At 32.9% G+C, this 57,671-nt stretch carries 52 protein-coding genes, 1 tRNA gene and 2 pseudogenes (1 of these 55 running past the window's edge); 13 read left to right on the top strand and 42 right to left on the bottom strand.

Features of this window, described 5'->3' with window-relative positions:
- The 8 genes from secG to HMPREF2737_RS06650 form a co-directional block, all read right to left on the bottom strand.
- Positions 1-205 carry the 5' portion of a preprotein translocase subunit SecG gene (secG, locus tag HMPREF2737_RS06685; protein WP_011276371.1) on the bottom strand. The gene continues 29 nt to the left of window position 1, outside the view, so the window shows 205 of its 234 coding nt (coding positions 1-205); its start codon is at positions 203-205; its stop codon lies off the left edge, out of view.
- Positions 206-272: 67 nt separating this feature from the next.
- Positions 273-743: a hypothetical protein gene (locus HMPREF2737_RS06680; RefSeq protein ID WP_016930998.1), complete on the bottom strand. Its 471-nt coding sequence runs from the start codon at positions 741-743 to the stop codon at positions 273-275.
- A gap of 266 nt (positions 744-1,009) precedes the next feature.
- Complete coding sequence (gene eno / locus HMPREF2737_RS06675) at positions 1,010-2,314, bottom strand: surface-displayed alpha-enolase (protein ID WP_011276373.1); 1,305 nt, start codon at positions 2,312-2,314, stop codon at positions 1,010-1,012.
- Positions 2,315-2,468: 154 nt separating this feature from the next.
- On the bottom strand, positions 2,469-3,986 hold the full coding sequence (gene gpmI, locus HMPREF2737_RS06670) for a 2,3-bisphosphoglycerate-independent phosphoglycerate mutase (RefSeq protein ID WP_016930997.1): 1,518 nt from the start codon (positions 3,984-3,986) through the stop codon (positions 2,469-2,471).
- Between the two features lie 2 nt (positions 3,987-3,988).
- Complete coding sequence (tpiA, locus tag HMPREF2737_RS06665) at positions 3,989-4,750, bottom strand: triose-phosphate isomerase (RefSeq protein WP_011276375.1); 762 nt, start codon at positions 4,748-4,750, stop codon at positions 3,989-3,991.
- 127 nt (positions 4,751-4,877) lie between these two features.
- A complete protein-coding gene (gene pgk / locus HMPREF2737_RS06660) occupies positions 4,878-6,068 on the bottom strand; it encodes a phosphoglycerate kinase (RefSeq protein WP_016930996.1) in 1,191 nt (396 codons plus the stop codon).
- A 163-nt stretch (positions 6,069-6,231) separates the two neighbouring features.
- On the bottom strand, positions 6,232-7,239 hold the full coding sequence (gene gap, locus HMPREF2737_RS06655; protein ID WP_011276377.1) for a type I glyceraldehyde-3-phosphate dehydrogenase: 1,008 nt from the start codon (positions 7,237-7,239) through the stop codon (positions 6,232-6,234).
- A gap of 51 nt (positions 7,240-7,290) precedes the next feature.
- Complete coding sequence (locus HMPREF2737_RS06650) at positions 7,291-8,304, bottom strand: sugar-binding transcriptional regulator (protein WP_016930995.1); 1,014 nt, start codon at positions 8,302-8,304, stop codon at positions 7,291-7,293.
- A 337-nt stretch (positions 8,305-8,641) separates the two neighbouring features.
- Here HMPREF2737_RS06650 and HMPREF2737_RS06645 point away from each other — a divergent pair, with 337 nt between their 5' ends.
- Complete coding sequence (locus HMPREF2737_RS06645) at positions 8,642-8,851, top strand: hypothetical protein (RefSeq protein ID WP_016930994.1); 210 nt, start codon at positions 8,642-8,644, stop codon at positions 8,849-8,851.
- Between the two features lie 66 nt (positions 8,852-8,917).
- Here HMPREF2737_RS06645 and HMPREF2737_RS06640 read toward each other — a convergent pair whose 3' ends face one another.
- Positions 8,918-9,667 (bottom strand): DUF4887 domain-containing protein, encoded by a 750-nt coding sequence (locus tag HMPREF2737_RS06640; RefSeq protein WP_016930993.1) that lies wholly within the window; start codon positions 9,665-9,667, stop codon positions 8,918-8,920.
- A 207-nt stretch (positions 9,668-9,874) separates the two neighbouring features.
- On the opposite strand from HMPREF2737_RS06640, the gene HMPREF2737_RS06635 reads away from it, so the two are divergent.
- The 3 genes from HMPREF2737_RS06635 (at position 9,875) to HMPREF2737_RS11275 (ending at position 11,467) form a co-directional block, all read left to right on the top strand.
- Positions 9,875-10,054 (top strand): hypothetical protein, encoded by a 180-nt coding sequence (locus HMPREF2737_RS06635; protein WP_037548872.1) that lies wholly within the window; start codon positions 9,875-9,877, stop codon positions 10,052-10,054.
- 305 nt (positions 10,055-10,359) lie between these two features.
- On the top strand, positions 10,360-11,259 hold the full coding sequence (locus HMPREF2737_RS06630) for a TIGR01777 family oxidoreductase (RefSeq protein WP_037548869.1): 900 nt from the start codon (positions 10,360-10,362) through the stop codon (positions 11,257-11,259).
- A 22-nt stretch (positions 11,260-11,281) separates the two neighbouring features.
- Positions 11,282-11,467: a hypothetical protein gene (locus HMPREF2737_RS11275; RefSeq protein ID WP_174165707.1), complete on the top strand. Its 186-nt coding sequence runs from the start codon at positions 11,282-11,284 to the stop codon at positions 11,465-11,467.
- A 68-nt stretch (positions 11,468-11,535) separates the two neighbouring features.
- Here the strand turns inward: HMPREF2737_RS11275 and clpP are convergent, their stop codons facing one another.
- Entirely contained in the window at positions 11,536-12,123 is a 588-nt protein-coding gene (clpP, locus tag HMPREF2737_RS06625; RefSeq protein ID WP_011276385.1) for an ATP-dependent Clp endopeptidase proteolytic subunit ClpP, read from the bottom strand.
- A 193-nt stretch (positions 12,124-12,316) separates the two neighbouring features.
- On the opposite strand from clpP, the gene HMPREF2737_RS06620 reads away from it, so the two are divergent.
- Positions 12,317-12,388, top strand: a tRNA-Arg gene (locus tag HMPREF2737_RS06620).
- A 170-nt stretch (positions 12,389-12,558) separates the two neighbouring features.
- On the opposite strand, the gene whiA is transcribed toward HMPREF2737_RS06620, so the two are convergent.
- The 20 genes and pseudogenes from whiA to fakB1 all read right to left on the bottom strand — a co-directional run bounded on the left by whiA (position 12,559) and on the right by fakB1 (position 37,248).
- The gene (gene whiA / locus HMPREF2737_RS06615) at positions 12,559-13,503 is read right to left on the bottom strand and encodes a DNA-binding protein WhiA (RefSeq protein WP_037548865.1); all 945 of its coding nucleotides are present in this window, start codon (positions 13,501-13,503) and stop codon (positions 12,559-12,561) included.
- A 131-nt stretch (positions 13,504-13,634) separates the two neighbouring features.
- Positions 13,635-14,621 carry a gluconeogenesis factor YvcK family protein gene (yvcK, locus tag HMPREF2737_RS06610; RefSeq protein WP_037548862.1) on the bottom strand — a complete coding sequence of 329 codons (987 nt, stop codon included), beginning with the start codon at positions 14,619-14,621 and terminating at the stop codon, positions 13,635-13,637.
- Positions 14,618-15,532: an RNase adapter RapZ gene (gene rapZ / locus HMPREF2737_RS06605; protein WP_037548859.1), complete on the bottom strand. Its 915-nt coding sequence runs from the start codon at positions 15,530-15,532 to the stop codon at positions 14,618-14,620. Before rapZ ends, yvcK begins: the two co-directional genes overlap by 4 nt.
- A gap of 198 nt (positions 15,533-15,730) precedes the next feature.
- Positions 15,731-16,672, bottom strand: coding sequence for a thioredoxin-disulfide reductase (gene trxB / locus HMPREF2737_RS06600; protein ID WP_011276389.1), 942 nt, complete (start codon positions 16,670-16,672; stop codon positions 15,731-15,733).
- Positions 16,673-16,735: 63 nt separating this feature from the next.
- A complete protein-coding gene (locus HMPREF2737_RS06595; RefSeq protein WP_037548855.1) occupies positions 16,736-18,175 on the bottom strand; it encodes a tetratricopeptide repeat protein in 1,440 nt (479 codons plus the stop codon).
- A 16-nt stretch (positions 18,176-18,191) separates the two neighbouring features.
- Positions 18,192-18,671 carry an acyltransferase gene (locus tag HMPREF2737_RS06590; protein ID WP_011276391.1) on the bottom strand — a complete coding sequence of 160 codons (480 nt, stop codon included), beginning with the start codon at positions 18,669-18,671 and terminating at the stop codon, positions 18,192-18,194.
- Complete coding sequence (gene lgt, locus HMPREF2737_RS06585) at positions 18,668-19,516, bottom strand: prolipoprotein diacylglyceryl transferase (RefSeq protein ID WP_037548849.1); 849 nt, start codon at positions 19,514-19,516, stop codon at positions 18,668-18,670. The genes HMPREF2737_RS06590 and lgt overlap by 4 nt, the downstream gene beginning before the upstream one ends.
- Before the next feature lie 3 nt (positions 19,517-19,519).
- Entirely contained in the window at positions 19,520-20,455 is a 936-nt protein-coding gene (gene hprK / locus HMPREF2737_RS06580; protein ID WP_011276393.1) for an HPr(Ser) kinase/phosphatase, read from the bottom strand.
- 336 nt (positions 20,456-20,791) lie between these two features.
- A complete protein-coding gene (gene uvrA / locus HMPREF2737_RS06575) occupies positions 20,792-23,626 on the bottom strand; it encodes an excinuclease ABC subunit UvrA (RefSeq protein ID WP_037548838.1) in 2,835 nt (944 codons plus the stop codon).
- A 7-nt stretch (positions 23,627-23,633) separates the two neighbouring features.
- Complete coding sequence (gene uvrB / locus HMPREF2737_RS06570) at positions 23,634-25,619, bottom strand: excinuclease ABC subunit UvrB (RefSeq protein WP_037548825.1); 1,986 nt, start codon at positions 25,617-25,619, stop codon at positions 23,634-23,636.
- A 451-nt stretch (positions 25,620-26,070) separates the two neighbouring features.
- Positions 26,071-26,298 carry a CsbA family protein gene (locus HMPREF2737_RS06565; protein WP_011276396.1) on the bottom strand — a complete coding sequence of 76 codons (228 nt, stop codon included), beginning with the start codon at positions 26,296-26,298 and terminating at the stop codon, positions 26,071-26,073.
- Positions 26,299-26,303: 5 nt separating this feature from the next.
- Positions 26,304-26,945 (bottom strand): YfbR-like 5'-deoxynucleotidase, encoded by a 642-nt coding sequence (locus HMPREF2737_RS06560; protein ID WP_037548811.1) that lies wholly within the window; start codon positions 26,943-26,945, stop codon positions 26,304-26,306.
- Between the two features lie 207 nt (positions 26,946-27,152).
- Positions 27,153-27,968: pseudogene (locus HMPREF2737_RS06555) on the bottom strand (oxidoreductase).
- A 398-nt stretch (positions 27,969-28,366) separates the two neighbouring features.
- Positions 28,367-29,224: a COG3942 and LysM peptidoglycan-binding domain-containing protein gene (locus tag HMPREF2737_RS06550; RefSeq protein WP_176743853.1), complete on the bottom strand. Its 858-nt coding sequence runs from the start codon at positions 29,222-29,224 to the stop codon at positions 28,367-28,369.
- Positions 29,225-29,483: 259 nt separating this feature from the next.
- Positions 29,484-30,600, bottom strand: a protein-coding gene (gene prfB, locus HMPREF2737_RS06545) for a peptide chain release factor 2 (protein WP_110709505.1) whose coding sequence is annotated in 2 segments (ribosomal slippage) — positions 29,484-30,527 and positions 30,529-30,600 — 1,116 coding nt in all. Because the reading frame shifts where the segments join, the coding sequence is not laid out codon by codon here.
- Between the two features lie 103 nt (positions 30,601-30,703).
- Positions 30,704-33,241 carry a preprotein translocase subunit SecA gene (gene secA / locus HMPREF2737_RS06540; RefSeq protein WP_070650050.1) on the bottom strand — a complete coding sequence of 846 codons (2,538 nt, stop codon included), beginning with the start codon at positions 33,239-33,241 and terminating at the stop codon, positions 30,704-30,706.
- A gap of 430 nt (positions 33,242-33,671) precedes the next feature.
- Positions 33,672-34,250 carry a ribosome hibernation-promoting factor, HPF/YfiA family gene (gene hpf, locus HMPREF2737_RS06535; RefSeq protein WP_037548740.1) on the bottom strand — a complete coding sequence of 193 codons (579 nt, stop codon included), beginning with the start codon at positions 34,248-34,250 and terminating at the stop codon, positions 33,672-33,674.
- 61 nt (positions 34,251-34,311) lie between these two features.
- Positions 34,312-34,986 carry a ComF family protein gene (locus tag HMPREF2737_RS06530; RefSeq protein WP_037548715.1) on the bottom strand — a complete coding sequence of 225 codons (675 nt, stop codon included), beginning with the start codon at positions 34,984-34,986 and terminating at the stop codon, positions 34,312-34,314.
- Entirely contained in the window at positions 34,979-36,235 is a 1,257-nt protein-coding gene (locus HMPREF2737_RS06525) for a DEAD/DEAH box helicase family protein (RefSeq protein WP_176743852.1), read from the bottom strand. Before HMPREF2737_RS06525 ends, HMPREF2737_RS06530 begins: the two co-directional genes overlap by 8 nt.
- Before the next feature lie 146 nt (positions 36,236-36,381).
- Entirely contained in the window at positions 36,382-37,248 is an 867-nt protein-coding gene (fakB1, locus tag HMPREF2737_RS06520; protein ID WP_037548680.1) for a fatty acid kinase binding subunit FakB1, read from the bottom strand.
- A gap of 143 nt (positions 37,249-37,391) precedes the next feature.
- Between fakB1 and HMPREF2737_RS06515 the strand changes: the two genes are divergently transcribed.
- Positions 37,392-38,033: a YigZ family protein gene (locus HMPREF2737_RS06515; protein WP_037548661.1), complete on the top strand. Its 642-nt coding sequence runs from the start codon at positions 37,392-37,394 to the stop codon at positions 38,031-38,033.
- Positions 38,034-38,093: 60 nt separating this feature from the next.
- Here the strand turns inward: HMPREF2737_RS06515 and HMPREF2737_RS06510 are convergent, their stop codons facing one another.
- Positions 38,094-39,179 (bottom strand): glycosyltransferase family 4 protein, encoded by a 1,086-nt coding sequence (locus HMPREF2737_RS06510; RefSeq protein ID WP_037548644.1) that lies wholly within the window; start codon positions 39,177-39,179, stop codon positions 38,094-38,096.
- Positions 39,180-39,542: 363 nt separating this feature from the next.
- On the opposite strand from HMPREF2737_RS06510, the gene HMPREF2737_RS06505 reads away from it, so the two are divergent.
- From HMPREF2737_RS06505 to pepT, 4 genes are all read left to right on the top strand, one after another.
- Positions 39,543-40,607 carry a GGDEF domain-containing protein GdpS gene (locus tag HMPREF2737_RS06505; protein ID WP_037548627.1) on the top strand — a complete coding sequence of 355 codons (1,065 nt, stop codon included), beginning with the start codon at positions 39,543-39,545 and terminating at the stop codon, positions 40,605-40,607.
- Between the two features lie 229 nt (positions 40,608-40,836).
- Positions 40,837-41,598: a threonine/serine exporter family protein gene (locus HMPREF2737_RS06500; protein ID WP_037548609.1), complete on the top strand. Its 762-nt coding sequence runs from the start codon at positions 40,837-40,839 to the stop codon at positions 41,596-41,598.
- A 16-nt stretch (positions 41,599-41,614) separates the two neighbouring features.
- Positions 41,615-42,109, top strand: a complete 495-nt coding sequence (locus HMPREF2737_RS06495) for a threonine/serine exporter family protein (protein WP_037548592.1) — start codon at positions 41,615-41,617, stop codon at positions 42,107-42,109.
- Between the two features lie 14 nt (positions 42,110-42,123).
- Positions 42,124-43,353: a peptidase T gene (pepT, locus tag HMPREF2737_RS06490; RefSeq protein ID WP_037548577.1), complete on the top strand. Its 1,230-nt coding sequence runs from the start codon at positions 42,124-42,126 to the stop codon at positions 43,351-43,353.
- A 75-nt stretch (positions 43,354-43,428) separates the two neighbouring features.
- Here pepT and HMPREF2737_RS06485 read toward each other — a convergent pair whose 3' ends face one another.
- The 3 genes from HMPREF2737_RS06485 to HMPREF2737_RS06475 all read right to left on the bottom strand — a co-directional run bounded on the left by HMPREF2737_RS06485 (position 43,429) and on the right by HMPREF2737_RS06475 (position 46,189).
- Positions 43,429-44,550 (bottom strand): glycerate kinase, encoded by a 1,122-nt coding sequence (locus tag HMPREF2737_RS06485; protein ID WP_037548565.1) that lies wholly within the window; start codon positions 44,548-44,550, stop codon positions 43,429-43,431.
- Positions 44,551-44,860: 310 nt separating this feature from the next.
- On the bottom strand, positions 44,861-45,181 hold the full coding sequence (gene ytxJ / locus HMPREF2737_RS06480) for a bacillithiol system redox-active protein YtxJ (protein WP_011276412.1): 321 nt from the start codon (positions 45,179-45,181) through the stop codon (positions 44,861-44,863).
- A 132-nt stretch (positions 45,182-45,313) separates the two neighbouring features.
- On the bottom strand, positions 45,314-46,189 hold the full coding sequence (locus HMPREF2737_RS06475) for an EMYY motif lipoprotein (RefSeq protein ID WP_037548548.1): 876 nt from the start codon (positions 46,187-46,189) through the stop codon (positions 45,314-45,316).
- Positions 46,190-46,298: 109 nt separating this feature from the next.
- Here HMPREF2737_RS06475 and HMPREF2737_RS06470 point away from each other — a divergent pair, with 109 nt between their 5' ends.
- The 3 genes from HMPREF2737_RS06470 (at position 46,299) to HMPREF2737_RS06460 (ending at position 48,174) form a co-directional block, all read left to right on the top strand.
- Entirely contained in the window at positions 46,299-46,814 is a 516-nt protein-coding gene (locus tag HMPREF2737_RS06470) for a GrpB family protein (RefSeq protein WP_037549157.1), read from the top strand.
- A gap of 89 nt (positions 46,815-46,903) precedes the next feature.
- Positions 46,904-47,827, top strand: coding sequence for a UDP-N-acetylmuramate dehydrogenase (gene murB, locus HMPREF2737_RS06465; RefSeq protein WP_037548545.1), 924 nt, complete (start codon positions 46,904-46,906; stop codon positions 47,825-47,827).
- Positions 47,828-47,859: 32 nt separating this feature from the next.
- Positions 47,860-48,174 (top strand): CHY zinc finger protein, encoded by a 315-nt coding sequence (locus HMPREF2737_RS06460; RefSeq protein ID WP_037549153.1) that lies wholly within the window; start codon positions 47,860-47,862, stop codon positions 48,172-48,174.
- Between the two features lie 62 nt (positions 48,175-48,236).
- On the opposite strand, the pseudogene HMPREF2737_RS06455 reads toward HMPREF2737_RS06460, so the two are convergent.
- The 8 genes and pseudogenes from HMPREF2737_RS06455 to nrdI form a co-directional block, all read right to left on the bottom strand.
- Positions 48,237-49,241: pseudogene (locus HMPREF2737_RS06455) on the bottom strand (siderophore ABC transporter substrate-binding protein); the annotation flags it as partial.
- 42 nt (positions 49,242-49,283) lie between these two features.
- Entirely contained in the window at positions 49,284-50,321 is a 1,038-nt protein-coding gene (locus tag HMPREF2737_RS06450; protein ID WP_037548541.1) for a ferrated catecholamine ABC transporter substrate-binding lipoprotein SstD, read from the bottom strand.
- A 115-nt stretch (positions 50,322-50,436) separates the two neighbouring features.
- On the bottom strand, positions 50,437-51,219 hold the full coding sequence (locus tag HMPREF2737_RS06445) for an iron ABC transporter ATP-binding protein (RefSeq protein ID WP_037548537.1): 783 nt from the start codon (positions 51,217-51,219) through the stop codon (positions 50,437-50,439).
- Positions 51,216-52,175, bottom strand: a complete 960-nt coding sequence (locus HMPREF2737_RS06440) for an iron chelate uptake ABC transporter family permease subunit (protein WP_037548534.1) — start codon at positions 52,173-52,175, stop codon at positions 51,216-51,218. The genes HMPREF2737_RS06445 and HMPREF2737_RS06440 overlap by 4 nt, the downstream gene beginning before the upstream one ends.
- Positions 52,165-53,133 carry an ABC transporter permease gene (locus HMPREF2737_RS06435; RefSeq protein ID WP_037548531.1) on the bottom strand — a complete coding sequence of 323 codons (969 nt, stop codon included), beginning with the start codon at positions 53,131-53,133 and terminating at the stop codon, positions 52,165-52,167. The genes HMPREF2737_RS06440 and HMPREF2737_RS06435 overlap by 11 nt, the downstream gene beginning before the upstream one ends.
- Positions 53,134-53,382: 249 nt before the next feature.
- Positions 53,383-54,351 carry a class 1b ribonucleoside-diphosphate reductase subunit beta gene (gene nrdF / locus HMPREF2737_RS06430; protein ID WP_037548528.1) on the bottom strand — a complete coding sequence of 323 codons (969 nt, stop codon included), beginning with the start codon at positions 54,349-54,351 and terminating at the stop codon, positions 53,383-53,385.
- A gap of 127 nt (positions 54,352-54,478) precedes the next feature.
- The gene (gene nrdE, locus HMPREF2737_RS06425; protein WP_037548525.1) at positions 54,479-56,584 is read right to left on the bottom strand and encodes a class 1b ribonucleoside-diphosphate reductase subunit alpha; all 2,106 of its coding nucleotides are present in this window, start codon (positions 56,582-56,584) and stop codon (positions 54,479-54,481) included.
- Positions 56,547-56,945 carry a class Ib ribonucleoside-diphosphate reductase assembly flavoprotein NrdI gene (gene nrdI / locus HMPREF2737_RS06420; RefSeq protein ID WP_037548524.1) on the bottom strand — a complete coding sequence of 133 codons (399 nt, stop codon included), beginning with the start codon at positions 56,943-56,945 and terminating at the stop codon, positions 56,547-56,549. Before nrdI ends, nrdE begins: the two co-directional genes overlap by 38 nt.
- Positions 56,946-57,671 lie beyond the last annotated feature (726 nt).

Below are 57,671 nucleotides of genomic sequence, written 5' to 3'. Positions count from 1 at the left end.
TTATTAAAAAGAAAATGACTGCTAAAATAATTGTTAATCTATGCAAGAATAAATCGACGCCACGTTGTTTTTGTTTACCAAATAACTGTTCTGCGCCACCACTAATAGCACCTGAAAGTCCATTACTTTTACCTTCTTGGAGTAATACAACAGTGATTAATGCAATACAATCAATAATTAAGAGTACTATAAAAAGTGTATGCATGAAAATTGTCCTCCATTCATTATATACGTTCCGAATTATATCATATACTAGTCTTTATAATCAATGACTATCGATTAAAAGTACTCTTACGAATGATTGAAATAACTAGCATGTATAATGCTAATACTGTAGAGCCCACAATTACGATTATAATAGGAATAATAAACAACACTGATTTAGCTGTTATTATCGCATTTATAACCATAGTTACGTTTACTAATGTAAATAATACATTTGAAACATAGACTGCAAACATAAACCACCACAGATATTTATGTCGATTCCATAATGCAATGACACCTGCTAAATATGCCAAAATATACATAATGCCAGTATATCTAAAGCTATTTAATATATTAGCTACTGCACTATCACTTGCTTTCTGTCCTGCCTGTGATAATAGTGTCTTAGCAGTTAACGTATCTAGTGCAATAAAGTTATGGATGATCAATAAAATACATAAAATTAAAGAACTGTAGCCTATTAATTTACCTGCATTGCGTTCTCTTTGACTAGGTTGATTAAGTTGATTCTCCATCTTTATTTCTCCTTCTTTTATATACATAACTATTATATCAGTTTGTATACCTAAATTAAATCTGTTCCATGTTCGTTAAAAATCATTAGTAGGTTAGATATATGTGATAAAAGTTGCATTAATGATTTTGTCATTATGATTTTACAATTTAGTTAATCACTTACATTGTTTAATAATTTAAAAAACCTGCCACAGTCTCAACTCTGTGACAGGTAATACATAAGCGTGAACTCTATTATTGTTTTAAATAGGTTAAATTATTAGACTTATTTGTCTAAATTGTAGAATGATTTGATACCATCGAATTTAGCAGTTTCAAATAATTCATCTTCAATACGTAATAATTGATTGTATTTAGCAATACGGTCAGTTCTTGATAATGAACCAGTTTTAATTTGACCAGCATTAGTAGCTACTGCTATATCAGAGATTGTAGTATCTTCTGTTTCACCTGAACGGTGAGAAACTACTGCAGTATAGCCAGCTTTTTGAGCCATTTCGATTGCTTCGAAAGTTTCTGTTAAAGTACCAATTTGGTTAACTTTGATTAAGATTGAGTTACCAATACCTTGTTCAATACCTCTAGAAAGGATTTCAGTGTTAGTTACGAATAAATCGTCACCTACTAATTGAACTTTATCTCCAATACGATCAGTTAATTGTTTCCAACCGTCCCAATCATTTTCATCCATACCATCTTCGATAGTGATGATTGGGTATTTACCAATTAATTCTTCTAAGTAGTCAACTTGTTCAGCTGCGCTACGTTTCGCACCATGTTCACCTTCGAATTTAGTGTAATCATATACACCATTTTCGTAGAATTCAGATGAGGCACAGTCGAATCCTAAGAATACATCTTCGCCAGGTTTGTAACCTGCTTTTTCGATAGCTTTAATGATTGTTTCTACAGCATCTTCAGTACCTTCAAATTTAGGAGCGAAACCACCTTCGTCACCTACTGCTGTTTCTAAACCACGTTCACTTAAGATTGATTTTAAGTTATGGAAGATTTCAGCACCCCAACGTAATGCTTCTTTGAATGATTCTGCACCTGTTGGTAAAATCATGAATTCTTGGAATGCGATTGGTGCGTCTGAGTGAGAACCACCATTAACGATGTTCATCATAGGAACTGGTAATTGTTTACCGTTGAATCCACCTAAATATTTGTATAAAGGTTGACCTAATAAGTCTGCTGCTGCACGTGCAACTGCGATAGATACACCTAAAATAGCGTTTGCACCTAATTTACCTTTGTTAGGTGTACCGTCTAATTGAATCATCATTTTATCAATAGATACTTGATCTAATACTGAAAATTCACCTTCAACGATTTCTGGTGCAATAATTTCGTTAACATTTTCAACAGCTTTAGTAACACCTTTACCGCTATAACGTGATTTATCTCCATCACGTAATTCAACTGCTTCGTGTTCACCTGTAGAAGCACCTGATGGTACTAATGCACGACCGAAAGCACCGCTTTCAGTTAATACTTCAACTTCAACTGTTGGGTTACCACGTGAGTCTAAGACTTCGCGAGCATAAACATCTGTAATAATTGGCATGTGAAAAATCTCCTTTAATTTAGATTCTAAAGCTATTATAGCTTGATTTAATCTTTAAATAAAATATTTATATCAGATAAGGACTGAATCCCTAAAGTTTCAAATATCGTATTAGGGATTTCAATATTCTTACCATTTATAACTGGACTAATTTTTAGTGTTTAATAAGTGATTCACCAGTCATGTCTGATGGTTGATCTACATTTAATAAATCTAATAGTGTTGGTGCTAAATCTCCTAGACGACCAGTTTCACGTAATGTAACGCCTTCTTTAGTTACAATAACAGGAACCGGATTAGTCGTATGAGTAGTCATTGGTTGATCATCATCTGTTAATACTTCGTCAGAGTTACCATGGTCAGCTGTAATAATTGCATAACCATTCATGTCTAAGATTTTATCAACAACTTCACCTAAGCATTCATCCACTGCTTCAATTGCTTTGATAGTTGGTTCTAACATACCACTATGTCCAACCATATCAGGATTAGCAAAGTTTAAGATAATTAAATCTAAATCACCTTTATCTAACTCTTCTAATAACGCATCTTTAACTTCATACGCACTCATTTCTGGTTTTAAATCGTAAGTCGCTACTTTTGGTGAATCGATTAAACGACGACGCTCACCTTCAAATTCTTCATTACGTCCACCACTCATGAAGTACGTTACATGTGGATATTTTTCAGTTTCAGCAATACGTAATTGTTTTAAGTTATTATTTTGAGCAACTTCACCAATTGTATTTGTTAAATCCACTTTCTCGAAGACAACTTCAGCATCTACATTGTCATTATATTTAGTAAATGTTGCGTAGAATAAATCTTTAACTTGTTCTACTTTAAAGCCATCAAATGCTTTATTAGTAAATACTTCTGACAACTGAGCTGCTCTATCAGGGCGGAAATTGAAGAAGATAACTGCATCTCCATCATTGATGCCATTATTTTGACCTTCAACAATAAATGGCTCAACAAATTCATCTGTTAAATCATTAGCGTAGTTAGCTTCAACGCCTTCTTTTGCTGAAGCATAAGCAGGCCCTTCAAAGTTACGGATAGCATTATATGCTTTTTGTTCACGGTCCCAACGTTTATCACGGTCCATAGCGTAATAACGGCCAGAAATAGATGCGAACTCACCTACACCTAATGATTTAAATTTAGCTTCTGTGTCCTCAATGTATTTTAGTGCTGATTTTTGGTCTACGTCACGACCGTCTAAGAATGCATGTACATAAACTTTATCTAAACCTTTTTGTTTAGCAAGTTCTAACAATGCAAATAAATGTTGGTAATGACTGTGTACACCACCATCAGATAGTAATCCAAAGACATGTAATACAGAATCATGCTCATTAACATGTTGCACGGCGTTATTTAACACATCATTTTCAAAGAAATCGCCATCTGCGATTGATTTATTGATACGTGTCAAACTTTGGTAAACAATACGTCCTGCACCAATGTTCATATGACCAACTTCTGAGTTACCCATTTGGCCTTCTGGAAGACCTACGTCTAAACCACTTGCTTCAATTTGTGTAGTTGGGTATTTACTGTAATAGCGGTCAAAATTTGGTTTATGCGCTTGTTTTACAGCATTACCATGTTCACTTTCACGATTAGCGAAACCATCTAAAATGATTAAAGCTGTCGGTTGTTTAGCCATAATTATTTTGCACCTTCTAACAATTGTACGAAATCTTCAACTTTTAATGACGCGCCACCTACTAATGCACCATCAATGTCAGATTGAGCCATGTATTCTTTAACGTTGTTAGGTTTAACACTACCACCGTATTGAATACGTGTTGCATCAGCAACATCTTGACTAGCCACTTTCGCTACTGTTTTACGCACGTGAGCACACATTTCATTAGCATCATCAGAAGTAGCTGATTTACCAGTACCGATTGCCCAAATTGGTTCGTATGCAATAACAACTTCTTTAAGTTGCTCTTCTGATAAACCTTCTAATGCTTTTTCAACTTGATTGCTAACGATTTCATTAGCTTTGCCATTTTCGCGTTCTTCATCTGTTTCACCAACACAAATAATTGGTGTCATGCCATGATTAAATACCGCATGTGCTTTTTTATTCACATCTTCATCTGTTTCATGGAATAATTCACGACGTTCTGAGTGTCCAATAACTACGTATTTAACACCTAAGTCAGCTAATGCCACTGGAGAGGTTTCTCCTGTGAATGCACCATTATCTTCAAAATAAGTGTTTTGAGCACCAATTTTCAATCCTTTTGCTTTGCCATCATTCACTAATGAAATTAATGCATCTAATTGAATTGTTGGTGCACAAATTACTGATTCAACTTCTTTTTCATCAGGTAATGTTGGTAAATTATTAACGAAGTCTTTAGCTTCTTTAACTGTTTTGTTCATTTTCCAGTTACCAGCTATGATTGGTTTTCTCATTGATTACACTCCTATATATTTAAAATTGTAATTTTAGCGTTAAATAACTTTTTAAGACGTAAAGTCTTATTCTTTGTACATTTTCCCTTGAAAATACTTAGAAAAACGTACACCTTTTATAAAATGATTATTTATCATTAATTGCTTTAATTCCTGGTAATTCAATACCTTCTAGGTATTCTAATGATGCACCGCCACCAGTAGAAATATGTGTGAAGTCATCTTCAAAACCTAAAGAAATTGCAGCAGCTGCTGAGTCACCACCACCGATAATTGTAGTAGCGTCTTTTAAATTAGCAATGGCTTTACATACACCGATTGTACCTTGAGCAAAGTTACTAAATTCAAATACGCCCATAGGTCCATTCCATACTACTGTATGTGCACCTTCTAATTCTTTAGAGAATAATTCTACAGTTTTAGGGCCAACGTCCATTGCTTCTTGATCAGAAGGGATGTTATCAATTGATACTTCAGTAATTTCAGCGTCATTTGAAAATTCTTTCGCAACTTTCGCATCTACTGGTAACACAATTTGATCGCCGTTACTTTCAAGTAATTCTTTAGCAAAGTCGATTTTGTCTTCTTCTAGTAAAGATAAGCCAATTTCTTTGCCTTGTGCTTTTAAGAAGGTATACGCCATTCCACCACCAATAAGAATTTTATCAGCGATATTTACTAAGTTTTTAATAACACCAATTTTGTCAGATACTTTTGCTCCACCTAAAATTGCAACTACTGGTTTATGTGGGTCGTTAACAACACCACCGATAAATTTAATTTCTTTTTCCATTAAATAACCAGCCGCTGTTTCTAAATGCGTTGAAATACCAACATTAGAAGCATGTTCGCGGTGAGCTGTACCGAAAGCATCATTTACAAATACATCGCCTAGTGATGCCCAATATTTACCTAGTTCAGGGTCATTTTTAGATTCTTTTTTACCATCTAAATCTTCGAAACGTGTATTTTCAACTAATAGTACATCGCCTTCACTTAAGTTTTTGATAGCTGATTCTAATTTTTCACCACGTGTTTCAGGTACGAAAGTAACTTCTTTACCTAATTTTTCAGATAAAGCATCAGCAACAGGTTTTAATGTAAGACCTTCTTTATCACTTTCTTGTTTAACTTTTCCTAAGTGAGAAAATAGTACTAATTTACCACCTTGTTCGATGACATATTTAATTGTTGGTAAAGCCTGAACAATACGGTTATCATTTGTGATCTTACCGTCTTTTAAAGGTACATTGAAATCAGCACGTTCTAAAACAACTTTCCCTTTTAAATCTAAATCAGAAACAATTTTCTTTGCCATTATAATTTCCTCCTCTAAATAGGAATTACTAATATAAAAATAAGCGGAGAAGCGTTAGTGCTCCCCGCTTACTCATAAGCTAACTTATTTCAATAATTTGTACAAGTGTACTGTGAATAGTACATCCATACTGAGCACAAGTTTATTTAACTATGCTTCTAAATTATTTAGATAATTCTGCTAAATATTCTAAAGTACGAACTAATTGAGCCGTGTAAGACATTTCGTTGTCATACCAAGCTGCAACCTTAACTAATTGACGGTCACCAACAGACATTACACGAGTTTGAGTAGCATCGAATAATGAACCGTAAGTCATGCCAACTACGTCAGAAGAAACGATTTCGTCTTCAGTGTAACCAAATGATTCGTTTGAAGCGTTTTTCATTGCTTTGTTAACGTCTTCAACAGTAACATCTTTTTCTAATACAACTGTTACTTCAGTTAATGAACCTGTAGCAACTGGTACACGTTGAGCACCACCGTCTAATTTACCATCGATTTCAGGAATAACTTTACCGATTGCTTTTGCAGCACCTGTTGAGTTAGGTACGATGTTTTGAGCTGCTGCACGCGCACGACGTTTGTCACCTTTTTTATGTGGACCGTCTTGAGTCATTTGGTCACCAGTGTATGCGTGAATAGTTGTCATTAAACCTTCAACTAAACCAAATTCATCACTTAATACTTTAGCAACTGGTGCTAATGAGTTAGTAGTACATGATGCACCTGAAACAACTGTTTCTGAACCATCTAAGTCATTGTGGTTAGTGTTGAATACGATTGTTTTTACATCACCTTTAGCTGGTGCAGAGATTAATACTTTTTTAGCACCTGCATTGATGTGTGCTTCTGCTTTTTCTTTATCTGTATAGAAACCAGTACATTCTAATACTACGTCGATATCTAAATCGCCCCAAGGTAATTTGCTTGCATCTGGTTCTTCGTATGATTTAACTTCTTTACCATTTACGCGGAAACCACCATCAATAACTTCAACTTCTCCTGTGAAACGACCTTGCATAGTGTCATATTTTAATAAATGAGCTAACATTTCGTCGTCTGTTAAGTCGTTTACTGCAACTACTTCAATACCTTCTACGTCTTGAATTCTTCTAAATGCTAAACGACCAATTCTACCAAAACCATTAATTGCTACTTTTACTGCCATTATAATGGCCTCCTTTAAAATGATATTTAAAAAGCTTTAAACTTTTTATTACTAATTTAATATTACCTTTGCTGCTGCTTCATCAGTAATTAAAACTGTATTTTTAGGTGCAATACTTAAGTAAGCTTTAATTGCTTCACCTTTAGATTGTCCACCTGCAACAGCGAATATAAAATCTTTGGTTTCTAAATCTTCAAGTTGTAGTCCTATTGTCTTTACTTTGTAGACTACATTTCCTTGAGCGTCAAAATAGTAACCGAAAGCTTCTGCGACGGCTTGATGATGTTGAAGGTTTTCAATCACCTGTTCTGACGATTGTCTACGATACGCCATCTTCAGCGCATCACCAATACCGTGAATTGTTATATTTGCTTGTCTAATTTTATCTAATGTATGAACCACAGAGGGTTCCATCAGAAGTGTATTATACGTTGATTCACTTACATTATCTGGTACATAAAGTGTTGTATAATAACCACCTGTTTGTTGCGCCATGCTCGCTGAAATCGTGTTAGCTTGATAAATAACATTCTCACCAAGACCACCACGAGCTGGTACGAAAAATACATTAAATGGTAGAAGATGCATGGCTCGGCTTACATTTGCCATTGTTGAACCACCTGTTACTGAAACAATAGCGTCTTCATATAAGATGCTTTCTAATAATTGGCCAGCTTGTCTTCCCATTTCGGATTTAACATTCTCTTGAGCATCTGCATCACCAGGTATAACGTGAACTTCTTTAATACCAAAAGTTGACTTAATTTGATTAGCTAATTGATTATCATCAGTATAAATATTGAAATATTCGTTAAGCTGATTCAAAACTGACTTGCCTTCTTCAGTGATTTCCATTCCAGTCGATTTGACTTGAATTAAATCTTGCTTTTTCAACATATCAGTTTCAGATCTTAAGACACGTTCGGTAATATCCATGTGCTCACTTAAACTTCTTCTACCTACTGGTTGATTATTTGAGATAGTAGTTAAGATAGAAAAGCGTCGATACATTTTATCAATTAAATCAGGTATCAGCTTCTGTTGAATTTTAATCAAGTCCTTCACTACTACCTTCCTCCTTTATGTATAAAAGGTAACCAATAGCATAAACCCAGTTTGACTTATTGTGTCCCGCGCGGGACAAAATCTAACCTCTTTACACTTGCAATAGTACTATTGTGTTGTTGAAAATGCAAGAGAAAAACTCTAATATTTAAAATTATCTGTAAAATCCCCTAATTTAAGTAGTATTTCCCTTTTTGTAAAGTGCCACAAAATTTAATTAAACCCTTATTTTATAGTATTACCCTTTAAGTTTAGAAATTATTCTTTTGCAAAATACTTTCTTGTTTAAACTATTTTAATTTACAATATAAGAAATTCATTTAAGGAGGATGAAGAAATGGCTCGAGAAAATGATAATAATGTAGAAGTCATTGACCCTAAAGATCGTAGATATAAAGATGATAACTATTTTAATGGTAATGAACGTAACAACTATTCAATAAGATATCATTATGGTTGTGGTTGTCCATTTGGTTGCCTTTCTTCAATAATCATTTCTATTTTGCTTTCAATTATTTTTACCTTTTTACTCAATTGGATGTTTTAAAAAAGTAAAAAGTGAGACTTGAAACATGACTGTTTCAAAATCTCACTTTGATAACTACTAACTATATTATTCATTACTATTTGATGATTCTTGGCTTGACTGACTTTGACTAGACGTAGCACTTCGTTGTGAAGTTTGTCTTGTGGTTGATTGCTGCGTAGACGACTGAGTTGTTGATCGTTGTTGGGTCTGTTGTGATTGTTGTGTTTGCGGTGATTGTTGCGTTCTAGTTTGATTGCTTGTCTGGTTACTATTAGACTTATCCGTATTTGACTCACTAGAATTACTATCACTGCTATTATTACTGTTACTTTCTTGAGTTGCTTGTTCTTTAGTGCGAGTTTCTTTTGTTGTAGCTTCTTCTTTAGTTGTTTTCTCTTGTGTTTTTTCTTCCTTAGTCTGTGCTTCTTTGGTTCTTTGTTTCTCTTCTGTTGATGGTTGTTGTTTAGTTCTTTGTTGAGTTGAAGGTGTTGCTTGTTGTGTCTGACGTTGTTGGGTTTGAGCTGTTTGCTGCGTAACATTTTCTTGAGTCACATTCGAACTATCTTCACTTGTTTTTTTATCTTTATCTGACTTATCCTTTTTGTCTTTATCTTCTTTGTCTTTTTTATCATTTTTATCTTTGTGCTCTTCAGTTGATTGATTGTTTAAGCGTTCACTTGAACGATTTGAATGATCTACAAATGCAAAAATCGCAAATGCTAATCCGCTTAATAATAATAAAACGATAATCGTACTAATAAGTTTCGAAATGCCACTCATTTTTTTCTTTTCCGGTTCACCAAAGTCATCTCTATTTCTATTGTTCTTAGACATAAGTTACCTCACTTTAATATATTAAAATTGTCTAGTCCCCTAAATGTAGCATATAATTTTACAGTAATTCGCACGGAAATGAAATAAAAAGGTTTAAGACATTAATTATAATGATACATAATCACTTATATATGATAACATCATAAGTAATTACAAACATCAATAATGCAAATTTAATTTTATTATAATGTGAAAGTGTGAGTCATAATGAAAAAAATTGTTTCTGAAGATATATTTGAAGATGAAAATGTTCCTAAACATAATCTAAAATCTATGATGTTGAATAATGATGATTATGATGACAGTCATACATCTCAGTTTGATTTTATATTTTTATCAGTCATTTTCATTCCTCTAATCATATTATTCTTAATCTTTATTCATTAGGACTATAATAGATATACAAAGAGCCCACACGATTCTCGCATGGGCTTCTACTAAAGGGAGTCAAAATTGACCTTCGTTTATTTTGTGTAGTCTATGGGGTATACTCAATTTACTCAGAGATATTGAAATCTACTATAGCGAAGGTACAAATTAATTATAACTTAACTTTAGATAATTTAAATCCTGTTTACAGCTTAGTAAATGACATATTATTGACTAATCATTGTACATTTTTTGAACAAGAAAAGTTCAATGTTGATAATAGAAAAGCTATCTTAATACTATAAATTAATAGAGGTGTAAATATGAAGCAATTCTTAATAACTGGCGGAACTGGAATGGTAGGCAGTCAATTAGTAAATGAATTAAAGAATCGCGATGTACATATTACAATACTAACTCGTAGTGATAAGCAAAGTGATGATCCAAAGATTTCTTATGTTAATTGGTCAAAAGACGGTTGGATGTCCCAAGTTCCAGATATAGATGTTGTAGTTAATTTGGCTGGTGCAACTTTAAATAAACGCTGGACTCCATCATATAAACAATTGATTATGACTAGTCGTATTCAGTCAACACAAGCACTAGTTGACTTGTTTAGCCAACGGGAACATAAACCTGAAGTGCTCTTTAATGCTAGTGCAATGGGTTATTATCCACCTAGTTTATATCATACGTATACAGAAAAATATCAAACACATCCGTTTGATTTTCTATCTGATGTGGTTTATCAGTGGGAACGTTTTGCTAAACGCTTTGAGTCATTTGGTACGCGAGTAGTACTTGGCAGATTCAGCATGATTTTATCTGATGATGGAGGCGCCTTACAGACGATGAAGCTTCCTTATAAATTCTTCGTAGGTGGTAAATTAGGATCTGGTTTCCAATGGTATTCATGGATTCACATTAATGACTTAGTGCGCGCAATTCTATTCACAATCGATAATCCTAAAGCAAAAGGTCCATTCAATATGGCTGCACCTATTGCTGAACGCCAAAATTTATTTGGATACACACTTGCGCGTGTCATGCATCGCCCTCATGAAACATGGGTACCATCATTCCTAATGCGATTAGCACTTGGTGAAATGTCTACGGTTGTTTTAGATACGCAAAAGGTATTACCAAATAAACTGGATGCGCTCGGTTTTATATTTAACTATCCTAATCTAAAAATTGCTTTCGAAGATTTAATAGATGCATAATAATTTAATTGGAGTTTTGAAAATGAATGACGAGAAATTAACTTATTTTCTACTTATCATCGCAAGTCTATTTCTTATACTCAATGGTATTTTCGCTTTCGAACATAATTTAGTAATTATATTAATGTCTATATTCTTCATTTTAATTGGCATTATTTTACTTATTATATCTATTCGACTGTTCCTAAAACGTTCTTCAAACAATTAAAATAGTCATAAAAAAACGGGGAGTGTTTGTTTAAACACTCCCCATTTTTATGCCATGGTTAAATTCGATTATTTATCTTCTGGTTGCATAACATTATCAATTAAACCATATTCTTTAGCTTCGTCAGCAGTTAAGAAGTTATCACGATCAGTATCTTTTTGAATTTTTTCAATACTTTGACCTGTACGTTCAGCTAAAATTTTGTTTAATTTTTCGCGTGTTTTTAAAATGTGGTTAGCAGCAATTTCGATTTCAGTTGCTTGTCCTTGTGCACCACCTAATGGTTGGTGAATCATAACTTCAGCGTTTGGTAATGCAAAGCGTTTACCTTTTGCGCCAGCTGCTAATAGGAATGAACCCATTGATGCAGCCATACCGATACAAATTGTTTGTACATCTGGTTTAATATGTTGGATTGTATCATAAATTGCAAATCCAGCAGTAACACTACCACCTGGAGAATTAATATATAGATAGATGTCTTTCTCAGAGTCTTGAGCTTGTAAGAATAATAATTGTGATACAATTGAATTTGCTACATTATCATCAATTGCAGAACCTAACATAATAATACGGTCTTTCAATAAACGTGAATAAATATCGTATGCACGTTCACCGCGATTTGTTGTTTCGATTACTGTAGGAATTAAATTCATTTATATTTCCTCCTTGTGATTAACTGTTAATTAGTATTTTACATCAAAAGTCAAAAATGGTCAAAATTTAAACTCATCTAGCATTAAGAAAAGTTGACCATATTTTAATAGATTTTGTACACTATAAACATACATTCAGATTGTACTTTTAAAATAACAATTAGTACAGAAATTTGTCTTTATCATTTAATATCTCCTCGTAGTGTAACGGATAGCACGTAAGATTCCGGTTCTTAAGATAGAGGTTCGACTCCTCTCGAGGGGGCTAATATCTTCAATTATACATATTTTAATTTCAAGAATGCCGTTGTGACGGCGTTCTTTTTTATTTATCTTTTAATTAAAAACCAAAGAAAACTAAATTTCAGGGACTTTTCAGGGATCCAAGTCCCTAGTTCTAAAAAAAGAACTCGCCAATCCATGACGAGTTTATACTTATAATTCTATTTTTTCACCACTTCGAATTTTGTCTGCAAGTTCATTTAACTTTCTTAAACGATGGTTGACTCCAGATTTAGATATCGGACCAGTCGATATCATTTCTCCTAGTTCTTTTAAAGAGATTTCTTGATGCTCAACTCGAAGTTTAGCAATCTCTCTTAAGCGATCAGGCAAATTATCTAATCCGATTTCCTGTTCAATTAACTGAATACTTTCTACTTGTTTCATAGCGGCACTTACAGTCTTATTAAGGTTTGCAGTTTCACAATTTACTAAACGATTCACTGAATTTCTCATATCCCTAACAATTCGCACATCTTCAAACTTCAATAATGCCTGGTATCCACCTATTAAACTTAGAAAGTCAGAAATTTTTTCAGCTTCTTTTAAATAAGCAATACTACCCTTTTTTCGTTCTAAATGTTTAGCATTTAATCCATAACTATTCATTAATTTAGTTAAACCTTCAGAATGATTCTCATATTGAGAAAATATTTCTAAATGATAGGATGATGTCTCTGGATTATTTACAGATCCTCCAGCTAAAAATGCGCCTCTTAAATAACTTCTACGCATTTCATCATCTTTAATCATGCTAGCATCAATATCGTGAACAAAAATACCATTCTTTAATATACCAAGTTCATCTAGAATTTCTTTAGCTCGCACTTTTGTACGACAAATATAAATATTATTTTTCTTTAATTTCATTTTTTTACGAACTAGAATTTCCACTTCTACATTAAATATGCGTTTAATTAATGAATAAATTCTTCTAGCGGTCGTAGCATTCTCTGTTTGAACATTAATTACGAATTGTTGATTAGATAGGCTAAGTGCACCGTTCATACGAATTAATGCGCTAAGCTCTGCTTTGGCATTGCTTTCATCAACATCAATGCGTGTTAATTCATTCTTCATATCTGATGCAAAACTCATCACATTTCCCCCTCTAATCAATTTTATATATACATGTAACTAACATCCTATATAGTTGCACTATATTACACGAATACATTAATAAACATACGCTCTATATCATACCATAGTTATACAGATGATTAGAAGTGTTATTTTTTAGGTCTAAATTGAATCGTACTTGTCATTTCAAGTGCTAAATCATAGATCAATCTTGCTAAAACTTTAGTATTGTGACGTACTAAATGATCATCTAATATTTCGACTAAATTAGATGACGTAATCATTCTAATATTATGATCTGTAATTTTATGTTCATCCATAACAACCGGTTTAGCATTACGCTCTTTATAACGTTCTAACACTTTATCATCGTATTTATCATTACTACAGATGACATAATCAATAAAATCACTTCCAGCATGTTTATGTATTGCTTGAATATGGTCCATAACATCGTAATCTGATGTTTCTCCCGGTTGAGTCATAACATTAGATATATATAATTTAGGTGCTTTAGAACATAAAATAGCTTCTGACATACCTTTAACACATAAATTCGAAATAACACTTGTGTATAGTGAGCCAGGTCCGAGCACGATTAAATCTGCATCTTCTAATGCGTCAATTGCTTCTTCCATAGGCTCAACATTTTCAGGTTCTAAAAAAACACGATCAATACGTTTGTATTTCTTTGGTATTTGAGATTCTCCTCGTACAATTTCTCCATCTTCTAACACTGCGTTTAGCATCACATTAGTATTCGTTGAAGGAATCACTTTACCTTTAATATTTAAAATCTTACTTAATTCTTTAACTGCATGACCGAAGTCATTCTTTATATTTGTTAAGGCTGCTAGTAATAAATTACCTAGTGAGTGTCCTTCGATTTGATTTTCTTTAAATCGATATTGAAATAATTCTTCAATGACTGGTTCAGCATCACTTAGTGCTGCGATAACATTTCTAATATCACCTGGAGCAGGTATATCCATCTCACTACGTATTTTGCCAGTACTACCACCATCATCAGCTACAGTAACGATGGCCGTTATATCAATGGGGTACTCTCTCAGCCCCCTCGCCAATACTGATAGGCCTGTTCCACCGCCTATGAGTACAATCTTTAATTGTTTCATTTTCTCACGCCACTTTCGATATGTGCATCTCTGTGATGAACATAGACATTATAATCAAATATTTCTGTTAATTCTTCACCAATGCGTTTAGCTAACGCAACAGAGCGATGTTGACCCCCTGTACAACCTATTGCAATTACTAATTGTGATTTACCCTCTTTTTTATAACCTGGTATCATAAATTTCAGTAAATCCATTAATTTTTCGAAAAACATTTCAGTTTCTTTCCATTTCATAACATAATGGTAAACTGGTTCATCTTCTCCTGTCATCGGTCTTAAGTCTTCAACATAATAAGGATTTGGTAGGAAACGAACATCAAATACTAAATCTGCGTCTTTTTGTATACCATGTTTAAAGCCGAAACTTGATACATTGATACTAAAGGATTTAAAATTCTCATCTTCAAATTTTTCTTTCACTCTAGCTTTAAGTTCTTTCGTCGTCAATTGCGTTGTATCTACAATATAATTAGCGATTGTACGAATATTGCTAAGCAATTGCTTTTCTTCTAAGATCGAATCCATCAAAGACATTTGTCCATTTTCATTTAAAGGGTGGGCTCGTCTAGATTCTTTGTATCTAGAAATTAGTTTTTCTGTTTCCGCTTCTAAAAACATGACATCTACAATTACATCGTTTCTACTTTTGATTGCATCAATTTCTTCTACTATTGATTTAAATAATTCTTTACCTCTTAAATCTATAGCAATAGCTACTTTTTGCAAAGAAGGATTACCTTGTTCCATTAATTCTACAAATTTAGGGAGTAAAATAGGTGGTAGATTATCAACACAGAAGTAACCAATATCTTCTAAACATTGTATGACCACTGATTTACCCGCACCGGATAGACCTGTTACTACTAATAGTTCACTTTTACTCATTTCATTTTCTTTATGGTTCGTCATTTTGACACCGCCTAGTTAATCTTTTTATTGTATACATACGTTTTAGAATATCGTTAATTTACTTTCATAATATCATATGAGCTACTTATCGTAACTATTATAGCGATATCTGAATCTAATATTGATTTAAATAAAAAAGGCTAGAATTCATGCTTTAATCACTATATGATGTGATTGCATGCTCTAGCCTAATCTTATTTATGCTTCTTGCTTATCTTTTAATTCTTCAATGTAATCAATAGCACTTTGTGCTGCTATACTACCATCACCAGTAGCTGTTACAATTTGACGTAAACCTTTATCTCTAACATCACCAGCCGCAAATATACCTGGCACTTTCGTACTCATATTATCTTCAGTTACAATATAGCCCATATCATTAGTAATTCCTAGATTCACAAATGGTGCTGTTAATGGTTTCATACCAATGTAGATGAATACCCCATCTGCATCTAAAGTTTCTTCAGAGGCATCTTTGGTAGAAACAAGTGTTACAGAACCTACTTTTCCATCTTTTTCATTAATAGATTTTAAAGTATGACTCCATATAAAATCGATTTTGTCATTTTTAAACGCACGATCTTGCAAGATTTTTTGTGCTCTTAATTCATCTCTTCTGTGTACAATTGTAACTTTATCTGCGAATTTAGTTAGGAATGCACCTTCTTCAACTGCAGAATCCCCGCCACCTATTACAAATAGGTTTTTATTTTTGAAGAATGCACCATCACATACTGCACAATAACTTACACCGCGTCCACCTAGTTCTTGTTCACCAGGGACACCAATTTTTTTATATTCAGCACCAGTTGAAATAATTACCGCACGAGCTGTTATCTCTTTATTGCCTAAATTAATTTCTTTATAGTCACCTTTATCTTCAATAGATTTAATATCTCCATATTGATATTCAGCACCGAATTTTTTAGCGTGTTCGAACATTTTAGTTGATAAATCTGGACCAGTAATCATTTCGAATCCTGGGAAGTTCTCTACTTCCTCTGTATTTGCCATTTGTCCACCAGGCATGCCTCGTTCAATCATTACTGTGCTTAAATTTGCACGTGATGCATAAACTGCCGCAGTCATACCGGCTGGTCCAGCACCGATAATTGCAACATCATAATTTACTTCAGTCATTTTTATGCCTCCTACGTTTTTAATATCATGCGCATTATATATTAATATTTGAAATCTTTAAATTTATATGCTCAACAATTGATCAATTGCGTTATCTAACTTATAACGCGATACATTAAACAATTCCATAATTTTCTTTTTAGTCATATGGCTATGATAATAACGATGATATAGATAAGCATGTGCAGCTACATATCTGTCAACTTCACTAAAATCAACATCGTTCGCAATTAACCCTTCACTTTTATCAATCCAACTTATAAATAATTCCGTATCTTTCTGTATGTCGTCCATTTCATATAAACTCACTAAACCTTTGTGAATGAAATCTAATTTATTTAAATGCAGTCCCTGTACTAAATAAGTAAGGTAAAGTTTTTCATAGTCATTCATTGTTTCTAAAATAGACCAAATCTCTTGAGTCATTAATATTTCTTTACCATTTAATTGATTTAATAAAAACACACCATAAAGTCTATAATGGCTATCATCATCTAATAACAGTGGTAATATTTTTTGATCAAATGTTTGTTTACTCTCTTCAAGTACCCAAGGTGCGTAGCCCACATCAACTTTAGAAATTTGCAGTAACTTCTCCCAAAACACTTTACTCTGTTCTTTATTTCCGAGGTAATAATAATTAAAGCTCAATGCATTAAACATTTGAATTGAGGCAAATTTACCTTTTTTGTATAGTGGTAATAATATTTGTTGAGATGCGTCGTACTGTTTTAAATAGCTTAGTACTATGCCCAATTTAAAACTTTCATCATCATTCATTGGTACTACTTTACTTAATATTTTAAGATACTTGTGATACTTATCTTTTTCATTCGTATTGTAAAGTAGCAATGTATAGTGACATAGTGCATGTACATCTGAATTATCTTCTGCTAATAACGCTTCAAACATGTCTTTAGCAATATCATATTCACTTAAATACAAATAGCACATTGCTAATAAGTTGCGAATGACTCTATGTTCTTGAATTTTCTCATCTTGATTCAAAATATATTTACGTGCATCTTGTAATCTTCCTTGAGAAAATAAATATTGGAATAGTAATTGCGTTGAGAAAAGTTGTGCTTCGAGCTGAATTTTATCTTCACTCATATAAGACACTTCGAATGTTTTTTCTAATTCTTCTCTAAAGTCAGTATCATCAGTTAAAATCACATAATTAATACCAAACAAGAAGGCCTTGTTTGGCTCATTAAGGTCAATGTTTAATTGACTAAGTTGGTAGTAACTGTCGGCAACATGATTACCTTCAATAATGCTATCATAAAACAAATGCTTAGCTCGTCTACCTAAATTAAGTTTGTTTAAGCAATAAGCATACTTTAATTTAATATCAAAATCTTGTGGTGACAAATCAAGCACTTTTTTATAGTATTCTACTGCCTTATTAAAATCTTGCATTTTATATTTTTGATCAGCCATTTTACGATAAAATGGTTCATCAAATTTCATCGAGATAATATTGTCATTGTTTTGCGCCATTCTTTGTCACCTCTCTTTATTTATGATGTATTTGCATAGGATTGCCATATGCAATGGCATAATCTGGTATATCTTTTGATACAACTGTTCCAGCTTTAACGACTACATGATTACCAATATGTACACCTGGTAGAATGGTCGAATTTGCACCGATTAATGTATGATCACCAATGTACACTGGACCATAGCGATATTCATCCACTAATACTTCGTGCGTTAATATTGTTGTATTATAACCAATTACAGAATTATTGCCAATTGTAATGAGTTGCGGATAAAAGAGATCAGGCATTACTTTATAGGCAATAGCAGTATGTTGTCCAATGGTCATATTCAATAGATGAATGTATATCCAGCGTTTCCATTTTAAATTTGGTATAAAACGACATAATTCAATTAGCAATGTATTGGTGAATACTTTTGAAAAACGTACTAAACTATAAATTCGCCATAGCGGATTAATCTTATGATGGCCTTCTTTAGTTAACCGTCTCATGATTTCACTTTCGCCTTAGAGCTATTCCAAGTTAACGGACCTGCTTCTTTGTACAATGATGGTTGATATTTAATGCGACGATAAATTAAAATCACCAAACCAATTATAATTAAAATAACTGATACCAATTGCGCTACTCTAATATGACTTGTCAGCATTAAACTATCCGTTCTTAATCCCTCTACAAAGAAACGTCCAATTGAATACCATATTAAATAGAGTGTGAATGTTTCACCTACACGAAGATACTTTCTAATTGTAATTAAAATGATGAATCCCAAAATATCCCATATAGATTCATATAAGAATGTTGGATGGTAGTATACCCCTTCAATATACATATTACGAATAATAAACTCAGGAATATGTAAATTTTCTAAAAAGGTTCTTGAGACTGGACCGCCATGGGCTTCATGATTCATAAAGTTACCCCAACGTCCAATACCTTGAGCTAAAATAATACTTGGTGCTACAATGTCACCAATTTGAAATGGATTTAAATTTTTAATTTTACAAACAATAATACCAGTGATAAATCCACCTAAAAGACCACCATGTATTGCAATACCACCATGCCATATCATTGGAATTTCAATAGGGTTTTGGGCGTAATATGGCCATTGAAAAATCACGAAGTAAATACGTGCAGCGATGAACCCAAAGATGGCACTGTAAAAGATGACGTCAACAAGCGTATCTTTATGTAAACCAACATATTTCAAGCTTTCTTGAGCTATGAAATAACCAATAAGGATTCCTACCGCAATAATGATACCGTACCATTTTATTGAAAGTGGACCTATGCTAAATGCAGTAGGATCAATATAATTCAGATTAAAAAGCATGTTTTAGTTCTCCTTGCTTTGATGACCTTTTTTTAAGATTTCTTCATTTAAACGTTGATTAAATTCTTCAGCTGTATTAATCCCCATTATATTTAAACGATAATTCATTGCTGCGACTTCTATAATGACTGCAACATTTCGTCCTGGTCTTACAGGAATTGTTTTTTTAGTGATTTCTGTATCAAGAATTTGTAATGTTTCTTCATTCAATCCAACTCGGTCATACAGTTTATCTTTATCCCAATTTTCAAGGTTAATGTTAAGACGAATTTGTTTTTGTGTGAGGATTGACCCCGCTCCAAATAATGTCATGACATTGATGATACCGAGACCCCTAATTTCTAATAAGTGCTCAATTAATTTAGGTGGTGTCCCTATTAATTCATCTTTAGTTATTTCACGAATTTCTACGTTATCATCAGCTACGAGTCGATGACCTCTTTTCACTAATTCAAGTGCAGTCTCACTTTTACCTATACCAGAATCTCCAGTGATTAACACACCCACACCATAAACATCGACTAATACACCATGTAATGATGTTGTCTTAGCTAATTCATGTTCAAGGAATGTCGTTAATCGACTCATTAAACTTGTAGTTGCATCCTTTGATACGATTAGTGGTGTATCCATTTCTTGAGCGGCATCAATCAGCTCTTGCGGAGGTTCTAATCCTCTTGTCACAATAATTGCAGGTGTTTCAGGACGACATAATTTTCTCATACGTCCATGACGTTCCTCGTCTGGTAATAAATTATAAAACGATAATTCTGTAGTACCTAGTAATTGAATGCGGTCTGCAGCATAGTGTGAAAAATATCCAGCCATTTCTAGACCTGGTCTAGAAATATCCGTATTTTTAATAGGTTTATGTAATCCTTTTTCACCCGTAAACAATTCTAATTTAAGTAATTTGACTAATTTCTCTGTCGTTAACATGAGTTCACCTCAAAATTTTCACTTGAATTCATTCACCTATTATCATATCAAAAATAAAGACAAGATTAATATAAAAAAGAAGAAATCCTATTATATTTGTTTCATATACACCTTAGATTGCTTTTAAATGATTAAGGGAACAACATACAGTTTGTATTAAATCACTTAACCTCACTTATTGAATTTCTTATTACAATTCCCTTTGTTGGGTTTAATGTTATGTTATTAAAAAAACTGAGAAAAGCTCGATGTGAGCGTATTCTCAGTTAAGTCATTTAATGCGAGATGCCTATGATCCCTTAAATTACTATTAATTTTCAAAATCTATATTTCAATTTATTCAACTTTATCTCGTTCAAGTACCGTTTTTAAATATTTACCTGTGTATGATGATTCTACATTTGCAATCTCTTCCGGTGTACCAGTAGCAACTAGTGTACCACCACCATCGCCACCTTCAGGTCCTAGATCAATAATATGATCTGCTGTTTTAATGACATCTAGATTATGTTCAATAATCACAACAGTATCCCCGTTCTCAACTAGACGATTAAGCACTTTTAGCAAACGACTAATATCATCGACATGCAAACCAGTTGTAGGTTCATCAAGAATATAGATGGAACGACCAGTTGAACGTTTATGCAATTCAGATGCTAATTTAACACGTTGTGCTTCTCCTCCTGATAGAGTTGTAGCTTGTTGTCCAAGCGTGATGTAACCTAAACCAACATCTACAAGTGTTTGTAATTTACGATGTATTTTAGGAATGTTTTCAAAGAAATACGTTGCTTCTTCGACTGTCATTTCAAGCACTTCAGCAATATTCTTACCTTTATAAGTCACTTCTAATGTTTCACGGTTATAGCGCTTCCCATCACAAACTTCGCATGGAACATACACATCAGGTAAAAAGTGCATTTCAATTTTAATAATGCCATCACCTTTACAAGCTTCACAACGTCCACCTTTAACATTAAAGCTAAAGCGTCCTTTTTGATAACCACGAATTTTCGCTTCATTAGTTTGAGCAAATACATCACGTATATCATCAAATACGCCAGTATAAGTGGCTGGATTAGAACGTGGCGTTCTACCGATAGGAGATTGGTCAATATCAATAATTTTATCTAATTGATCAATACCTTCAATGCTATCAAAGGCACCCGGTTTAACTTTAGATTTATTTATTTTTTGAGCTAATGATTTATATAATACTTCATTAACTAGTGAACTTTTACCTGAACCAGACACACCTGTTACAACTGTCATTACAGACAATGGAATATCTACATCTACACCTTTTAAGTTATTACTTCGTGCACCTTTGATACTAATTTTGCGATCAATTACTTCTCGACGATGTTCAGGAACGTCGATATGTTTCTTACCGCTTAAATATTGTCCTGTTAAAGATTTCTTATCTTTCATGACTTTACTTGGCGTACCACTAGAGACGATTTCACCACCATAATTACCTGCACCAGGACCGACATCTACGAGATAATCAGCTGCTCGCATAGTGTCATCATCATGTTCAACAACAATAAGTGTATTGCCCAAATCTCGCATTTCTTTTAAAGTACTTATCAAACGATCATTATCACGTTGGTGTAAACCAATAGAGGGTTCGTCAAGCACATAAAGTACCCCTGTTAAGCGTGAACCGATTTGTGTCGCTAATCGAATACGTTGTGCTTCACCACCAGAAAGAGTACCTGACGCACGATTAAGTGTTAAATATTCTAATCCAACATTATTTAGAAATGACAATCTTGAAATGATTTCTTTTAAAATTTGATTTGCAATAGCTCTATCTTGTTCTGAAAGCTCGATATTTTCATAGTAATTTAATGCATTCTTGATAGAATATTCAACTACTTCTCCAATATTATATCCACCAACGTAAACAGATAACGCTTCTTTACTCAAACGTTTACCGTGACAAGTTTCGCAAGGCAGTTTAGTCATGTATTTACTCATTACTTCACGTGTATATTCCGATGGTGATTCATGATAACGACGGTCAATGTTGGGAACAACACCCTCGAATTTCATTCTTCTATGACGTGTCCCACCGTTACGACTGTGAAAAGAAAAATCAATTTCTTTATCACCTGAACCATTCATTAATATGTTTTTCTGTCTATCAGTCAACTTTTTATATGGCTTATCCATATTTATTTTATATACTTCACATACGCGTTTTAATAAAGTTGGGTAAAAATCTGAACTCGTAGGTTCCCATGGTTCAATCGCACCTTCATTTAGAGTCTTATTAGGGTCTGGAACTACCAAATCAAGATCGACCGTTAATCTTTGACCTAAACCATCACAAGTTGGACAAGCACCAAACGGACTATTGAAACTAAACATTCTAGGTTCTAATTCACCAATAGAGAACCCGCAAATTGGGCAAGCATGATTCTCAGAAAATTTAAGGTCCTCTCCATCAATTACATCGACAGTAATATTGCCATCAGCTAATTCTAAACCTGTCTCAATTGAATCTGCTAAACGTGTTTCAATACCATCTTTAACTACCAAACGGTCTATGACTACCTCGATAGTATGGTTTTTATTTTTATCTAATTCTGGAACCTCATTGACATCGACAATATCGCCGTCAACTCTAAGACGTACATAGCCTTTTTTACCAATATCTGAGATAAGTTTCTCATGACTACCTTTTCTATGAGAAACAACTGGCGCTAAAATTTGAATTTTAGTGCGTTCTTCAAGCTCTAAAATGCGATCAACCATTTGTTGCACAGTTTGAGATTCAATTTCAATATTATGATTAGGACAATATGGCTTGCCTATTCGTGCGTATAACAAACGAATATAATCATAAATCTCCGTTACCGTTGCTACTGTTGATCGAGGATTTTTACTTGTCGTCTTTTGGTCAATTGAAATAGCTGGTGATAATCCCTCTATCGTATCAACATCTGGTTTATCCATCTGCCCCAAAAATTGACGCGCGTATGCACTTAATGATTCTACATAACGTCTTTGACCTTCAGCATAAATTGTATCGAATGCTAAAGATGATTTACCTGACCCAGATAGCCCTGTCATAACAATTAATTTATTTTTTGGAAGTTCAATGTCTACGTCTTTTAAGTTATGTACACGTGCACCCTTTACTACAATACTTGGTCCCTTCATTTAACTGTCACCCTTCTGCTTTTAATTCAAATAACATATCTCTTAGTTCTGTTGCTTTTTCAAACTCTAAATCTTTAGCTGCTTTTTTCATTTCTTTTTCTATATTTTCAATTGTTTTTTGTCTTTCTTTTTTAGTCATTTTCTTAGGTAATTCGGTTTGTTGTTTTTCATTTGTTTCATCATTATCAACCGTGGCACTAATAACATCATGAATTTTCTTATTAATTGTTTTAGGTGTGATTCCATATTTTTCATTATGTGCCATTTGTATATCACGACGTCTTTGCGTTTCATCAAGCGCATACTGCATTGAATCGGTAATTTTATCGGCATACATAATCACTTCACCTTTCTCATTTCGTGCAGCACGACCTATCGTTTGGATTAATGAGCGGTTTGAGCGCAAGAAACCTTCTTTATCTGCATCTAAAATAACAACTAATGAAACTTCCGGTATATCAATTCCCTCTCTTAATAGATTGATACCGACAACAACATCATACGTTCCCATTCTTAAGTCACGAATAATTTCAATACGTTCTAACGTTTTAATCTCTGAGTGTAGGTAATTTACTTTTATACCCGCTTCTTTCATGTATGTCGTTAAATCCTCACTCATTTTTTTAGTTAACGTTGTGACTAAGACACGTTCATCTCTATCAATACGTTCTTGAATTTCACTAAGTAAATCATCAATTTGATTTTTAGTTGGTCGAACGTCAATTTTAGGATCTAAAAGACCAGTAGGACGAATAATTTGTTCAATCATTTCATCGGTATGTTCAATCTCATAAGGTCCTGGTGTAGCTGATACATATACCAACTGATTCGTTTTTTGTTCAAACTCCTCAAATTTTAATGGTCGGTTATCCATAGCACTAGGTAATCGGAAACCATGATCTACTAACACTTGCTTACGCGCACGGTCACCGTTAAACATCCCTCTTATTTGTGGCAATGTAACGTGAGACTCATCGATCATTACTAACCAGTCATCACCGAAATAATCTAGTAACGTATAAGGTGTTGAACCTAAAGGTCTTAACGTTAGATGTACAGAATAGTTCTCGATACCCGAACAGAATCCCATTTCTCTCATCATTTCTAAATCATAATTCGTTCGTTGCTCTAGACGTTGTGCTTCTAATAGCTTATTCTCATTTTTTAATTCTTTTAATCGCTCTTCTAATTCCTTCTCAATACGCTCTATGGCAATCTTCATTTTTTCTTCTCGTGTTACGAAGTGAGACGCCGGGAAAATCGCGAAATGTTCACGTTCGCGAATGACTTCTCCCGTTAAATAATTAACTTCTCGAATACGATCAATTTCATCGCCAAAAAATTCAACACGAATACACATTTCTTCACGTGAGGCTGGGAAAATTTCAACCACGTCGCCACGTACTCTAAATGTACCACGTTGGAAATCAATATCATTTCTAGAATATTGTACGTCTACGAGTTTACGAAGCAGTTCACTTCGATCCATTTCCATACCAACTCGAACACTTACTACTAAATTTTTATATTCTTCCGGATTACCTAAACCATAGATACAGCTGACACTGGCAATGATAATGACATCATCACGTTCAAATAATGCACTTGTGGCAGAATGTCGTAGTTGGTCAATTTCGTCATTAATTGAGGCATCTTTCTCAATAAACGTGTCTGTTGAAGGTACATAGGCTTCTGGTTGATAGTAATCATAGTAACTAACAAAGTATTCTACTCTATTTTCAGGAAAGAATTCCTTAAACTCACTATACAGTTGTCCCGCTAATGTTTTATTGTGTGCAATGATGAGCGTTGGTTTCCCCACTTCTTTAATAACATTACTCATTGTAAATGTCTTACCTGTACCAGTGGCACCTAAAAGCGTTTGATGACGCTTTCCTTCTTTAACACCTTTGACTATTTTCTCTATTGCTTGTGGTTGGTCCCCTTGTGGATCAAACTCAGAATTCAATTTAAACGGGTAATGTTCCACCATTCTGATAAGCGCCTCCTTGAATTAAGCATTCTTAACTATTTATTTGAAACTTTGGTGTAAATAAATGATGTATGAAAATTTAACAATGATTTGTTTTAAATTGTATCTTTATTCTTAATAAAAATTCTACTGAAATAATTTAAATGACCTCTTTAAGTGAAAATCATAAATTCATTCACTTAATAATTTCCTATTATTTGTATAGTATTCTCACATAAGGCTATTTTATCAAATATATAAATAAAAATACAAACGTTTGTTCGCTTACGTTTGTATTTTCAAAATCATTTATTATTATTTAATATTCCACTAATGCGTGTGATTTATTCATATACAATTTAATGGTGCCCGCTCTTAAATATGCTTTAAATTTTACTTCCATCTGGACAAATTGTGCATTTACACTATAAATCAACTTACAGTAACATTCAAAAGTTCTGTTTGATAGTATTTAGTCTTGATGCTTATGAAATTCAAGGTTATCTATAATGACATATCCAGCTAATAGGGATACTACATCGATAAAGATTATCCATTCATTATGAAAGAATCCTTTGTAAATTGAAGCAGCTATCAAAATCAATGTCACAATAACACCCACCCATTTACTTCGAGTTATGACACTAAACAACACGACTAATACACATGGAAAAAATGCAGCTAAAGCGTACCAAATCATTTATCTCACCCATTTATTCGATTTAAAATCGCCATTGTAGTTTCTCGCAATTCTGCTCGAGGAATGAAGTTTTCAGTTAGCATTTCAGGTATGACATTTTCTATGAAATCTTGAACAGAACTTAAGTGATCAAATTGCATGATTGTTTCCAAGCTGTGTTCATAAATTTCAAAGAATAAGTCCTCGGGATTACGTTTCTGTATTTCGCCGAACGTTTCATACAATAAATCAATTTTGTCGGCTACAGATAAAATTTGACCCTCTAACGAATCATCTTTCCCCTCTTGTAGTCGTTCTCGATAAATATCTTTATAAGGTTCAGGTATTTCTTCATTAATAAACGTGTCCACCATATCTTGTTCAACTTGAGAAAACAACATTTTCAATTCCGTTTTAGCGTACTTCACTGGTGTTTTAATGTCACCAGTAAATACTTCGGCAAAATCATGATTCAGTGCTTTTTCATATAAACTTTTCCAATCAATAGTATTACCATGATGTTCTTCTACAGTCGCTAAATATTGTGCAATCTTGGTAACTTTAAAAGAGTGAGCAGCAACATTATGTTCAAAATATTTAAATTTACCTGGTAAGCGAATTAATTTCTCTAAATCAGAAAGTCTCTTAAAGTATTGATGAACACCCATTTTACCTTACCTCCATACTCTGTTAAATAAAGATTATACTTACATTTATTATATCAATCAACATTTCTATGAGAAGTGTCAATTCTTTATACATTGTAAAATGTTGAAAAAGTATAAAAAATAAGACCCTCAGCATAGTTTCACGCTTAAATGAACTATCGAGGTGTCTTATGTATACAATTTGTCGAATGATTATATTACGATTCGTTAAATTGAATTTGAAGCTTTCATCATTTTATCAAATACCTTGGTTGGCAATATAGCATGTAAAAATTCAAAGGATTTAGCTGCAAATCCTGTTAGATAACGTGGTTTAGGTTTATTACTATCTATTGCTTTTGCAATCGCTTTTGTTACTACCATTGGATTTGAAAGCATATTAGAATGATATTGCTTTTTCATACTTTGAGTCACTTTCATCGCAGTAGCTTCATAGGCACCGCCTTTTACAGAATCAGCTAGTTTATCAGCAGCGATGATCCCCCAATCTGTTTTAATCCCACCTGGTTCAATAATAGATACTTCTATCCCGAATTCCTCTACTTCCATTCGTAAAGAATCGCTAAAGGCTTCTAATGCATATTTCGTAGCATGATACCAAGCGCCAAAATAAGTTGTAAGTCGTCCACCCATAGATGAAATATTAATGATATGTCCTGATTTTTGTGCTCTCATATGTGGTAAAACTAGCAGTGTAATACGTGCTCAACTAAATATATTTACTTCAAATTACTGTTTCGCTTATTCAATTGTGACATCTTCGATTGCACCATATGAACCATAACCGTCATTATTAACGAGTACATCAATTCTTCCTTCGTTTTCGATAATAGTATCGATTGCCGTTTTGATTGAATCTTCATTTGTTAAATCTAATTTTAATGGGGTCACCTGTTTTATGTTTTCAAGACTTTCTATCCACCGACTAGCGCCATAAACTATATTTCCCTGTACTGCTAAATATTCTGCTGTTTTATAACCAATACCACTTGTTGCTCCTGTAATTAAAATGACTTTTCCCATAAACGGTTCCATCTTTATATTCTATTTTGAAAACACGATTATACGTAAAAAGCACAAATCTATTATTAAAAATTCGCTTACATTGAGCTTACTTCAATACATAACAATTATTTCATTTTTCTTTTATTAACCAATATATACTAGTTACACAGGAATGTATTGTGATAAGTATTTTAATTAAAGATTAGATTGTTTTCCTAAAATGTACAGAAAGCGGTTCCTAACCATTTATATAAAATACCCCCCTTGCTCTAACTATGCCGCGCTAATTCGTTTAATCTTCCTATAAATTTCTATAAAACGGCATTATTCAAAAAAAGAGCTCAATAACTATGCTAAATTGCATAGCCATTGAACTCTGACATCTGAATATATTAAAAATAATGTCTATAAACTTGTTAGTGAATAAAATTATAGCTCGAAGTGTTTGTAATTGTTCTATTTGTAACATGGTTATAATGACCATTCCAGTTCATTTCTGAAACATATACTGATCCATCTTGATTAACATGTTCCACGACACCTACATGACCATAATAACCAGCAGTTGTTTGGAAAATAGCACCTACTTCTGGGCGATTATCTACTGTTAATCCGGCATTTTTTGCTGAGTATGCCCAGTTATTAGCATTACCCCAATAACTACCAATTGAGCGTCCTAATTGTTGTCGTCGATCAAATGCATAGTATGTACAATTTCCGAAACTATAACGGTTACCTTGATTGGCAGTTGTAACATGTTGATACGATACTGGTGTATTCACTGATGAGTGGTATGAATCGTGCGTAGCAGTTGTAGGTGCACTTGTAGGTACAATATTGTAACCAGTCACATTTGTTGTGCTAGCACTTAGCGATTGAGGTACCACATCTCTTTGATTAAATACTGTGGTTTCTGCATAAGTTTGTGCATAATTGATCTCTTTATTTTCTAATTTTGCTGCACCTTTTTCACTTACTGCAATTAAGTCACCTGGATGAATTAATGCAGTTACACCTGGGTTAAAGTTATATAATTGTTCAAGTGATAAGTGATGTGATAACGCAATTTGGTATAATGTATCACCAGCTTTAACTTTAACGATATCTTTATTTGTTAATCCTAGATTTGTTTCTTGCTCCGCTTGACTATTGTAAGTATTTGATTGTTGTGAAGTTGTATGTGTTGAATTTGTATATTCTTGTGCATTAGCTAAACCACTTAAACCTGCTAAAGCTGCAATAGAAGTCAATGTTACTGTAAGAGTCTTATTAATCATGTTGTCATTCCTTTGTTGTTTTATATTATTATTCTTTTATACTGTAGCACAACATATTTTGTAGAAGTTCAATGTTATCGGCTTGTAATATAAAGGTTAAAAAGGGCTTAAATAACATATGAAATTGTATACTCTAGTAATAAATAACATTACATTTTACATTTACTTAGCTATTATTTAGATTCTCAAAAAATAAAGAGTAAGACAATGAATTCAAAACGAACTCTATCTCACTCCTATTTTCAATTCTATTACATTAATTGTCACTTTGATTCATTGTATATCTTAAATACGATTCAATAAATGGTCCAATCTCCCCATCCATGACTGCATCAACTTTACCAGTCTCTTCATTTGTTCGATGATCTTTTACCATAGAATAAGGATGGAAAACATATGAACGAATTTGGCTTCCCCAACCAATTTCTTTTTGTTCACCACGTATTTCAGCCATTTCACGTTCTTGCTCTTCTAATTTTAATTGGTATAATTTAGCTTTTAACATTTTCATCGCTGCTTCACGGTTTTTAATTTGTGAACGTTCATTTTGGTTATTGACTACGATGCCTGTTGGATGGTGTGTAATTCGAATTGCAGATTCTGTTTTATTTATATGCTGACCTCCAGCACCTGATGCTCTAAATGTATCTACTGTAATATCGTCAGGATTAATTTCTATTTCAATTTCATCATTATTAAATTCCGGAATGACATCACATGAGGCAAATGACGTGTGACGGCGCCCAGATGAATCAAATGGAGAAATTCTAACTAGTCTATGAACACCTTTTTCGGCTTTTAAATAACCATACGCATTATGCCCTTTAATTAACAATGTGACACTTTTGACGCCCGCTTCATCACCTGGTAAATAATCAACAGTTTCAACTTTAAACCCTTGTTGTTCACCATAACGTTGGTACATACGTAGTAACATACTAGCCCAGTCTTGTGATTCAGTACCACCAGCACCCGGATGTAATTCTAAAATTGCATTATTCGCATCATGTGGACCATCTAATAATAATTGCAATTCAAACTGATCAACTTTCTCTTTGAAGTCAAGAACATTTTGTTCTAAATCACTCTTTACATCATCATCTAACTCTTCTTGTAATAATTCCCAAGTTGCCGTCATATCCTCAACTTCTTCTTCTAATTCATGATAACCATTTACAACTGATTTTAATGCATTATTTTTATCAATAACATCTTGTGCTTTATTTTGATCATCCCAAAAGTCAGGTTCAGTCATCATTTCTTCATATTCTTGAATATTTGTCTCTTTATTTTCAAAGTCAAAGAGACCCCCTAATTTGTGCTAAGTTGTTACGATATTCATCTATATTTCGCTTAATTTCAGATAATTCCATATTTATCTCTCCTATTCTTACCTAATTCATATTTGATAGGATATGTAAAAAGTAGGAGCGTGAATTCTTTTTCACAACTCCCACTTATTATTAAACATAAAACCTATTCTTCTTTTCCATGACAATTTTTATATTTCTTGCCACTACCACATGGACATGGGTCATTACGACCAACTTTGTCGCCTTTAACAATAGGTTGCTTTTTAGCTTTTTCTTTGCCATCTTCAGCAGAGACATGTTGAGCTGTTCCAAAGTCAGTTGTTTTCTCTCTTTCTATATCTTCATCAACTTGAATTACAGATTTAAGGATGAATTTAGATGTATCTTCCTCAATATTTTGCATCATCATATCAAATAACTCATGACCTTCATTTTGATAATCACGAAGTGGATTTTGTTGTGCATATGAACGTAAATGGATACCTTGACGTAATTGATCCATAGTATCAATATGATCTGTCCAGTGAGTATCTATAGAGCGTAGTAATATCATACGCTCAAATTCAGCCATTTGGTCACCAATTTTGGCTTTTTGGCTTTCATATACTTTTTCAATTTTAGACCAAACTACTTCGAAGATGTCTTCAGAATCTTTACCGTTAATTTCTTCTTCTTTAAGATCGCCTTCTTGTAAAAAGACATCATTAACGTAATTAATAAACGGAGCGTAGTCAGGATTATCATCTTCTTCACTTATATGATAGGTCACACCACGTTGTAATGTAGAACGTAACATTGCATTAACTAATTGTGAACTATCCTCTGAATCGATAATATTGTTTCTTTCATTGTAGATAATTTCACGTTGCTTACGTAACACTTCATCGTATTCAAGTATACGTTTACGTGCATCAAAGTTGTTACCTTCAACACGTTTTTGAGCAGATTCAACAGCGCGGGATACCATTTTTGATTCAATAGGAGTCGAATCATCCATGCCTAAACGGTTCATCATTTTTTGAAGTCTTTCAGAACCGAAACGAACCATTAATTCATCTTGAAGTGATAAATAGAAACGACTATCCCCTCTATCACCTTGACGACCAGAACGACCACGTAATTGGTCATCTATACGTCTAGATTCATGTCGTTCAGTACCAATAACTGCTAAACCGCCAATTTCTTCTACACCTTCACCTAGTTTAATATCAGTACCACGACCAGCCATGTTTGTCGCTATTGTCACAGCACCTTTTTGTCCTGCATTTGCAACAATTTCCGCTTCACGTTCGTGGTTTTTAGCGTTTAATACATCGTGTCTAATACCACGTTCTTTAAGTAAATTAGAGATATATTCACTTGTTTCAACCGCAACAGTACCTAAAAGAACGGGTTGACCTTGTTTATGTTTTTCGACTACGTCTTCAACGACTGCATCAAATTTACCTTTTTGACTAATGTAAATTAAATCAGATTTATCATCACGTTGAACAGGTTTATTCGTAGGAATTTGTGTAACCGTCATATTATAAATATTACGGAATTCTTCTTCCTCTGTTTTTGCAGTACCAGTCATACCAGCTAATTTATTATACATACGGAAATAGTTTTGGAAAGTAATGGATGCCATTGTTTTCGATTCATTTTGAATTTTAACTCCCTCTTTAGCTTCTATCGCTTGGTGAAGCCCTTCAGAGAAACGACGACCTGGCATTGTACGTCCAGTAAATTGGTCAACAATGAGTACTTCTCCATCAACAACCATGTAGTCCACGTCACGTTGTAATGTTACGTGTGCTTTTAATGCTGTATTAATGTGACTAATAACTTCCACATTCTGTACATCATATAAATTTTCAATTTTAAACATACGTTCAGCTTTGTCTGCACCTTGTTCAGTTAAATGCACTGCTTTTGTCTTTTCATCATATTTATAATCATCTTCAGCTTTTAACATTTTGGCGAACACATTTGCTTGTGTATATAATGACGTAGATTTTTCTGCTTCCCCAGAGATAATTAAAGGCGTTCTAGCTTCATCAATTAAAATAGAGTCTACCTCATCGATGATTGCAAAATGTAATGGTCTCATTACACGCTCTTCGGCATAGTTCACCATATTATCTCTTAAATAATCAAATCCTAATTCATTATTCGTACTATAAGTAATATCTTGAGCATAGGCTTCACGTTTTTCATTCGTTGATTTACTATTTAAATTTAATCCTACAGTTAGGCCTAAGAATTCATATAACTCTGCCATTTCTTCACTTTGAACACTAGATAAGTATTCGTTAACTGTGATTACGTGCACACCACGACCTGCAAGCGCATTTAAATACGTAGGCATCGTCGCTGTTAAAGTTTTACCTTCACCGGTTCTCATTTCAGCGATATCACCTTTATGAATGGCGATACCACCCATTACTTGCACTTTATAAGGTGTCATATTAAAGACACGTTTTGACCCTTCTCTTACTAAAGCATATGCTTGAGGTAAGATTTTATCTAGATAGTCATTTTGTTTTTTTACATCTTCAATTTCTTGTACTTCTTGTTGAAATTGCTTCGTCTTATTTTTAATTTCTTCATCAGTTAAGATAGCCATATCTTCCTCTAATGAAAGTACTTCATCGGCTATTTTACTTAGACGTTTAGTTTCTTTTTTATTGCTGTCAACAATTTTTGATAAAAATCCCATTACGTCCGCTCCTTTAGCTTAAAAACTGTTTGGCTTACAACAGTTTATCATATCATTTATACTTTAGAATTTATACTTAAATACTCATATAAGTGCGACGCTTAATTGTGCGCAACTTAAATAACTTATTTCCTTTTTCCCCTAATTTGAATCGCTAAGCCTAATTTATTATTTAAATATCCAATTACCTCATTACATTAGCACAGCATGATATTAGCGTCCACGAATTACTATAATATTAGTTACAAAAAAGAGTGGAACAGAATTCATTTTGAATTCATCGTCCCACCCTTATAAGGATAACTATAACTGAGTGTATTTTATTATTATTACCTTCTCAGCTTAGTTATATCTGCAAATTGTCATTGTGAACTTAAAACCATAAATATATTTCAAAATTGATTTAAATTAATAACTTACTATTAATCAATTATTCAGTCGTTTCAATTAATCCATATTTACCGTCTTTACGTTTATAAACAATACTTGTACCATCTGTTTCACGATCAGTGAAGATATAGAAATCATGTCCTAATAATTCCATTTGTAATACTGCTTCTTCAGAATCCATTGGTTTTAAGCTAAATTGTTTAGAACGAATAATCTCAATTTCACTATCATTTGTTGGTTCAGCATTAATGTCATCAACATTTTCTGGCGGTGCTTCTTGTACTTCAGCTACAAACGCTTCTGGTTCTCCATGCGTTTTATGCTTACGATTAACACGTGTTTTATATTTACGTACTTGACGTTCTAATTTGCTAGTAACTAAATCAATACCTGCATATAAATCATCATGTCTTTCTTCTGCTCTTAATGTAACATTCTTCAATGGAATTGTTACTTCGATTTTAGTTGTAGAATTTTGATACGTTTTTACTTTTACGTGTGCGACTGCATTAGGCACATCGTTAAAATAACGTTCAAGTTTACCAATTTTGTCCTCAATATAGTTGCGGATGGCATCTGTAATAGTGAGGTTATCTCCATGAATTTCAAATCTAATCATAGCTATCTCTCCTTTAACCTCTTATGTTGGTAATTCTTACTATTATAATACCACGTTTAACCTATCTTGAAAACGTAAACACTTTGAATTTTCTGACATTTTTATCGTATAATTTACACCCTGCATGATGAATTGTTAATCCTGTTGTATAAATATCATCAACGAGTAATATTTCTTTATCGGTTAAATCCACATCTTCTTTAATATAAAAAGGATTCATAGCTCTTGCTCTCTCTACTTTCCCAAGTTTTGACTGTTTGGGACGCAATTCAGTTGCCAAAAGGTTCGAATATTGAACCCCCATTTTTTCTAATACTGTTGCGACTGGGTTAAATGTTCTTTGAGTGTCTCGTTCAATTGGAGATGGAATAGGTACAATCAGATCACAAGATGTTTTTGGTAAGTTGAGTTGTGAGGCTATAACCTCAGCTAAATAATAATCTTTCATTAGTTTGTATTGCTGTATCATTTCTTTCATAATACCGGAATATTCGTAGTCACAATAAAGCTGTTCCATTAGTTTAAAATTTTTAGCTAAAAATTGACAATCCAAGCAGTCATTTTCTTTATTATCCCGATAATTTAAGCACTTAGGACAACGTTGGTCATTCTTAATTAATTTCACACTATCCCACATTTCTAGACATGATGAACACATACGTTGAGGTACTTGATAAAAGTTAAAAACATTAAGCGATTCATATATTGGCAATCCGCATTGTATACATTTAACCAATTACCCACCCACTTTCTATACCTAATCGATTCATTTTTTTAATTTCTCTTTTAGCTTGTATCATAGCTATACTTACACCTTCATGCATAAATATCACTTTTCCTGTAGGTGCTTCTTGTTTACGACCAACCCGACCCGCAATTTGAATAAGTGCAGCCTTTTCAAAAGTATGTGCGTTGATGACAATGACATCTAATTGTGCCATTGTGAAACCTCTTTCTAGAATTGTTGTCGTAAAAACGATAGCATGTTCACCGTTTCGTAGTGCTTGAACTTTGCTAAATCGTAGTGCATCTTTGCTTGAAACATAGATTAAATCTGAAAAGTGGTAACGATAATGTTGGTACGTCTCTACCATCAATTCAATATTGTTAAAGAATACTAGTGTGTATCGTTTTTCGTTAATTTGATTCATTAAAATTCTTTTCAATTTAAGTTGTATATGCTTAACGTTTAATTTGAAATATGTGAAATTGGGGACTGGTAGTGGATGTTTATGGAAACGTGCAGGTAAGGTAATGATTTGCTCAGAAGACAAACGGTTCAACAGCTCTTTCGGAGGTGTTGCCGTCATAAATATGTGGCTATGCTTTTGTTTTGATGATAATCGAATCGCCTCCATAAGCCGAGGATCCATTGATAAAGGAAAGGCATCAACTTCGTCGATAAATATAACATCAAAGTGAGATTTAAATCTAAACAATTGATGAACGGTTGCAACAATGAAGTGACCATTATATTGTTGTTGGCTACTTTGGTGTAATACATCTATGTCTTCTGAATTGAATGCTTCTTTAATGCGCAAACTAATTTCTACTACAACATCTACTCTTGGGGATACTATGGCTACATTAAACCCAAGTTGGCGTGCTACCCGTATACCTTCATACATCATTTCAGTCTTACCCGCACCAGTAACCGCATATAATAATAATGGTTGAAGCGTTTTAATTGCTTGTACAATGGCCTCTGAAGCATATTGTTGTTGTTCTGATAATTGAAAGGGTAAGTCGTAATATCCATCAGAAATAGAATTCTCACTTTGCGTAATCCTAAATTCTGTAATATTGTCCATGCGCCCCAATTGTATACAATACCTACAATAAATAATACGTTCTTCTGAAAAAGGTGTTTCATATTCATACATATAACGTTTGTCTATATTGCCACATTGAAGACATTGATAACCATCATCTGTAGCGATAATACCAGGTGTAACTTGAGTAACTGTCTCATCACTTAACGTCACATCTGGACTAACTAACTTTCCGTAGAATTTTATTACGAATCACTCCTTATAAAATAAAAAAGCCTAAAAGATGTTAAAAAAAGTATTGAAACACTATGTGATAAACAATACTTTCTTAAACGCTTTTAGACTTAAATTATAAACAATTAATTAATTTCGATTTTTCTTGGGAAATATCCTAAACCTAATCCGCCTGAACCAAGGTGAGATGCAATAACTGGTCCAAATTCTGAATACTGGATATTGATGTTTGGATATGTCTCTTTTAAATGGTTATAAAAGTCTTTACCTTCATCAATTTTATCACCATTGATTACAAAAACGGTCACTTCATCAATGTCTTTAATAATTTCAAAGATATTCTTTTCTAATGTATTAAGTGCACGTTTTTTAGTACGTACCCTTTCAAAAGGATGAATTTTGCCATCTTTTTCGAAACGAAGTACAGGTTTCATTTTTAATAATGTTCCAACCCATGCTTGAGCACCAGTTATACGTCCACTTTTTTGTAAATTCTTAAGATCATCAACAATTAAGTAAGCGCCAGCTTGTTCTCGGATTTCTTGTAATTCTTCAATAATTACTTCTGGTGTAAATCCTTTGTCAATGAGTTCTTTAGCATAGATTGTATAACTTCCTTCAATCATCGCTGCCAATTTACTATCAAACGTATGAACATTGACACCTTCTACCATTTCTCCAGCTTGTGTAGCTGATTGATAGCTGCCACTTATACCACTTGATAAAGCAATCACAATAATATCAGTGTAGCCTTTATCTCTTAACTTCTCATAATTCTCAATCCATTCCCCAATAGCCGGTTGACTTGTTGTTGGGAATGTTTTAGATGAGGCCATTTTATTATAAAAACGTTCAATTGGTACGTTATCATTCTCAGTAAACGTTTCTCCATCATCAAATGTAACACTTAATGGTGCAATAGGTATCTCATATTGGTCCATAAAGTCTTGTGGTAGATACCCAGTTGAATCTGCCATTAATGCGATTTTCATAGTAGTCCTCCTCAATTATACTCAAAGCTATTATAAATTATTTTTATTGAAAAAGAAATTCATAATCAGATATTTATTCATTTAAAATGAAGCGTGTATAATAAAGGTCAAATATTCTTTTTATATATTGGAGGTGAACATCTTTGAGCAATCATATTATTACGATTAAACAGGAACATTCGATTGAAAATGTCATTAATAAATCTAGATTCATCGCACACATCAAACCTGTTTCATCAGAGGATGAAGCTAAAGCATTCATAAACGAAATTAAGCAGCAACATAAAGAGGCTACGCATAACTGTTCAGCTTATACAGTTGGTGATCAAATGAATATTCAGAAAGCCAATGATGATGGTGAACCAAGTGGCACTGCGGGTGTCCCTATGCTTGATATATTAAAAAAATTAGATGTACATAATGTTTGTGTCGTTGTTACTCGATACTTTGGGGGTATTAAACTTGGTGGTGGCGGACTTATACGGGCATATAGTGGTGCTGTTAGAGACATCATTTATGATGTAGGACGTGTAGAACTACGTGATGCTATTCCTACTACCGTGACTATCAATTATGATTTAACTGGAAAGTTAGAATATGAATTGGCCTCTACAACGTACTTACTAAGAGATACCACTTATACCGATAAGGTTAGTTATCAAATTGATGTCGTACAAACTGAATATGATGACTTTATTGCATTTTTAAATAAGAACACAGCTGGTAATTTCGAATTGCATGAAGCAGACGTAAAGAAATTACCATTTGATATACCCACTAATTAATAAAAAACCTTGTTTGTATAACACTACCTAATCATTTAAGTAGTTATTACAAACAAGGCTTTATTTTTTATCATGTTGATCTACACCATTATCACCGTGATGTTGTTCATTCTTTTTTGTTATTAAATTAAGTATCGGACGGTAACTATCATCAATCAAACCTGTAAATTCAACAATCAATTCAATTGTGATAACAATTAAAATGAACATTATGAGTACACCTAAAGGTTGAGATAAATATAAAATGATACTTGATAAACTAAATAAAATCGCTATTGAATAAATTAATAATACTGTTTGTCTATGGCTATATCCTAAAGCTAAAAGTTTATGATGCAAATGCGACTTATCTGCTTGCATAATATGCTGACCATTTCGCATTCTTCGAATCATTGCAAATAACGTATCAATAAATGGTACAGCTAAAATCACAATTGGGAAAAACAATGAAATAAATGTGATGTTCTTAAAGCCAAGTAAGGATAGAAAACCAATGATAAATCCTATCAGTAGTGCACCACTATCCCCTAAAAAGATCTTAGCTGGGTGAAAGTTGAAACATAGAAATCCTAATAATGATCCTATTAGTACACTACAAATCATAATAATAAATACATTAGCCTGTAAAATCGCAATAAAAGCAATTGTAATAAGACCAATTGCAGATACTCCAGAAGCCAGTCCGTCTAAACCATCAATTAAATTGATAGCATTAGTTATCGCCACAATCCAAATAATGGTAATCGGTATACTTAATATTCCAAAATGAATTGTCGGGCCCATAGGAAACGAAATAAAATCTATTGTAATTCCATAAAATGCTACGATTGAAGCTGCGACAATTTGACCAATTAACTTTAAAATAGGCTTTAAATCATAAATATCATCAATTAATCCTACTAAATACATAACTATAGCCCCCATAACTAAGGGCTTAACTTCTCTTTCAATCGGATGTCCAAGCCAGATTCCTATTAAGAAAGAAAGTAGTATAACAGTACCACCCAATACTGAAACTGGTTTTGTATGTACTTTTCTAAAATTTGGCCTATCTACTAAATCAAATTTAATAGAGACCTTTATAATCATAGGTGTTAATATTAAACTGATTACCAATGTTACAGCAATAAGTAGTAAAGTATACATCAGTTCACCTTCAATAAATCTCTTTTAATTTTACACATTTGCAAGTTATCTATTCATTCTATTTAAACAATTTTCGAATCAATTTTGTATTGGACTATAGTTGTAATTTACTAACTATTCTTTAAATAGTTCATTAAACTTCAACTATTTTACCCTATTTCTTCAAATTAATCTTTATTTTTAATTAATTGTAAATTTTTTGTAAAGATAATCAATTTATATCATATCATTTCAGTATTCATTTGAATATAAAAGTTCAAATATTCTATCTATTTTATTTATGTTATCTGATACAACTTAATGACAAATGGTAAGTTTTCACTTACAATAACTAATGGTTAAATTAAAGGAGTCGATTCCAATATGATTGAATCTATCATTTATAATGTTGCAGTTATGGTAGCTGGCATTTATTTATTTCATCGATTACAATATTCCGAAAATAAAATAATGGTCTTTTCAAAAGGCTATGTCACTGTATTAATGACGATTGTTGCATTGCTACTTGCAGCTTATCCAATTCCATTCCATCAAGAGTATTTAGTTCATTTAACATTTGTCCCATTGTTATTTTTAGGACGCTTTACTAATATGGGCTATACACTTGTATCGGCAGTTATCGTTGCTTTAGTAGAAGTGTTCGCATTCGGAAACTCACTTCTTTATGGTGTAGTACTTATAGTAATAGGTATCATTGTAAGTATGGTTGGACCTTTTTTAAAACAAAATGACATTGTAGCTTTAGTCGTTTTAAATTTGATTAGTGTTATTATTTTACTTATTTTATCTATCTTTAGTCCGCTATATGATCTTACTGAAATCGCATTTTTAGTCCCAATTTCATTCGTTTTAACCATCGCTTCTGCAATTACATTTGTTGATATGTGGCACTTCTTTTCATTAGTCACACGCTATGAGAATGAAGATAAGTTTGACTATCTTACTGGACTAGGTAATGTAAAAGAATTTGATAGACATTTAAATCATGTATCTCAGATTGCTGAGGATAAAAATGAAAGTCTTGCCTTATTATTAATTGATATAGATGGTTTTAAAGATGTAAATGATACGTATTCACATAAATCTGGAGATGCTGTGCTCAAACAAATGTCACAGTTATTAAAGAATTATGTACCAAAGCAGTTTCAAATTTTTCGTAATGGTGGCGAAGAATTTTCAGTTGTGATTCGTAATTACTCATTGGATCAAAGCGTTAAATTAGCTGAAAATATTCGAACAGGTGTTGAAAAGTCTTCATTCCACTTACCAAATAAGGAAGTCATAAAATTATCTGTCTCTATTGGTGTAGGTTACCTATCGCAAGATGACCATAAATCACAACGAAAAGTCTTCAAAGATGCCGATGATATGGTTCACGTTGCTAAGAATGAAGGTCGTAATCAAGTGATGTTTAATCCAATCATTTAATTATAGAAACGTAAAAAAAGTCAACATATTGATTAACCAAATTATTAAGATATCTGGTTATCTAAATATGTTGACTTTTTATATGTAATTATACTTAATTTCATGTTAGCAACGGCCTAGATGTGGTATGAATACTAAACGTACTATTGCAAGTTGTATGTGCAAGTTGTACACTTCAAATTGTCTATTGAAATAAATTCAACTATCTAATGTTACGGAGGTGCCGTTTATGTCAGATTCAATCACTATTATCGATGAAAATAAAGTGATTGATGTAGTTTTAATAGCTGGTAGAATTCTTCTAGAAGCTGGTGCGGAAACTTATCGTGTTGAAGATACGATGAATCGTATAGCTCATAGTTATGGTTTACATGATACATATAGCTTTGTAACATCAACAGCCATTATCTTTTCACTCAATGATCGAACAAATACACGACTTATTAGAATCCGTGAACGTACTACAGATTTAGAAAAAATCGCACTCACTAATAGTTTATCTAGAAAAATTTCCAGAAATGAATTAACCATTGATGAAGCAAAATCTGAATTAATTCATTTGCGCCGAGCATCATTGCAATATTCATTTTTACTAAACTTTTTTGCTGCTGCAATTGCCTGCGGATTCTTTTTATTCATGTTTGGCGGTGTAGCATCTGACTGCTGGATTGCTGTTATAGCTGGTGGAGCTGCTTTTCTAACTTTTAGTTTAGTACAGCGTTTTATTAAAATTAAATTCTTCTCAGAATTCGTTGCTTCCGCTGTCGTCATCACGATTGCAGCCACATTTACCAAACTTGGTATTGCCACGAATCAAAATATCATTACCATTTCAAGTGTAATGCCACTTGTACCTGGTATATTAATCTGTAATGCAATTCGAGATTTAATGGCTGGTGAATTAATAGCTGGAATGTCTAGAGGCGTGGAAGCTGCATTAACTTCATTCGCCATCGGTGCTGGTGTAGCCATCGTTTTACTAATTATTTAAGAAAGGCTGTTTATAAATGTTATTTTATTTATTCCATTTTACTATTAGTTTCATTTCTACAGTACTCTTCTCAATTATTTTTAATGCACCGAAGCGACTACTCGCAGCATGTGGTTTTGTAGGTGCTGTAGCATGGACAATTTATCAATTCACTGTAGATATGGATTTAGGAAAAGTAGGTGCCTCATTTCTAGGAAGTTTAATACTCGGGTTACTTAGCCATGTTATGAGTCGTCGTTATAAGCACCCTGTTATCATTTTTATAGTGCCCGGAATTATTCCACTTGTTCCAGGTGGAACTGCATATGAAGCAACACGTTATCTAGTCTCAAATGATTATACGCAAGCAGTGAATACTTTCTTAGAAGTTACACTTATTTCTGGTTCAATCGCATTCGGCATTTTAGTAGCAGAAATCCTCTACTATATTTACACACGTATAAAGCAGTATTATGATAAAATTAAAGGTAAAACATATAGAAAATCTTATAATATGAATAATAGAGTCTAAGGGGATGTTTTGCTATGAAAGCACAGCTTATAGATAGATTATCACGTTACGTAAAAATCGATACACAATCTAATCCGGAATCTTCAACCACACCTTCAACTGAGAAGCAATGGGATTTATTGCGTTTATTACAACAAGAACTTGAAGGTTTTGGCTTAGAAACGGATCTCGACGACAATGGATATTTATTTGCGACGTTAGAAAGCAATGTATCTTTCGACGTCCCTACCGTTGGGTTCCTGGCACATGTTGATACATCACCAGATTTTAATGCCAGCAACGTGAATCCGCAAATTGTAGAACAATATGATGGTAAAACAATTAAATTAGGTGATACTGGTCGAGTATTGAGTCAAGAAACTTTTCCAGAATTAAAAAAACTTGTAGGTCATACGCTAATGATTACTGACGGCACATCACTGTTAGGTGCAGATGATAAAGCTGGAGTTGTCGAAATCATGGAAGCAGTAAAATGTTTAATAGAACACCCAGAAATCAAGCATGGTCGAATCCGTATCGCATTCACGCCAGACGAAGAAATTGGACGAGGTCCTCATAAATTCGATGTGGAACGTTTCAATGCAGATTTCGCTTATACAATGGACGGCAGTGAATTTGGAGAATTACAATTTGAAAGTTTTAATGCCGCTGAGGCTAAGATAACTACACATGGTGTGAATGTCCATCCAGGATCTGCTAAAAACATCATGGTCAATGCTATCTCATTAGGCCATCAATTTCATAGTCTACTACCCGCTAGCGAAGTTCCTGAACGTACGGAAGGCTATGAGGGATTTTATCATTTGATGAAATTCGAAGGTAATGTTGAGAAAGCAACGTTACAATATATCATTCGTGATCATGATAGAGAATCATTCGAATTACGTAAGAAAAAATTATTAGAAATTCGTGACGATATTAATGTCCATTATGAAGATTTCCCAGTGAAAGTAGATATAGAAGATCAATATTATAATATGGCTGAAAAGATTGAACCACATCCATATATTATTGATATTCCTAAAAAAGTGTTCAATGATTTAAGTATAGAACCAAACACTGCACCTATTCGTGGTGGAACAGATGGTTCACAATTATCATTTAAAGGCTTACCAACTCCTAATATATTTACAGGTTGCGGTAATTTCCATGGACCTTTTGAATATGCATCTATCGATGTAATGGAGAAAGCAGTGCAAGTCATCATTGGTATTGCTCAAGAAGTCACACATCACCATAAATAAACTTAATGAATAAGGCAAACCACAATTACCATGCTTATATAGGTAATTGCGGTTTGCCTTTTGTTAGTTATTCATTTATGCATTATTTAATGTCGTTTTTAATAATCTAAGTGCTTGAACAGTAAAGTGTCGAATTTGTATGCCCATTTTAAAGTCTGTGTATCTTTCTGGCATCTCAACGAAAGTATTAAACATTGCTGTAACATGGTACTGATCAAAGACATCAAATTTGTCATCAGTCGCACAAATAGCAATAGCAGGTTTACTATGTTTTTGCGCTAATTCTGCAATCGTTAAAGTCGTTGTTTCAAGTAAGTGATCCTCTTCTTTAACACCTTCACCAAAGATGATTAAATCCGCCTGAGAAACTAAATCATCTAAATGTGTTATTTGGTTAACCAATTCATGACTTGTTAATATTTCAGCATCGTACAATCCATTTAATAATGCTGCAATACCACCACCAGCGCCACCTCTTTCGATAGGGCCCATAGCAATTTTCATTTCATTTTTAACAAGCTCACTGAAGTACCAAATTAAATTATCTATTTCTGCCGCTTTTTCTCGTGTCATTTGATGTGTTTCATAAGTCTTCATAATTTCACTATGCTTACCATATAATTTACTAGAAAAATCAGACATCAATTTAATATGTGCATCTTTGAAATTTTGAGGTATTGCAGAAAAATCTATTCGACGAATAAATTTAATCACTTGAGCACCTTTACGTGCATCTAGAAGTTCTCCTTCATCATTATAGAATTGAGCACCTAAAGCTTGCATCATCCCAATACCACCATCGAAACTATCGATGCCACCAAGTGAAATAACAATGTTATAGGCTCCATTATTCAGTGCATCTATAATTACTTCTCCTAGACCGTAACTTGAACGTTGTTCAACCGGTTTTTGTCCTTTTACAAATAAATTCCCCTCAATTATAGTTAATCCTTGTTCAGTTTGACCATAAACTGTTTCGACTTCCTTCATATCCGCATCATGCACATTTACTCTATATTTCGTACCTGATTGCCATAAGAACACCGAATCCATTAGTTCATGACGCCCATTAAATAATGGCACTTGTACAATATCAGCATCTTCAATTTGACTGGCTACCGCTTCTTCAACGAAGCGATTCGCTTGATAACTTGAGATTATACCGTTAAATTCATCCATTGCTACTAATATTTTCATCTGTTAATCACCTCATGCCATTTTCTTTATTTATATATTGATTTAGATGTTATACATTCGACTTCACTTTCACATTATACATGGGTTGTCTCTACTTTTCATAATAATAGCTGTTGCAAATAGATAAATAAAAACAGGAGTGACACGGAATTCATCTAGAATTCATTGCCCACTCCTGCATGGATGACTAGAGCTGAGAAGCCATTGTGTGGCCAGTCTCTCAGATCTGTCAGCTACTGCACTTTATAATGCAGTCTAAACTATTATTTTTAATTTAAACGCGTTTACTATTTTTAATTGTTGATAGTTATTATTCTTCAGCTTGAGCTAATGAAGATACATTAATATCACTGTGACTAGCATTCCAAGTTGCTTCACCATCAATAAAATAGAATGCTTGTGGCGATTCATGTTTCACATTTGTCTTTTCAGCGATATAGTCAGAAAGTTTTCTTTCTTCTTGAACGACTAAGTAATAGCCATCCATATCTCTTTCATATAAAAATTTATTAAATTGATCGTATGCATCTGCTGAGATTGGACAAGTATCACTATGTTTTAATACAAATACATATTTATTATCTTTAAGTACTTGCTCAAACTGGTCAATCGAACTCAGCTTTATAGCCATTCTATTCACCTCTAAAATTATTTATGCCCATGTTGCTCTTTATAATCTTTATAAACTACTCAATGGGTTCAATTATACACATTTCAAAGTCCATTGTTAACCAAAAATTTTAATTTTATCAACTATGTCTATCTATTGCTTTTTTAACTTTTTCAAATCTTCGTAAAAGCCACTATTATCCTTACTTAATTCTTTACCCGTTTTCGGTAACTTTTCTACATCAATTTTAGAAAGTTTTTTCTCTATTTCAATGGTAGTTTCTCGCGTGTCATAGTAATTCAGTAAATTATAATACATTTCAATCGCATTTTTGCGAGCACTGTTGACTTTTGGATCAGTAATATTGGTTTGGTTTAATTCTGTAATTTGCTTCTCAATTAACGGTTTAATATGTTCGTCAATTGCTTTCTTAGAATTAGTATCATCACTTTCTAAGTATTTTTGTGCAGCTTCTTTAAGATTTTGATTGTTACTTTCAATTTTAGATGTTAACTGATTGGCATCTTCTTGATTAGTTGACTTTTTAATTTGCGTTTCTACTTGTGAGCGATTACTTTCAAATAACTTTGTATAATCCAAGATATCTTCATTCGCCTTAATTGACTTATTACATAAATCTACAAAGGTTTTAATATCATATATAGATTGTTTTTCCTGTTTTACATTTTCTAAGTACTTGTTCTTTAAGTCTTTAACATCTTGATGTTCAGCTGGTAATTGTTTAGCTGACTTTTCATATTTTTTAAATTGAGGAATTAAGTGTTTGTTAATATCTTTCTGTAGTGCTTCAAACTCTCTTTTATTCTTATCAGTGGTGTCCGTCTTGCTCAATTGATCCAATTGTTTCAAGTGAATCTTGTCCATTACAGTTTTAAGATCTTTCTTCTCATCTTCAACCTTATTAAGTTGTGTTTGAAAATCCTTTAAGTCCGCGCTACTTTGATTGCCACACGATGAGAGCAATATGCCACATATCAACATTATAGAAAGTATTGCTAATTTCTTCATAAATGCACTCCTATCAACACGTATTATACCTAAAGCTATTTATATTGAAAATGATTTGTGTTATAGTATTTCAGAATTTGTCAAAACTTATAATTTAAAGGAGATACGAATGTACTCAACCGTTCAACCTTTTATTCATGGCGACACTCAATCTGAATATGACACATTATATCAAACAACCAAAACATCATTATTCAACTTACTAGATTCTCCTGTAAAGTTCACGCAACATATTGGAGGCACAAGTCATTTTAATTATGCAACTGAGCCCATTTTAGATGTTTTAGTTGGTGTAAATAATTTACATGATATCACAGCTCTAGATGAGAAACGATTAAATTATTTAGGCTTTTATCGTCTCCATCACCCCTATAAGAAGAAAGTTATGATGGCTAAATTCAATAATATGATTGATTTGAGACAAACCATTCGCCTACACATTATTCAAATGGACACACCCTTATTCGAACAGTATATTGAAGTAGACAAAGTGCTTGCAACACAATCAGATATAGCACGTCACTTTTCAGAAAAAAAGACTTCTATTATCCAACATGTTAATTATATAAGACCATACGAAAATCAAAAACAGAAATACTTTGAAGATATATTTCAAAAGTTGTAAAACTTTGAATTCTGTTGTCGTTTTCGCAAATCATCTATAAAATTGCTATAATAAAGATTAGATTATAGAAGAGAAGAAAGGATGTACTTATGTTAAAGCAAGAAGACATCTTACAAGATTTAAAATCCTTAATACCTGAAGATATTATTAAAGTAAATGAACCTTTAAAACGATATACATACACCGAGACAGGTGGAAATGCAGACTTTTATTTATCTCCCACTAAAAATGAGGATGTACAAGCTATTGTAAGATACGCTAAAGAAAAAGATGTCCCGGTCACATACCTCGGAAATGGGTCAAACATTATTATTCGTGAAGGCGGCATTCGTGGTATTGTTATTAGCTTATTATCATTAAAGCATATTAATGTTTCTGATGATGCTATTATTGCTGGAAGCGGTGCTGCAATTATCGATGTTTCACGTGCTGCTAGAGATCATGTGTTAACAGGTTTAGAATTTGCTTGTGGCATTCCAGGTTCTGTCGGAGGAGCTGTTTACATGAATGCTGGCGCATATGGTGGTGAAATCAAAGATTGTATCGACTACGCGCTTTGTGTTAATGAAGAAGGTGATTTAATTCAATTTACTAATAAAGAATTAGAATTAGATTACAGAAATAGTATTGTACAAAAGCAACATTTAGTTGTACTTGAAGCTGCTTTTACACTTGAACCAGGAAAATTAGACGAAATTCAAGCGAAGATGGATGACTTAACTGAACGTCGTGAGTCTAAACAACCACTAGAATACCCATCATGTGGTAGTGTGTTCCAAAGACCACCCGGTCATTTTGCAGGAAAATTAATACAAGATTCAGATTTACAAGGTTATCGCGTTGGTGGCGTAGAAGTTTCTAAAAAACATGCAGGATTCATGGTTAATGTAGATAATGGAACAGCTACTGATTATGAAGATTTAATTCATCACGTACAAAAAGTAGTGAAAGAAAAATTCGATGTCGAACTTCATCGTGAAGTTCGTATTATTGGAGAGCATCCTGAAGAATAGCAACTATATATGTTGATGGGAGACGATGAATGATGCCAAAGGTTTATGGCTCACTTGTAGACAATGAAACACGATGCACACATTACCATACTTTTTTAGATGTTATAGCAATAAAATTCAAATGCTGCAATAAATATTATTCGTGTTATCAATGTCACGAAGAACACGAAACACACCCTATCAAAAGATGGTCAGAACAAGAATTTGATCAAAAAGCAATTATGTGTGGTGTATGTAAACATGAAATGTCTATTCAAGATTATATGATGACAGAGCTATGTCCTAAATGCCAAGCACATTTTAATAGTCGTTGTAAATTCCACTATCATTTATATTTTGAATTATAATAAAGGCTTAGTAACGATTGAAAGATTGTTACTAAGCCTTTATACTTTACGTTTTTATTATTTTGATTTAACTCATCAAATTGTTTGATTGTTGTTGAAGTTGAACCATCGCTAAAGTACCATAGTTTAGGATCTAATTCATAAATATTACCATTTTTAACTGCATTTATATCTTTAATTACATCATTAGATAACGTTTGTTTTGCACTTGATTTGCCACTTACAACTTGTCCTCTATCCATTGCTAAGATAATATCAGGATTTTTACTTGTAATATACTCATTATTAATATTTTGGCCATGTGGACTTGCTTTGACATGCTCATCTGTAGGTTTAAATCCTAATGTATTGTAGATTAAACCTCCAAATCTACCACCTGGTCCAAATGTAGATAATTTACCTTCATTAACTAAAAGATACATTGCTTTCTTATCTAATTTTTCAACTTTCGCTTTTGTATCCGCTATTTTTTTATTCAACTCTTCAATTAATGATTTACCTTTATCTTCTTTACCATAAATTTTTCCTAATTTAGTTGTTACAGATTTCATATCATTTATATAATTTTTCTCACTGGCACCAACATAAACGATTTTAGTCTGGTGCAGCTTTTTTAAGTTCATCTATATTATTCACTGTTGCTGTTCTTCCAGAAATATAAATGACCTCTGGTTTGGCTTTAGCTATTTTATCAAAATTAATTTGTATTAAATTACCAGTATTGATGTATTTATCATCTTTGAATTCTGAAAGAAATTCAGGTAACGCAGTATTTTTCTCACCTTTAAGTAATCCAATAAAATAATGCGGTCTCGAACGCCAAACGCTTTTAATACATCAACGGCACCATAATCAAAGACAATTGCACGTTTTGGATTCTTCGGCACATCAACAGTTTCTTTAATTTCTTTGGTATCATTTTTATCTTTTTTCTCGCCTCTTGTCTTATAATTATTTTCAATTTGAACTATGTCTTTATTGTCATTCTTCTTCGAAGTATCATTGTTACCGTCAGAGCTTTTACCACACGCTGTTAAGACTAAAGCAAGACTTAATATTAAAAAAATATCGCCCTATTCTGGGCGATATTGAAAACTTATACCATCAATTTATTTATCGACTACTTCTTCTAATTCATCAATTTGTTTCATAGTTGTTGTAGTTGAACCAGAAGCAAAGTACCATAATTTAGGATCTAATTGATATACTTTATCATTTTTAACTGCTTTAACGTCTTTAATAACATTATTACTTAACACTTTTTTAGCAGTTGATTCTCCGCCTACAACTTCACCACGGTCCATTGCTAAAATAACATCTGGATTATGCTTGCTAATATATTCATTATTTACGTTTTGACCATGTGGACTATTGCTAACATTCTTATCTGCTGGTTTAAAGCCTAATGTATCAAATACTAAACCACCAAATCGACCTTTAGGACCAAATGTTGATAATTCACCTTCATTTACTAATAAATACATTACAGTTTTATTGAACTTCTTAGTTTCATCTTTCATTTCAGATATTTTTTCATCTAAGTCTTCGTTAATGTCTTTGGCTTTATCTACTTTGTCGTAAATTTTACCTAAGTTTTCAGTGTTTTTCTTCATGTCTTTAACTAAGTTTTTCTCATCCGCACCTACGTAAACGATTTTAGCGTCTGGTGCAGCTTTTTTGAATTCATCTAAATTCTTCTGATTTGCCGTTCTACCTGAGATAAATATAACTTCTGGTTTAGCAGCAGCTACTTTGTCGAAATTAACTTCTTTAAGATTTCCGGTGTTAACATATTTATCATCTTTAAATTCTTTTAAGAAATCAGGTAATGATTCGTTGTTTTCACCTTTTGGTAAGCCTTTTACTTTATCAGCCACACCTAATTCTTTAAGTACATCTAAAGCACCATAATCTAAGACTACTGCATTTTTAGGATTTTTAGGAACTTCAACAGTGTTGCTTACTTTCTTAGCGTCACTACCATCTTGTTCTTTACCTGAAGCTTCGAAATTATTTTTAATTTTCACAGTTTCTTTTGAATCTTTGCTATCACTCTTAGAACCTGAATCGTTACTACTTGATCCATTACTACAAGCTGATAAAACTAATACTAAAGATAATACTAAAAATAAGACTGTTTTTTTCATATGTACGACTCCTCTAAAAATATTTAACCTTTATGCTACGCATCAATTGGACTTCTCTCTTGTCTACGTCTTCGAATAGCATCACCCCTTTGAAATATCAGGTTAAATTATTTAATTATAAAAGTGAGTCAAAAGTGTCTTCATCGTAATACAAACAAATTCGTTGTCCTCTAATTTCTTCGATATGAACATCCATCTCGTATAATTGTTTTAAAATCTCAGCTTGTATAACGTTATCTTTTGTATCTGCTTTGACAATTTCACCATTTTTTAGTGCAATGATGTCATCTGAATAGCATGAAGCAAAATTTATATCGTGTAGAACAATGACAATCGTTTTATTTAAGTCTTTACAGAGGCGACGTAACGTCTGCATAATCTGTACAGAATGTTTCATATCTAGGTTGTTTAACGGTTCATCTAATAATATATAATCTGTATCTTGAGCAATTGTCATTGCAATATAAGCACGTTGTCTTTGACCACCAGATAACGTTTTTATGTTTCGATGACGAATATTCTGGAGTTGTAATAAGTCTAGTGCATATTCAACTTGTTCATAATCTTCTTTCTTCATACGACCTTTTGAATATGGAAATCGACCAAAATTAACTAATTGCTCAACTGTTATATTCATTTCTATATGATTTGTTTGTTTTAAAATACTTAATTTTTTAGCTAAATCATCATTTTTATAATCTACGACAGCTTTACCTTCAATCTTAATTGCTCCCTTTTCATACTCAAACAGACGACTAACAGCAGACAGTAAAGTACTTTTACCGGCGCCATTAGGTCCTATAAGCGATGTTAGTCTACCTTTTTGAATGTCGACGTTAATATTTTTTAAAATTGGCTTATTCTGTATAGCTTTGTCTAAATTTTTAATTTCAATCAATTTGCACTTCTCCTTTTGACAAGTAAGTAAATGAAGTAACTTCCACCGATTAAATCAATGATTAAGCTAAACTCTGTTGTCGCTTCAAATAAATTCTCAACGACCCATTGCGCCATAAATAAACTAATCCAACTAATTAATATCGTCGCTGGCAATATATATTTATGTTCATATGTCTTCATTAATTCATGGGCTAAATTTACAGTTAGTAATCCTAAAAATGTAACAGGACCAACTAAAGCAGTGGAAATAGAAACTAATAGTGCCACTAATATGAGTAGCAAGCGCGTCATTGTCTCGTAAGAAACACCTAAATTGATTGCTTGTGCTCTTCCAAGTAGTAGTACATCTAAATATGGACGCATTATCACGGTAATAATAATTAAGACAAGCAATAAACATATAGATACTAATACCAATCGTGAGTTTGAGGCTTCGAAACTCGCAAACATGGCACTTTGAACCGCTAAGAATGACTCAGGATCCATGATTAGCTGAATAAAGCTAGTAATGCTTCGGAAGAATGTTCCTAAGATGACTCCTACAAGTAAAATGAAATATACTGAGAAATGTCCTAATTTAAACATGCCTTCAAAAAGCAATAATGAAAATAAGACCATCGTAATTAACGTCACAAAAAAGTTTAAATACACATTTGTAACCACTGCTGCTTGCGTACCGACTAAAAAAACTGGCAACACTTTTACAAATAGATAAACAGAGTCGAGACCCATGATTGATGGTGTTAATAATCGATTCGTTGTTATCGCTTGAAATATAACAACTGATGCCCCTATAGCACCACCAACAATGAGTATAAGTATTAATTTTCTTAATCGACTCTGAAATTGATATTGAAAAATTTCAAAGTCTAAACCTACTAATAAGTAAAATGCTGCCATGCAAATTGTCGCAATAATTAATATGATGATTTTCTTGTTAGAACTAATTTGCATAATGCTTTCTACCTTTCATTAGTAAGATTAGGAATATCACTGTCCCAAATACACCTATAGTCAATCCAATATTAATTTCATAAGGATAAACGATTAATCTACCGATGATATCAGCGAATAATACAAATATTGACCCTAACATCAACGTATGTGGAAGTGCATTTTTCAGATGGTCCCCTCTATACATTGAAATAATATTTGGTACAATGAGACCTAAAAATGGCAAAGTACCTACAGTAACAACAACTAAAGCCGTCAATGCTGCTGTAATAAATAATGCAATGTTTATAATTTTTTCATAACTTACACCCAAATTATGACTAAAGTCTTTCCCCATACCAGCAATCGTAAAATGATTCGCAAAAATAAATGCGATAATGAGTAATGGAACTACAAGATAAAGCACTTCATAACGTCCGCTTGTGATAATTGCAAAGTTACCATTCATCCAGTTGCCAATACTTTGTAATGCATTGGTTCTTAACGCAATAAAAGTAGTAAAGCTAGATACAATACCACCTATCATAATTCCTAATAACGGTACGAATATAACTTCTTTAACACGAATCAAATTAATTAACTTCACAAATAAATATGTCCCTGCTAAACTCAATCCTACTGAAAATAACAACTTGATTAGGATGTGACCTTTCGGAAAAAAGATAAGCGAAATCAAAATACCTAACTTGGCCCACTCCATTGTTCCTACCGTAGTTGGACTTACAAATTTATTTTGCATCATCTGTTGCATAATTAATCCTGCTAACGCGAGTGAACTACCTGAAAGTAGGATACTAACCGTCCGTGGAATACGACTTGAGAACAAAATATTTTGTTGCTCTTCACTTAAGTGGAAAATATCTGAAAGAGAGAGCTGACTCACTCCAACAAATAAGGAGACTATAGTTAAACAAACTAATAAAATAAGTAAAACATAACCCTTAAATAAAAACTTCACTAATAATTCTCCTCATCTTGCTATATGTATTAAAATGATAATCGTTATAAACGATAATGATTATCATTGTTGTTAATATTAATATTAAAGATTACAGACGTGAATTTCAATAGTATTTTTATACATAAGTAAATATTTATTTTTGTTCAAATACGATGTACTCTTTTTGATACAAAAATAAGCCACTAAATTCGTAGTTGTTATCAACAACACTGAATCTAGTGGCTTATTAATGTTAGTCTTTGATAATTATTTATCAAAAATGAAATCTTCGTCTTGTAAGGCTTCTACATTTAATGCCAATGTGTATCCGTCACCTTTAACTGAGAAGAAATCATGGTTTTTAGTTGTAGTATCTAATGCATTTTCAATGATAGGATTAAATTCTTTTTCTTCAAAGTATGGTTCAAAGCCTAAGTTAGATAATGCTTTGTTTCCATTGTATTGGACATAGTTCAATACATCTTCACTTAAGCCGATATCATCGTATAACATATGTGTATAAGATACTTCATTAGCGTATAAATCTTCTAATAATTTATACATCTCTTTATCTGCTTTTTGTTTTTCATTTTCAGATAGTTCGTTACGTAAACTTTGAGCATCTAATCCTGTAAACACACCATGGATTGATTCGTCTAGTAAAATCTTTCTAATGATTTCACCAGAAGTAGTCATTTTACCTTGTCCAGCTAAATACAAAGGATAATAGAAACCAGAGTAGAATAAGAAAGTTTCTAAAAATACACTTGATACCCTTGCAATATATTGATCATATATAGAGGCTTCTTTGCCCCACAATTTGTGATAGTTTTCAATAATTTTATCAGATTTATATTTTAAATGAGGCTCTTCTATTACCCAAGTATCTAGTAAATAGTTTGTTTCACTAGATGGAAGTAAAGTTGTAAATATATGTGAATAACTTTTCGCATGAATTTGTTCCATCATTGCCATAAATGAATACACTGCTTTTTTACGTAAGTCTGTTGTGTGTAACATAATTAACGGCATACCATCATCTGCTTGATGTGTATCCAATCCTGTTAATCCTGCTAACGCACGTTTGAATGTATTCTTCTCGTCTTCAGTTAGTGTCTTCCAACTTGCAATATCTTTTGATACTTTAAATTCTGTTTCTACCCACATTTGAGAAATATTTTGACGCCAAAACATATTCGTCATATCTTCTTGGGTATTCCAATTGACGGCCTTCATTTATAAATCCTCCTTAATTACTAAAAAGCAAATCTCATTCGTTTAGAGGATAAGTTGAGAGTCATTTTTAAATTTTGACTCTACAAACTTCCTCCTTTTCAAAATTTGTTATCTTAAGTTTCTTAAATTAGATAGCACAGCTTGTACATTCTTCTACACTCAATAATTTGTTACGAGTATAATATAGCGATTTAAGCCCTTTATGGTGAGCATAAACATATAATCTTGATAATTCACGTGTTGAAATTTCAGAATTCACATATAAAATTGTTGAAATACCTTGGTCCACGTGTGTTTGAATCGTAGCGATTAAATCTATTAATTTCATTTGGTCAGTATTGAATGCTGATTTATAATACCACATTGTTTCAGGAGACAAGAATGGCATTGGATAAAATGTTTCAGCGTTACCATAAGTACGACGTTCAATTTGATCAACAATTGGCATAACTGAACTTGTTGCATTTTGTACATATGAAATACTTTGTGTAGGTGCAATTGCAAGTCTATATGCATGATATAAACCATGCTGTTGAACTTGTTCTTGTAATGCTTTCCAATCTTTAGCAGTTGGAATATCGATGTGATCAAATAGTCGTTTCACTTTCTCAAATTTAGGTTCAAATTCTTGAGAAGTATAAAACTCAAAGTATTTACCACTAGCATAATCTGATTGATCAAAGTCTTGATATACTTCACCACGTTCTTTCGCAATTTCCATTGAACGTTCGATTGAATAATAGTTCATCATCATGAAGAAAGTATTTGCAAAGTCTTTAGCTTCCTCTGATTCATATCCTATTTTATTTTTAGCTAAATAGCCGTGTAAGTTCATTACGCCTAGACCGACAGAGTGTAACTCACTGTTAGCTTTTCTCACACCTGGTGCGTTTTGAATATTTGCTTCATCACTAACTACTGTTAATGCATCCATACCTGTGTGAACAGAATTTTTAATTTTACCTGTTTCCATCACATTTACAATGTTTAAAGAACCTAAGTTACAAGATATGTCACGTTTAATTTCATCTTCGATACCATAATCATTAATCACTGATGTCTCTTGTAATTGGAAGATTTCTGTACATAAATTACTCATTTTAATTTGACCAATATTTGAATTGGCATGTACTTTGTTAGCATTATCTTTAAACATTAAGTATGGGTAACCTGATTGTAATTGTGTTTGGGCAATCATATTCAACATTTCTCTTGCGTCTTTTTTCTTCTTAACGATATTAGGGTTTGCAACCATGTCGTCATAGTATTTTTCTAAATCAATATCATCGAGTGTTACACCATATTCTTGTTTAACCGTATGTGGCGCAAACATATAGAAATCTTTACCTTCTTTTGCTAAATCAAAAAATTTAGACGGCACTATAAGACCAGTAGAAATTGTTGATAAACGTAAGTCTTCATCAGCATTTACCTTTTTAGTGTCTAAGAACTCTTCTACATCATAATGGAAGATATTTAAATATACTGCACCTGCACCTGGACGTTGGCCAAGTTGATCAGCATAGCTAAATCCGCCTTCTAATGCTTTGGCAACTGGTAACACCCCTTTGGCTACACCTTTAATACCTTTGATGGCTTCACCACGAGCACGTAATTTAGAAAGATTTATTGCTACACCGCCACCAATTTTACTTAATTGCTTGGCAGTAGAATCAATGAAATTGATAGAGTTCAAGCTATCATCTACCTCTAATAGGAAACATGATACTAATTCACCACGACGTGCGCGACCAGCATTCAAGAAAGTTGGTGTTGCAGGTTGATAACGTTGCTCGACCATTGCTAAGATAAATTGTTTCGCTTGCTGCTTATTACCGTCCGCTAAATATAGTGCAACGATTGCGACATGTTGATTATAATCCTCTAGATATTGTGATTTATCATTAGTTTTTAGCGCATAATCTTTATAAAACTTACTAGCAGACATATAGCTTGCAAATTCAAAGTTGATAGATTTTGCGAATTCAGTGATTTCAACTAAATCTTCTTCGCTATATTTGTCGAAGACATTGAAATAAAAATTATTATCTACTAGATAGTGTAAACGTTCAATCTCACTGTCAAAATAAATTGTTTTATCATGGATTTCTTCTAGATAAACCGCTAATGCTTCTTGATCTTTCTCCAAGTTAAAGAAACCATTTTCTTTACGTTTCGTAACTTCATTATTTAGTTCAATATGATTGTACTTTTTCTCGTTCATAATTTTCATTGAAATGCCCCACCTTATTTTTAAATTCAATAACATCTTTATTAGAACCTTGTACTTCAAACTCCATTAATAAAGGTACATGGTATTTTTCGGAAATTGTTCTACCCGCTTTCGCAAAGTTTTGTCCCCAATTACGGTTACCACTTGCCGCGACAGCGCGTAAATTATGATGATTAACTTCTAAAAACGATTGTACTTCTTTAGGTACTTCACCAAATCCAATTGTTCCCGTAACTAAAATATAAGGTTCTTCAAATGGATCTGTACAATTATCCTTAGTAATTTCCATTACATCTGAAATTTCACTTCGTTTAATAAATCTTCTTACATTACCTGAAAAAGAAAAATAAACTACTTTCATTGGAACGCCTTCTTTCGTCAATCCATAATATTAATTAAAAAGAAGTTCTCTTAATAGATAAGAAAACTTGCTAGACAATAAATACGACATATTTTAGACATTTAATTGGATGTCAACTAGCTGATGATTAATATACTAAAAGAAGTGACTTTCATTTCTAGCCACTACATGTAGTGTTTAGACTAAAATTTCGAGACTATTTCATCTATATGCTCGTTCGTATTAATAGTATTAAATTAGGAATTTCAACTTAAAATAAGTGTGAAATTGCCTTTAAAATGAATAATTTGTATAACACAAACTTTTTATACAACCACAACATGTTGTGGTTCGTTTCATGTTTTAATACTATATTCTGTGTTTCATTATACAGAATTGCTTTCTTAATTAAAAGTAACTATTTCGTGACAAAAGTTCGGAAAAACGTCTGAATGTGCATCAGACCAACTTAAATTAACGCAAATAATTATTTTTGAATATTTGATGTGTTTTAGTTGCATTTTTAGCAGCTAAATAAACTATTGAATTGTCGGCATTCTTGAAGTCCAATCATTTAAATTATCAATATATTTTGCGCAATTATTCAAATGTTAATTATATTTTGCTTCAAAAACACGAATATAACATTTGTAAAAAAATAGTATTTAACGTGTTTTTAATACGAACAGAACATTTGTTCGTATATAAATAATAATACATCTTGGTATTATTTTCAAGTATTCATGC

This window comes from Staphylococcus sp. HMSC069D12 (genome assembly GCF_001810405.1).
Taxonomy (GTDB): domain Bacteria; phylum Bacillota; class Bacilli; order Staphylococcales; family Staphylococcaceae; genus Staphylococcus; species Staphylococcus haemolyticus.
This window is presented reverse-complemented; position numbering and strand designations above follow the sequence as displayed.

What these genes read in the sequence shown, in the direction of transcription:
- nrdE (WP_037548525.1), bottom strand. Translation starts at nt 56,584, where the DNA reads ATGAAAATTATGAACGAGAAAAAGTACAATCATATTGAACTAAATAAT.
- yvcK (WP_037548862.1), bottom strand. Translation starts at nt 14,621, where the DNA reads ATGAAACAATTAAAGATTGTACTCATAGGCGGTGGAACAGGCCTATCA.
- HMPREF2737_RS06645 (WP_016930994.1), top strand. Translation starts at nt 8,642, where the DNA reads ATGGCTCGAGAAAATGATAATAATGTAGAAGTCATTGACCCTAAAGAT.
- hpf (WP_037548740.1), bottom strand. Translation starts at nt 34,250, where the DNA reads ATGATTAGATTTGAAATTCATGGAGATAACCTCACTATTACAGATGCC.
- ytxJ (WP_011276412.1), bottom strand. Translation starts at nt 45,181, where the DNA reads ATGGCTATAAAGCTGAGTTCGATTGACCAGTTTGAGCAAGTACTTAAA.
- HMPREF2737_RS06630 (WP_037548869.1), top strand. Translation starts at nt 10,360, where the DNA reads ATGAAGCAATTCTTAATAACTGGCGGAACTGGAATGGTAGGCAGTCAA.
- HMPREF2737_RS06590 (WP_011276391.1), bottom strand. Translation starts at nt 18,671, where the DNA reads ATGAGACGGTTAACTAAAGAAGGCCATCATAAGATTAATCCGCTATGG.
- whiA (WP_037548865.1), bottom strand. Translation starts at nt 13,503, where the DNA reads ATGAGTTTTGCATCAGATATGAAGAATGAATTAACACGCATTGATGTT.
- nrdI (WP_037548524.1), bottom strand. Translation starts at nt 56,945, where the DNA reads ATGAAAGTAGTTTATTTTTCTTTTTCAGGTAATGTAAGAAGATTTATT.
- murB (WP_037548545.1), top strand. Translation starts at nt 46,904, where the DNA reads ATGTTAAAGCAAGAAGACATCTTACAAGATTTAAAATCCTTAATACCT.
- HMPREF2737_RS06500 (WP_037548609.1), top strand. Translation starts at nt 40,837, where the DNA reads ATGTCAGATTCAATCACTATTATCGATGAAAATAAAGTGATTGATGTA.
- HMPREF2737_RS06505 (WP_037548627.1), top strand. Translation starts at nt 39,543, where the DNA reads ATGATTGAATCTATCATTTATAATGTTGCAGTTATGGTAGCTGGCATT.
- gpmI (WP_016930997.1), bottom strand. Translation starts at nt 3,986, where the DNA reads ATGGCTAAACAACCGACAGCTTTAATCATTTTAGATGGTTTCGCTAAT.
- clpP (WP_011276385.1), bottom strand. Translation starts at nt 12,123, where the DNA reads ATGAATTTAATTCCTACAGTAATCGAAACAACAAATCGCGGTGAACGT.
- uvrB (WP_037548825.1), bottom strand. Translation starts at nt 25,619, where the DNA reads ATGGTGGAACATTACCCGTTTAAATTGAATTCTGAGTTTGATCCACAA.
- HMPREF2737_RS06680 (WP_016930998.1), bottom strand. Translation starts at nt 743, where the DNA reads ATGGAGAATCAACTTAATCAACCTAGTCAAAGAGAACGCAATGCAGGT.
- pepT (WP_037548577.1), top strand. Translation starts at nt 42,124, where the DNA reads ATGAAAGCACAGCTTATAGATAGATTATCACGTTACGTAAAAATCGAT.
- HMPREF2737_RS06595 (WP_037548855.1), bottom strand. Translation starts at nt 18,175, where the DNA reads ATGGCGCAAAACAATGACAATATTATCTCGATGAAATTTGATGAACCA.
- HMPREF2737_RS06470 (WP_037549157.1), top strand. Translation starts at nt 46,299, where the DNA reads ATGTACTCAACCGTTCAACCTTTTATTCATGGCGACACTCAATCTGAA.
- HMPREF2737_RS06565 (WP_011276396.1), bottom strand. Translation starts at nt 26,298, where the DNA reads ATGATTTGGTACGCTTTAGCTGCATTTTTTCCATGTGTATTAGTCGTG.
- HMPREF2737_RS11275 (WP_174165707.1), top strand. Translation starts at nt 11,282, where the DNA reads ATGAATGACGAGAAATTAACTTATTTTCTACTTATCATCGCAAGTCTA.
- HMPREF2737_RS06485 (WP_037548565.1), bottom strand. Translation starts at nt 44,550, where the DNA reads ATGAAAATATTAGTAGCAATGGATGAATTTAACGGTATAATCTCAAGT.
- HMPREF2737_RS06635 (WP_037548872.1), top strand. Translation starts at nt 9,875, where the DNA reads ATGAAAAAAATTGTTTCTGAAGATATATTTGAAGATGAAAATGTTCCT.
- HMPREF2737_RS06640 (WP_016930993.1), bottom strand. Translation starts at nt 9,667, where the DNA reads ATGTCTAAGAACAATAGAAATAGAGATGACTTTGGTGAACCGGAAAAG.
- HMPREF2737_RS06460 (WP_037549153.1), top strand. Translation starts at nt 47,860, where the DNA reads ATGCCAAAGGTTTATGGCTCACTTGTAGACAATGAAACACGATGCACA.
- nrdF (WP_037548528.1), bottom strand. Translation starts at nt 54,351, where the DNA reads ATGAAGGCCGTCAATTGGAATACCCAAGAAGATATGACGAATATGTTT.
- fakB1 (WP_037548680.1), bottom strand. Translation starts at nt 37,248, where the DNA reads ATGAAAATCGCATTAATGGCAGATTCAACTGGGTATCTACCACAAGAC.
- eno (WP_011276373.1), bottom strand. Translation starts at nt 2,314, where the DNA reads ATGCCAATTATTACAGATGTTTATGCTCGCGAAGTCTTAGACTCACGT.
- rapZ (WP_037548859.1), bottom strand. Translation starts at nt 15,532, where the DNA reads ATGACGAACCATAAAGAAAATGAAATGAGTAAAAGTGAACTATTAGTA.
- HMPREF2737_RS06440 (WP_037548534.1), bottom strand. Translation starts at nt 52,175, where the DNA reads ATGCAAATTAGTTCTAACAAGAAAATCATCATATTAATTATTGCGACA.
- hprK (WP_011276393.1), bottom strand. Translation starts at nt 20,455, where the DNA reads ATGTTAACGACAGAGAAATTAGTCAAATTACTTAAATTAGAATTGTTT.
- pgk (WP_016930996.1), bottom strand. Translation starts at nt 6,068, where the DNA reads ATGGCAAAGAAAATTGTTTCTGATTTAGATTTAAAAGGGAAAGTTGTT.
- tpiA (WP_011276375.1), bottom strand. Translation starts at nt 4,750, where the DNA reads ATGAGAAAACCAATCATAGCTGGTAACTGGAAAATGAACAAAACAGTT.
- HMPREF2737_RS06560 (WP_037548811.1), bottom strand. Translation starts at nt 26,945, where the DNA reads ATGGGTGTTCATCAATACTTTAAGAGACTTTCTGATTTAGAGAAATTA.
- uvrA (WP_037548838.1), bottom strand. Translation starts at nt 23,626, where the DNA reads ATGAAGGGACCAAGTATTGTAGTAAAGGGTGCACGTGTACATAACTTA.
- lgt (WP_037548849.1), bottom strand. Translation starts at nt 19,516, where the DNA reads ATGCTTTTTAATCTGAATTATATTGATCCTACTGCATTTAGCATAGGT.
- HMPREF2737_RS06495 (WP_037548592.1), top strand. Translation starts at nt 41,615, where the DNA reads ATGTTATTTTATTTATTCCATTTTACTATTAGTTTCATTTCTACAGTA.
- secA (WP_070650050.1), bottom strand. Translation starts at nt 33,241, where the DNA reads ATGGGATTTTTATCAAAAATTGTTGACAGCAATAAAAAAGAAACTAAA.
- HMPREF2737_RS06510 (WP_037548644.1), bottom strand. Translation starts at nt 39,179, where the DNA reads ATGTATACTTTACTACTTATTGCTGTAACATTGGTAATCAGTTTAATA.
- trxB (WP_011276389.1), bottom strand. Translation starts at nt 16,672, where the DNA reads ATGACTGAAGTAAATTATGATGTTGCAATTATCGGTGCTGGACCAGCC.
- HMPREF2737_RS06450 (WP_037548541.1), bottom strand. Translation starts at nt 50,321, where the DNA reads ATGAAAAAAACAGTCTTATTTTTAGTATTATCTTTAGTATTAGTTTTA.
- HMPREF2737_RS06475 (WP_037548548.1), bottom strand. Translation starts at nt 46,189, where the DNA reads ATGAAGAAATTAGCAATACTTTCTATAATGTTGATATGTGGCATATTG.
- gap (WP_011276377.1), bottom strand. Translation starts at nt 7,239, where the DNA reads ATGGCAGTAAAAGTAGCAATTAATGGTTTTGGTAGAATTGGTCGTTTA.